We start from the raw sequence: 53,501 nt of genomic DNA on the forward strand, positions 1-53,501 counted from the left end.
GGGTGGATAGTCCGTTCATGCCTTCATCTACCCCTGCATTATCTCTGTATTCCTGAATGGTTTTTGCTTTGGGGTCGGTATCCTTCAGGTTTTCACCGTCATAGATACGCATCTTTGAATAAAGGCTGGAGTTCTCAGGGTTTTTAACTCTCGACAATACAGAGAATTGCGCCAACATCCGCAGGGTGTCTGGTGCACAGGGCGCTTTTGACAAGGAGCTATTTTCTAGCAGTTTCTGATAGATTCGTATTTCTTCCTGCACTCTTACACAGTAGGGCACCTTGACGATATAAATACGATCCAGGAAAGCCTCATTGTTGCGATTATTGCGGAAGGATTGCCATTCCGATTCATTGGAATGAGCGAGGATTGTACCGTTGAACGGAATTGACCCCAATCCCTCTGTACTGTTGTAATTTCCTTCTTGTGTTGCAGTTAGTAGGGGGTGAAGCACCTTGATAGGCGCTTTGAACATCTCGACAAACTCCATCAGTCCCTGGTTGGCCCTACATAAACTACCAGAAAAGCTATAGGCATCAGGGTCATTCTGGGGGAAATCCTCAAGCTTACGAATGTCGATCTTGCCAACCAGTGATGAAATATCCTGGTTATTTTCATCACCGGGCTCTGTTTTTGAGATGGCAACTTGATCGAGAATAGAAGGACGAATTTTTACGACACGGAATTTACTGATGTCCCCTTTAAATTCATGCAATCGCTTAACAGACCAGGGAGACATAATAGTGTTGACGTATCGACGTGCAATGCCGTAGTCCTCTTCAAGGATGCGGCCATCCTCAGTAGGAGAGAAAAGGCTCAAGGGAGATTCAAATACTGGAGATCCCTTAATTGCATAGATGGGCACCTGCTCCATCAAGGCTTTTAGCCGCTCTGCAAGGGATGACTTTCCGCCACCAACAGGACCTAGCAAGTACAGGATTTGCTTCTTCTCTTCCAGACCCTGTGCGGCATGTCGGAAGAAAGAGACAATTTGCTCTATGGCTTCCTCCATACCATAGAATTCACTGAAGGCCTTGTATCGCTTAATAACCTTATTACAAAAAATACGTGACAGGCGCGGGTCCCGTGAGGTGTCTACCAGTTCGGCCTCGCCAATGGCCATCAGCATCCTCTCAGCTGGTGACGCATAGGCACTGCGGTCTGTCTTACACAGCTCCAGGTATTCCTGAATACTGAGTTCCTCGTCCTGGATAGATTCGTATCTTTCCAAGTAGTGATTGAAAATTGTCATGGTGTCTACCTCCCTGTAGCCTACTGGAATTAGCTCAGTTTCCTGCTTTGGTTAGGATGTCGTACGCCCTTGGCTTCTCTTGCCCAAATGGGACGAGCGATGTATGAGCTGTAAAGTCCAGATCGTGTTTGGGATACGCTTGGCGTGAAGCACTATCGTTATTGCCGTTGTGAACCTTGTTCTTTGCTGGAGTAAGTGTTGAATGCTCTCCAGCTTTTCCAGCATAGCTTTCCCTTTGAATGAGACAGTGGAATGTCACTTATATAGGTTGAATTGGGCGGCTGTTTTACGCTTTACTACAGCCCATATTGGGTATTAGAGAAATATTGAGGAACATAAATGGCGATTTTGGTGACTGGAGGTGCCGGATATATTGGCAGTCATACCTGTATCGAGTTGCTTGCTGCCGGCTTTGAGCCTGTAGTTGTGGATAACCTATCGAATAGCAGTGAGGAAGCCCTACGGAGGGTCGAGTTAATTGCTGGCAAAAATATCCCTTTTCACCATCTGGATATTAGTGATAAGGAAGGTTTACGCAAAGTATTCTCTGATCATAAGATTGACGCCGTAATTCACTTCGCGGGGTTGAAAGCAGTTGGTGAATCTGTTGCGCAGCCTCTGCGCTATTACCAGAATAATGTAGCTGGGACCTTAACTTTATGTGAGGTGATGGAGGAGTTTGGAGTTCACCGCCTGATCTTCAGTTCGTCGGCAACGGTCTATGGTGATCCTGAAACAGTACCAATTAAAGAAGATTTTCCTACTGGCGCAACCAACCCCTATGGCTCAAGTAAGTTGATTGTGGAAAACATGTTGCGAGATCTTTGTGCTGCGCCGAACAGCCAGTGGAAAGTGAGCTTGTTGCGTTATTTCAATCCGATTGGGGCCCATGAAAGTGGGACTATTGGTGAAGATCCCAGTGGTACCCCCAATAACTTACTACCCTATGTTTCCCAAGTGGCAGTAGGTAGATTGGAGCAGCTACAGGTTTTTGGTGGTGATTATGATACCGTCGATGGTACTGGGGTTCGAGATTATATACATGTAGTTGATCTGGCTCGCGGACACTTGGCGGCGCTAAACTTAATATGTAAAGAAGAAATTTCTGAGGGTTGTTATACCCATAATCTGGGGACGGGACAGGGCAGTTCTGTTTTACAAGTCGTTCGTGCTTTCGAGAGTGTCAGCGGGAAGGAAATTCCCTATAACATTGCTCCGCGGAGACCCGGAGATATTGCAGAGTGTTACGCAGATCCAGAGCTGGCTGAAACAGAGCTGGGGTGGAAAGCTGAGTATGATTTAGTGCGTATGGTGAAAGATACCTGGCGTTGGCAGTATAAAAATCCTAAAGGGTACAGTGCAGATTAGGCAAAATTAAGTTAAGGAAATTTGATCCTATTTTTGCCTCACAGAGGATTAGGTTTTTCTATCAACCTGATAATGCTCATTGCTTGCGCAGCTCCATGCGGATATTGCAGGCAATGAGTTTCTTTCATGTTCTAAATAAAATTATATCAACAGTGCCTGCGTTAAGGGGTCATTAAGCTACTGATAGATACAATCCTGTTGATTGACTTGAACGTTTCTGATTAACGAAGAATAAGAATTATTTGTCTGTCTGGTTGTATGTATAACTCTGTATTGATAGTTATCAATATATGGAAGCATTTATTACTTCAATTTTTATTTATTTTTCTCAATCTAAAAGGAGTTAAGATTGAAATATATTCAGTTTTTACTGTTAGTTTTAACTGGTTTTTCAGCTTTAGCTGAAGATATATCTGGGGTGGATATCGCGATTGAGAAGCAGGGCGATAAGCTCTGGAAGCTTACTTATCAAATGGATAGGCCGGCAAGCCGGATTAGCTTTGTACGTAACCCGGATGCCTCTCGTATAAAACGCTGGAAGTCTGTGTCACCAGAATTTGAATTGGTTTCTATGGATGGTGAAGAGTTTCTGGTTAGAAAAGATAGAAGTTCATTCGAACACATTGAAATTTATTTGACGCCTAGCTATATATCTCTTCCCAAAGACTATGCACCTTTCTCTCCCTATTCAGATGGTGGAAGCCTGATATACACAGGCCGCTTTTTTGCTTGTATTGACAACTGTGATGATAAAGTAAAAGCCTGGCGAATAACTATGCAAGTTCCCCCAGGTGAGCATATGATCATTAACGGGAAGATAAATGTTGGGACCGCCAGCTGGATTGATCGTGATAATGGAATGAATGTCTATGTTGGAACTCAAGAACCTATAAATACAGCTAGTGTTGTAGCTGTTATTGATAACGGTTTGCCAGAAAAATTGAGATTGTCTTTAGAATCAGATATTCCCAGGTTAATGAGTTATTTTGAGCAAAGGCTTGGGGCACTAAGTGGAACAAAGCCTGCTTTGTATGCATCCTATGCGAATGTCGATGATAACTCTTGGCAGGGGGGGACCTTACCACATCAGGTTTTTATGCATTGGAATATGAATGAACTTGATGGGAAATTTTCCGACCCTAACTTTATTAATGAAACCATTTGGTTTTTTGCTCATGAGGTCGCACATTTATACCAGCAGGGTAGCGAAACAGGATTGTATGGTGATGCAAATGAATCGTGGTTACATGAGGGGAATGCGGATTGGTTAGCCGCGCTGGCTTTATTAGATTTGTATCCCGAGTCATCAAAATATGTCTCTAATAAAATTAAGGCTTTTAAGGAAAGTTGCACAAAAGGTGTAAAAGAGATTCCTTTGGTTGAGGCTGCTAACAGGGGCAGGTTTGATCTGTATTATAGCTGTGGTCTGCTCATACATCGAGCAATTGACCTGTTTCTGCAAGGTGAAAATACTGATCCGTCAAATATTTTTTCAATGTGGAGCAGTTTTCGTCAAGAGGTCGAGGGCGGCGGAGAAAAAGGCGCTGATACTTTCTTGGTGCTTCTCAGCCAGAGGGAAGGAGCAGCGGAACTTGTTAACTCTATTGAGCTTTTACTTGATGGGAAACCGTCGAGTGTAGGAGTTGCTTTGGATCAATTAACTTATGGCTTATAAGGTTATTCAAGCTAGGTAAACTGACAGTTACACTCCCAGGTGATAACTGTCAGTTTATTTTTTTAGATTCGGTCGGTTTAAATTCTTCTTTTAGGCTTCAGGGCGAAGTGATTTTTATAAGCTACAGTCTGTACAAAAAAATTCTTCATCACTTAATCGCATTGCAGTCAGGTATCCTCCCCAAACGCAACCTGTGTCTAGGGCATAGATATTCTCAGTATCTGCACGGCCTTCCAGGGCAGCCCAATGCCCAAAAATAATCTTGTCATTTCTGGTTTTTCGATTGGGAAAGCTAAACCATGGCTGGTATTCACCGTGAGAGGCCTGGACCCCCTTTTTATTGATTAGATCCAGCGTGCCATCAGCCTTACAAAATCGCATTCTTGTGAAGTAATTGGTAATGGACCGCAGGCGTTCGATGCCGATCAAATGATCATCCCAACAGTGTGGCTCATTACCGTACATGCCATAAAAAAATGCCTTTGCCATAGCTTCGTCGGCGAGGGCCTTATGCACTTCAGTGGCGAGCTTTTGCGCTTTAGTAACGCTCCAAATGGGGGGGATACCCGCATGCACCATGGTGTACCCCTTCTTATGTACTAGAAGGGGTAGGCTTTGTAGCCACTCCAGTAACTTATCAGAATCTTTTGCTTTTAAAACCTTGGCAAGGTCGTGCTCTTTTTCAGACAGAGATTTAGCGCCATGGGCGATCGCCAGTAAGTGGAGATCATGGTTGCCCAACACTGCTGTAACCTGCTGGCGGTGCTCATAGAGATAGCGAAGGGTGCTCAGGCTATCCTCACCCCGGTGAACCAAGTCTCCGGCAAGCCAGAGTTTGTCACGGTCAGCACTAAAATTGATTTTCTTGAGAAGGCTTTGAAAAGCTGCAAAGCATCCTTGAATATCTCCGATGGCGTAAGTTGCCAAGGTTCCCCCCAATAATGTGAAAAATAATTATTGTTGTTGCAAGTTTGTACAGTAGTCGGCCAGCTTAACAAAGTCCTCGACGCTTAAGGTTTCTGCTCTGCGGCCGGCATCAATGGGTAGCAGCTCGGGGTCGAGATCCGGGAATAGGGGTTTTAAAGCATTGCGCAGGGTCTTACGGCGCTGCTGGAAGGCTATATTGACGATTCTTTCCAATAATCCTTCATCTCTTGCGGTAAATGGCAGAGTGCTGTGGGGAACCAATCTCACGATGGCAGAATCCACTTTGGGGGCGGGCCGGAAGGACTGCGGAGGGACAGGGAATAGGCCCTGTACGCGACAGTAATATTGAACCATCACGCTAAGTCGCCCATAAGATTTAGTCGAAGGCGTAGCGCTGAGCCGATCTACCACCTCTTTCTGAAGCATAAAATGCATATCCTGGACTTGCCCGCGAAAACTGAGCAGATGGAACAGTAATGGTGTGGATATGTTATATGGAAGGTTACCGACAATGCGTAGCTGCTTATCTCCAGCAAAGGTGCCAAAGTCAAATTTTAATGCGTCCTTTTCAATGATGCTAAATTCCGGGTATTCCCTGAATTTAAATTCCAGCATCGGAATCAGGTCGCGATCCAGTTCGACAGCGGTTAGAGATGGGCACCGTTTTAGTAGTAATTCTGTAATTGCCCCTTGGCCCGGGCCAATTTCCACTAGCGTATCTGACTCTTTAGGGCCTACCGCACGAACAATGCGCTCGATAATATTTTCATCGACGAGAAAGTTTTGTCCAAAGCGTTTGCGGGCTTTGTGTTGAAAGAAGTTATCCATTGATATATCTGTAACCTGGATGATTAATTTTGCGGTTAAGCCTTGGGGTGCTAGTGAGCATTTCAGTTGGATACCCTTTAGGGCCTTTCACTGCGCTCACGTGGTGAGGGCATGGTTTACACTTTCTTCAAGCAAGTTTTAGGCACTGGTTAGGAACTGCGCAATTTAGCTATCGCCACAGCCTGAGACAGTGCGGCTTTGAGGCTGCCGCAGTCTGCAATGCCTGTGCCCGCGATATTGAGAGCTGTGCCGTGGTCTACTGAAGTGCGGATAAAGGGTAGCCCCAAAGTGATATTGACGGCGTGGCCAAAACCCTTGAATTTTAACACTGGAAGCCCCTGATCGTGATACATAGCTAAAACGGCGTCACATTCCGACAAATGCGGCGGGGTAAAAAGAGTGTCTGCGGGAAGTGGACCTTTCAGTGATATACCTTGGTGGCGCAAGTGTTCGAGTGTGGGTTCAATTATTTCTATTTCCTCATGGCCTAAGTGTCCCCCCTCTCCAGCATGGGGGTTGAGGCCGCAAACGCTAATACGAGGATTGGAGATGCAGAAATGTTCCCGCAAACTGGCGTCGAGGATGGTAATAATCTGCTCTAGAAGCGGGGGGGTGATAGCAGCGCTCACCTCTTTGAGGGGCAGGTGAGTTGTCACTAGAGCAACTCGAAGGTCCTCTGCTGCTAGCATCATAACGACACGCTCAACACCGGCTTTTTCAGCAAAGAACTCTGTATGGCCGCTAAATGGAGTACCGGCATCATTGATAATGCCTTTGTGTACGGGCCCTGTAACCACGGCATCAAACTGGCCGGCCAGGCACCCCTCTGCCGCAACTGTAAGAGTTTCCAATACATAGGGTGCATTGACTGCATTCAGCAAGCCGGGTTTAGCAGGCTCGGCTATGGAGACCGGTAGTATGTAGAGAGCACCGGCAGGTGTCCCCTCTGTGCCTGCTGTGGACAGAGGAAGGAGCTGAAGAGGCAACCCCAATGCCGCAGCGGTCTCTGTCAGTAGCAGGGGATCAGCAATTGCGACAATCTGTGCTGGAGAACTCTCTTGTGCAATCTTCACAGCCAGCTCAGGGCCAATACCTGCAGGTTCTCCGGGGGTGAAGGCAATTTTAGGAGCCATTGCTATATAACTTTCCTGTAGCTACAAAAAAAAACCGGGCACAGGGCCCGGTCTTTCCCGCTGAAAAAGCGGCTTACTATTGGTTTCCTGAGTCCTCGGTGGTCTCAGAGTCCGGCAATTTGATCTCAACGTATGCCTGGTCGCGAATCTCGCGGCGCCAGTTTTGCAGTTCTTCTTCATAGCGGCGGTTGCGCAGCAAATTGGCTGCCTGATTGCGGATATATTTGTCGGTCATATCCTGTTTGCGCCGATCTTCAACCTGCAGGATATGCCAGCCGAACTGGCTGCGGAAAGGCAGGCTAATGCTGCCAATCTCAGTTGCATCCATAGCCTGGGTAAACTCTGGCACAAACTGTCCGGGCATAGACCAGCCAAGATCGCCACCGGATAGCATAGAACCTATATCCTCTGAGTTCTCGCGCGCGAGCTCGCTAAAGTTATCGCTGGCCATGGCCTCTTCACGCAGCTCAATCAGCTTATTATAAGCTTGGTCATCGGTAAGAATAGCGGATGGCTTAAGCAGGATATGGCGAACTTTTGTCTGTTCTACCAACTGCTCACTAGCACCTTTCTGTGCATGAATCTTTAACAGGTGAAAGCCTGCATCACTGCGGAAAGGCTCGGTAACATCGCCGGCTTTTAAGTCGGTGAGGGCATCGGCAAAAAGAGTTGGAAGCTCGACGGTCTTGCGCCAACCCAGGTCACCACCGGAGAGGGCATTCTGGCCGGCAGAGTTAGCGATTGCCAGGCGGCGGAAGTCAGCGCCTTCTTTGGCCTGTTTAGCTAGGTCTTCAGCCTTCTCCCGTGCCTGGGTAACTTCGCTGCTGGGAGCGCTGGAACTTACGGGGATCAGGATATGACCCAGCTCAAATTGAGGGGACTTCCAAAACTCCCCCTCTTTGGAGCGCAGAAAGTTATCGATATCCTGGTCGGTAATCTGGATCCGACGGTTAACGCTGCCTTGCTCGACGCGGCGAATCATCAGTTCCTGGCGAATTTGCTGACGAAAGCTCTTCATGCTCATACCGTCAGCGAGCAGGCGCTGGCGGAAAGTTTCGGGGCTGACTCCTGCATTTTGCTGGACGCGGGCGATAGCTTGGTCTAGTTCAGATTCAGAGACGGTGACACCTGCGCGAGAGGCCATTTGCAGTTGCAAACGCTCGATAATCAGTTGTTCGAGGACCTGACGGCGCAAAACGTCCACGGGAGGGGCCTGCACCTGTTGTGCTTGGATTTGGCTTGCAATGGTATTCATACGCTGGTTCAGTTCACTGGCCATCACGACATCGTCGTCAACAACAGCAACTACCCGGTCAAGGTTTCTGACTTGTGCGGTGGCAGTGGCGGCGATCAGAGCGCCAGCCGCCAGTACGGGGGCCAGGCCTAGTTTCGGTACGAACTTCTTAATTATTCTCATCACTGTTTCAGCTCTTCTCTCTGATCAAAGTTGGCAATCCCCTGGGTCAGCATTTCTGTCACGGTTGAACCAAAGCCTGCTAATCCTTTGAGTTCGACTTCAAGATAGATACCTTCGTCGTACTCAAGGTCTTCAGCATTTACAACCCCTGCCAGATAGTTGTCCAGTGTGCGTCTCCACACCAATCGAGTACGGTAGCAGCAGTCGTCATATTCGATACCTGCAAGGTATTCCAGTTCCCGATTTAAAGTAAGATCATAGCTCGCCCGTGCCATGATTGAGGTGTGGGTACTAATTGGGAGAACGGTTGAGGCGTTCAGCTGGCTTACGGTCTCATCCTCATCTTCGTTCTCATCCTCTTCATCCGCCGTGTCTGGGCGCTCGTAGTAATAGCTTAAGTTAAAGATGCGGAAATCTTCATCAAAGTAACGCAGGCTCAGGTTGCCTCGGTTGATATTGTGCTCACTATCCTCGTAGACCAGCTCAGTACCCAAGCGTAGAGACTGGAAAGGGCGAGTCTCAATCCGTGCGGCCAGTTCAGAGCGGGGAGTGTCTTCGATATACTCGAAGCGACCGAGTTGCCGGTCGCTGGAATAATAAGCTTGTCCCACGCTGGCGGAGAAAAGGTCGCGGCCACTGACAGGGTCGATGTAGCGAGTGGTAAGCCCCAAGGCGAGTCGATCGGCATCGTCTATTCTGTCATTACCTGCAAATCGACTGTCGCGGAACAACTGGTCATAACTGAAAGTATATAGCGATGTATCGTAAATTAGGTTGTTGCTTTTTTTGTCTATATCTACAGCATCATCACTGATGTTAAAGAAGTCACTTTGATCGGCGTTACTGCTAATCAGGGTGAATAGACGTGGTTCCAAAGTCTGGGTGAAATTGCGGTTGAAGATATAACTGTCCCGCTCAAAATAAAGGCCTGTATCCAGGGTAAATTGGGCAGCACTAGCGTCTGGCGTATCGTCGGCATCTTCGGGTAGAAACTGATCGCTGACACTATACCCGAGATAGCGGCCTGCTATCCCGGGTTTAAAATATCCCCAAAGCCACTCTTTATCCCAGTAGAATTCATAGTCGAGGCGCAGACGATCTGCAGTAATAAAGTTTCTTGTCTCACTCGTGACACTATCGGGATCATCGGTATCTTCAATGAAGCGAATCGTTTGCGTGTCGCTGTGATCCCAACTGGTGACTTCATTCTGCATAGTCAGTAGCCAATCATCCCAACGGTAATCACCATCCACATCAAAGCGGGGATACTGGGCAAATCTATCGAACTTATCGTTTTCTAGTACCTGATAGTCCTGAGTACGCAGTGTTGCCTGCCAGTGCTCGCTACGCAGAAGTCCTTGGAATTTCTGGCTGACTTGAGTTTCCGCGTTGATATCTAGGCTGGCGGGACTTAGGTCGCGAAAGTAGTCCGGGTCACTAACCTTGGTGTAGTCGATGTCAGTGCGCCAGATACTGCCGCTGTATCCGCCTTGCTGCTCCATACTGACTAACCAACGATCTTCCCCTTTGTTTGGTAAAACTAGGTCTTCTGGAAAGCCCTCATCAATCAGCTCCTGAGCAAGGTCAATATTGCCTCCATCGTCGTCGGGCAAATCAGCTAGACGGATTTCAGTACTAAACATTTCTGCCAGGTGTCTGAACTCAACCTCTAACCCGGCTCCGCGATATTGGATGTAACGCGGGGAAATGGTGGCGTCCATCTGCGGGGCAATATTCCAGTAGTAGGGAATGGCGAGGTCCCAGCCATTCTTATCGCTGTTGCTGAGTGTGGGAAACAGAAAGCCGGACATGCGTGCATCGCCCACAGGAAAGCGGAAATACGGCAGGTATAAGACAGGTACGTCCAGAATCTTCAGTCGCACATCCCGTGCAGTACCCTGGCTTTCTACTTCATCGATATTGATCTCGCGGCCCGTGAGTTGCCAGAACTCACGACCGGGCTCACAGCGGGTATATGTCCCTTCGGTCAGGGTTAACTCACCACTGGTTTGACGCGCCACCAGTTCCGCTCCGCCATGGATAAAAGCATCGTGCACCACATAGGTGGCATCCTCAACAGAAGCCGCTTCGCTTTCGGTGTGAACTTCGGCGGAAGAACCACGGATCAGCAAACCGGGCTCCCGAAGCTCAATGGCGCCATCTAAAGTGGCTATATTTTCCGGGCGATTCAGTTTGACCTGGTCGGCGAAGAGTTGCCGGTAACCCTGGGTAATATGCACATTCCCGCTCAGCTCGGCTGAACCATCTTCCAGCCACTGGGATTTTTCAGCAGTGGCTCTCAGTGGGGCCTCCCCTGGGGGCAGGTCAGAACCGGGATAGTTGCGCGGAGGCGCCACAAAGGCGCCAGAGCACACCGCCGGTAGATTGGCTAGCTCCTCTGGGGTTAGCTCAGAGCGGGGCAACCAGTCCAAGTACAAATAGGGGTTGTAGTCGGGATCAGGATACGGTTCGCCCTGATTGGCTTGCGCCCACAGAGGCTGAGCAGCGATCAGGCCGAGAGCGATGGAGCGGGCTTGGGAGTTTTTAGCAATCGCCAGAGCGAGGCGACGCCACCGGGAGACTTCAAGCATCAAACGATATGTTCCAGCTATCTTTTAGTGTTTCTTTATCGATAGATACGTGCGACAGCTTTCGAGCCGGGGCGCGCAAAATCATCGTCCGATTCTACTTGAATGTAGATGTGGTTAATAGCCGTACTGAAGCCGTAATGTTACAGCTAGGGGCTCAGCTTCGAAACGCAAATTACCTGGAACTCGTGTTCTGTTTTTACCTGAGGCAAAGTAGGAGCTCCAATAAATATAGTGATGGCGTCTCTGGACGCAGAGAGGCTCGGGGTTAAAATGCAGCTAGAAACAGTTGGAATATAAGATGAGCCTAAGATCGAGCAGTGAAGTTGAGCAAGGGTGCGAGATCGACTCCGATCCCAGACGCAATGCCTTGAGTGAGTGGGTTGGCGTGGCCCTGGGTATGGGGGCTCCGGCTGATTTATCGAGCCTGGCGGGAGATGCTGGGTTTCGTCGTTATTTTCGCACTCAAACCGAGCCGCCACTGATAGCTGTGGATACGCCTCCCCAGTTGACCAATCCCGCTCGATTTGTGGCTCTGGCCGATTACTTGCGTCGCAATGGTATTCACACACCGATGGTGGTAGCAGCAGATACTGCGGAAGGTTATTTGTTACTGGAGGACCTCGGGGATACCCAGCTCTATAGTGTGCTCAATAACGAGAGTGTTGAAGGGCTCTATGCAGAGGTAATGAGTGAACTTTTATGTCTTCAGCAGATCCCTTTTGAGGAACAACTGTTCCCAGCTTATAGCCGTGAACTGCTTCTGAAGGAAATGCGGGTTATGCCAGAGTGGCTGGTTCGAGAATTACTCGGACATCAACTCGATCAGCAAGAAGAAAAGCTACTGGAGCAAACCTTTGAGTTATTGCTCAACAGTGCTGAAGAGCAGCCCCACACTATTGTTCACCGGGACTATCACAGCCGCAATCTGATGATTCGCGACGGAGAGCGGCCCGGGATTGTCGATTTTCAGGATGCGGTGTGGGGGCCTGCTACCTACGATCTGGTGTCTCTGCTCAAAGATTGTTATATCCGCTGGCCCCGCGAGCGGGTAGAGCGTTGGGTGCTAGCTTACGTTGCGACCGCTGAAGCGGCGGGTGTTATGCAGCCTGTGGACCCACAACTTTATCTTCGTTGGTTCGACTGGATGGGATTACAGCGTCATATTAAAGTGCTGGGTCTGTTCCCGCGCCTCAGTCTGCGTGATGGAAAGCAGGGATACTTGCAGCACCTGTCGCTGGTGATTCGCTATGTTTTGGAAACTGCTGAGCGCTACCCAGAGCTGAAGCCGTTTACTGATTGGTTCAGCGGCACCCTACTGCCGCAGATAGAGCCTTTGCCCTGGTACACCGATTACCGCTGTGCCGGTGACCAGCTGAAGTAGGCCGTACGAAAACTGTACAGATTAATTTAATGAGCAAACCCAAAGAGAATTCCCCTTTGACTGCCATGGTATTGGCAGCAGGTTTTGGGCGCCGTATGCGCCCACTGACGGACCAAACTCCAAAGCCTCTGTTGCCGATTGCCGGTAAGCCCCTGATTGAATATGCAATTGAGCGCTTGGCAGCTATTGGTGTGCAAAAGGTCGTGATTAACCTGGGCTACTTGGGACCCAAAATTCGTCAACAACTCGGTTCTGGTTCCCGCTGGGGGGTGGATATTCACTACTCCGTCGAGCATGAGGAGGAGCCACTGGAAACTGCCGGTGGGATTCTCAAGGCGCTGCCACTGATCGGCGATTCATCGTTTCTGGTGGTTAATGGTGATGTTTGGTGTGACTATGACCTGTCGCAATGGATCGAGAGGCCGCTGCCGGAGTCTTGCCCTGGGCGCCTTTTGATGGTCCCCAATCCTCCCCATAACCCCGATGGAGATTTTGGCATAGAGGGTGGCTTGCTGTCGGGTACAGCCAAGCCCCGCTATACCTTTGCAGGTATTAGCTGGCTGCGAGCTGAAACCCTCACCGAATACCCTAAGCGCCGCGAATGCTTCGGGCTTGGGGAAGTGTTCACCTTTAATGAGGATAAGCTACAAGCTGAACTCTATGAGGGGGACTGGTGCGATGTGGGAACCCCCGAGCGCCTGGAAAATTTAGATCGCCGACTGACTGGCGAAAGTTGAGTTACCAAAGGATATTTTGATGTCAGATTACAAGATCGCCCCCTCTATTCTCTCCGCAGATTTCGCACGTTTGGGTGAGGAAGTGGACAATGTGTTGGCAGCCGGAGCGGACTGGGTGCATTTTGATGTGATGGACAATCACTATGTGCCAAATCTCACGATTGGCCCTATGGTATGCCAGGCCCTGCGCAAACACGGTGTTGAGGCTCCGATTGATGTGCACCTGATGGTGGAGCCGGTGGATGAAATGATTCGCATGTTCGCCGATGCCGGAGCTACCTATATTACGTTCCATCCAGAAGCCTCTCGTCACCCGGACCGCTCCCTTCAATTGATTCGCAGTCTCGGCTGTAAAGCCGGGCTGGTGTTCAATCCAGCCAGTGGCCTCGATGCGGCCAAGTATGTAATGGATAAGCTGGATATGATCCTGCTGATGTCGGTGAACCCGGGCTTTGGAGGGCAGAAGTTTATCCCCAGTACCCTGACCAAGTTAAAAGAAGCCCGCAAGTTGATTGATGAGTCTGGGTTTGATATTCGCCTTGAGATCGACGGCGGTGTGAATCGCGACAATATTGCCGAAATTGCTGCAGCTGGAGCAGATACCTTTGTCGCTGGGTCTGCCATATTCAATACCCCGGACTACGCTGAAGTGATTGCAGCCATGCGTAAGAGTTTGGCTTAATTTACAAAACTGGCGGGCAATCTCTTGCCCGCCATAGACGGGATTTGTTAACTTGTGCGCCTGCACTGAGGGAATTTCCGTGAACCACTCTTTCTCCCTGACAAACAGTTGGCGATGGCGCCACTGACCTGCTGAGGCCCAATCGAGTTTGGCGATTGAGGCACCTTTCCCGTGGGCGCTGCTTATACTCTGGCGCCAATCATAAAGAATGAAAAATTGATCGGAGTCTCCATGACCCCTACTGAATACGCTCAACTTGCGTCTGAGGGTTATAATCGTATCCCCCTGGTAAGGCGCGTACTGGCGGATATTGAAACGCCACTGTCCACCTATTTGAAACTGGCCGGAGGCCGTTACAGCTATTTGCTGGAATCGGTTCAGGGCGGGGAGAAATGGGGACGCTATTCCATTATTGGTTTACCTGCGCGGACTCTGCTCAGGGTTAAGGGCACTGACATCACCGTGGAAACTGATGGTGAGGTTGTAGAGAGCCACAGCGCCGCCGACCCTCTGGAGTTTGTTGAACAGTTTCAGCAGCGCTATCAGGTGCCTGAATTAGCGGATCTGCCCCGTTTTAACGGCGGGCTGGTGGGCTATTTTGGCTATGACTGCGTGCGCTATATCGAACCGCGTTTGGCCGCCAGTACTCCGCCGGATACCCTGGGAAACCCGGATATCCTGTTGATGGTCAGCGATGAATTGGTGGTTTTTGACAATCTTGCCGGTGCGGTAATTCTGATTGTCCACGCAAATACCGCTGAAGAAGCAGCCTATGAAAAAGCCCAGCAGCGCCTGGACCAATTGGTTGGCCAGTTAGCGCAACCGCTGCCGGATACTGTGCCCCTCGATTTGCATGGGCGCGGCATTGATGAGAGCGAATTCCAATCCCACTTTGGCGAGGACAACTTTAAGCGCGCAGTAGACCGGGTTAAAGAGTACGTGCTTGCCGGTGATGTGATGCAGGTGGTGCCCTCCCAGCGCCTGTCTGTGCCTTTCGATGCGCCGCCACTCAATTTTTACCGTGCTTTACGCAGTTTGAACCCTTCGCCGTATATGTATTTCCTCGATCTGGGTGACCACCATGTAGTGGGCTCCAGCCCAGAAATTTTGGTGCATTTAGAAGAGGGAGAAATGACTGTGCGACCTCTGGCGGGAACCCGCCATCGGGGAGCCACTGAGGAGGAGGATCTTGCCCTGGAGGAAGAGCTGTTGGCAGATCCCAAAGAACTCGCCGAACATCTGATGCTGATTGACCTGGGGCGCAATGATATCGGCAGGGTGGCTGATACTGGCAGTGTTAAAGTCACCGACCAAATGTTTGTCGAGCGCTATTCCCACGTGATGCATATCACCTCCAATGTTGTCGGCCGGTTAAAGCCGGGCCTCACCGCCATGGATGCTCTGCGCGCGGCACTGCCGGCCGGTACCCTGTCGGGCGCCCCCAAGATTCGCGCTATGGAAATTATCGATGAGCTGGAGCCAGAAAAGCGTGGCATTTACGGCGGGGCGGTCGGCTACCTGGCTTGGAATGGCAATATGGATACCGCTATCGCCATTCGTACTGCAGTTATCAAGGATGGCCGACTATATGTGCAGGCGGGGGCTGGCCTGGTGGCCGACTCAGATCCACAGTCAGAGTGGAATGAAACAATGAATAAGGCCCGAGCGCTTTTCCGAGCTGCCGGTATGGCGCTGGCCAAGAGTAGTGACCCTTTAAAGATCGAGCAAGATGAGCGAAGTTAGTATTTCTCAAAAGTTGACCCTGGCTGAACGCTGCGAGCGAGTCGTCGCAGCGCCGTTATTTAACCAAATCATTATCGGAATGATTCTGCTCAATGCCGTCGCTGTTGGGTTGGAGACTTCCACTTGGGTGACGGAGCGCTTTGGTACGCTGCTGGGCGCTATTAATCAACTGATTCTCGCCTCATTTGTTATTGAGGCGCTGGTTAAGATTTTTGCCCATGGGACTCGCCCCTGGCGTTACTTTGCCAGTGGTTGGAATTGCTTTGATTTTACTATTATTGCACTGAGTTTGATTCCTGCTACAGGGCCGCTAGCTACCCTGGCGCGTTTGGTTCGGGTATTAAGGGTTTTGCGGCTGGTGTCTGCATTCCCGGAACTCCGCACACTGGTAGATACATTGTTGCGAAGCTTGCCAAGCATGATGCACATTGCTTTGCTGATGAGCATCATTTTCTATATCTATGGTGTAGCGGGTTATTTCCTATTTCACGATATTGATCCAACTCATTGGCGCACTTTACCCATCGCATTTTTGAGTTTATTCCGCATAGTCACCTTTGAGGACTGGACGGATATTATGTATACAGCGATGGATTCGATGCCTTGGGCCTGGCTTTACTTCGTCAGCTTTGTGGTCATGGGGGCGTTCGTAATGATTAACCTCTTTATCGGTGTAGTCTTGAATAACCTGGAAGAGGCCAAATTGCGACGAATGGATGAAATGTGTCTGCCTCCAAGCCAGACCGAAATCCTGCGCGAACTCCGCGCAACCCAGGCCTCTCTCGCACGCCTGCAAAAAAGAATGGAAGAATCCACTTATCAACCAGAGGCTAAGGGGGCCGCACAATGATTTTAATGATCGATAACTACGACTCCTTTACCTGGAATGTAGTGCAGTACCTGGAAGAGCTGGGTGCAAAAGTGATGGTAAAACGCAACGACGAAATTACCCTGGATGAAATCGAGGCAATGGCGCCAGAGAAAATTGTGATTTCGCCGGGTCCCTGTACCCCCAATGAGGCGGGTATTTCGCTCGATACCATTCGCCGTTTTGCCGGCAGTATCCCTATTTTGGGTATTTGTCTGGGGCACCAGAGTATTGGACAGGTCTTCGGTGGCAGGGTGGTTCGTGCCCGGCAGGTTATGCACGGCAAAACATCTCCTATAGTGCACAACAATTTGGGGGTGTTCCACGGTTTGTCCAACCCGTTTGAGGCGACTCGCTATCACTCACTGGTAGTGGAGAAAAGCAGTTTACCGGTATGCCTGGAGATCACCGCCTGGACTGAGACAGAGGATGGTGAAATTGACGAGATCATGGGCGTGAAGCACAGGGAATTAGCGGTAGAAGGGGTGCAATTTCATCCTGAGTCGATTCTCACCATGCACGGTCACGATATGTTGAGAAACTTTATCGAGTCTTGAGGGCCGGAAGAACAAGTGCGCGGCGGGCAGGCCCCGCCAGAATCAATAACCAGAGCGGGGCAAAGGGGGAAAAATGAATATTCAACAGGCCATTGCCAAACTGGTGGATGGCGAACACCTTACTCGTGAAGAAATGCGCGAAACCGTGGGCCAGATTATGTGTGGCGAAGCGCTGGAGTCTCAGATAGGCGCACTCCTTATCGCACTGCGCATTCGCGGGGAAACAGTCGATGAAATTGTCGGCGCTGTGGAAACCATGCGTGAGCTGGCGGTAAAGGTTGAGCTCGATCTGGAAAACACGGTTGATATTGTCGGCACCGGCGGTGATGGCGCCAATCTGTTTAACGTGTCCAGTGCGAGCAGCTTTGTGGCAGCTGCCGCCGGAGCTAAGGTAGCCAAGCATGGCAATCGCTCGGTGTCGTCCAGTAGTGGTTCTGCGGACCTGCTTGAGCACGCCGGCGTATTTTTGGAATTGAGTCCCTCGCAGATGGCGCGTTGCGTAGAGACTATCGGTATTGGCTTTATGTTTGCGCCCAGCTTTCACAATGCAATGCGCCACGTTGGCCCATCGCGCAAGGCATTGGGACTGCGTACCATCTTCAATCTACTCGGGCCGATGACAAATCCGGCGGGGGTAAAGCGCAAAGTAATCGGTGTGTATGACAAACGCTACTGCCGTCTGTTGGCTGAGGTTCTGCAAAAGCTCGGTTCAGAGCATGTGTTGGTTTTACATAGTGATGATGGGCTCGATGAAGCCAGTATTGCTGCGGATACCTTTGCTGTGGAATTAAAGGATGGTGCCTTGCAGGAATATACCCTCAAGCCTGAAGACTTTGGCTTGCAGCGCCGTGACCTCTCTGATCTTAGTGTTTCTGGTTCCGAGGACTCCCTGGCCCTGATTCGCGATGCGCTGGGTAAGCGCAATACTGAGGCGGGGCAAAAAGCCGCGGATATTATTGCGCTTAACGCTGGCCTGGCAATTTATGTCAGCGGCGTTGCGCACTCTGCAGAGCAAGGTGTCGCTATGGCACAAGATGCTATCGACAGCGGTCTCGCCGGAGAGAAAATTAACGATCTTGCCGCGTTTACCAGTGCGTTTCGCCCAGAGGAAATTCAATCGTGAGTACACCGACCATTTTAAAAACAATTGTCGAGCGCAAGTGGCAAGAGGTTGCCGAGCGCAAGGCTGAGTGCTCCACCGACGAAGTTCGACTTCGCGCCCGGGATCAGGAGCCGGCGAGAGGTTTTGTTGATGCAGTGGATCGCAAGATTTCCACTGGTGAGGCTGCAGTAATCGCCGAAATTAAAAAAGCCTCTCCCAGTAAAGGTGTGATTCGCGAGGATTTCCTTCCTGCAGAAATTGCTACCAGCTATGAAAAAGGTGGCGCGGCTTGTCTGTCAGTACTAACCGATGTGGACTTTTTTCAGGGTGCAGATAATTACTTGCAGCAGGCCCGCGATGCCGTACGCCTACCGGTGCTGCGCAAGGACTTTACCGTTGATCCCTACCAAATCTATGAAGCTCGCGCGATTGGGGCCGACTGTATTTTGCTGATTGCAGCCTGCCTGGAAGATCCACAGATGGCGGATCTCAACGGGCTCGCTTTGGAGTTGGGTTTGGATGTCTTGGTGGAAGTGCATAACCACAAGGAGTTGGAGAGGGCCCTGGCATTGCCTAACCGCTTAATCGGCATCAATAATCGCAATCTGCACACTTTCGATGTGCAGCTGGAAAATACCTTTAAGTTACTGGACTTGATCCCCGAAGACCGTCTTGTGGTCACGGAAAGTGGTATTCATACCACAGATGATGTTGCGGCGATGCGCGGTCATAACGTCAATGCTTTCCTGGTGGGAGAGGCCTTTATGCGGGAGGAGGAGCCGGGCAGGAAACTGATGGAAATGTTTAACTGACCGCTTACTCCAGTAGTAGAAATAAAAAAGGGCGATGTAAAAATCGCCCTTTTTTTTATGCGGTGTATTTATTCGGTTACTAGCGGGTACCGTACACCACCATGGTTTTACCTTTAACGGAAACCAGGCCCTGTTCTTCCAGGGTTTTTAATACGCGGCCCACCATTTCCCGGGAGCAGCCGACGATACGGCCAATTTCCTGGCGGGTGATTTTTATTTGCATGCCCTCGGGGTGAGTCATTGCATCCGGCTCATTGCAGAGGTCGAGCAGGGTGCGAGCGACACGTCCGGTAACATCCAGGAAGGCAAGATCGCCAACTTTGCGCGTGGTGTTGCGCAGGCGGCCTGCCATTTGGGTGGCCAGGGCGAAAAGAAACTCTGGGTGCTGGCGAGTGAGTTCCTGGAACTTGGTGTAGGAGATTTCTGCCACCTCACACTCGGTTTTGGTGCGGACCCAGGCACTGCGGGTGTCCTGATCGAACAGGCCCATCTCACCGAAAAAGTCTCCGTCGTTGAGGTAGGCAACGATCATCTCGCGGCCTTCATCGTCCTCAATCAGAACTGTAACGGAACCGCGCATAATGAAATAAAGGGATTCACAGCGGTCGCCAGCATAGATAATTGTGCTCTTGGCCGGGTAGCGACGCCGGTGGCAGTGGGCCAGAAAGTCTTCAATATTGCCGATAGTCATGGGGTCTTCGATAGCAACCGTCACGGATTTATTCCTCATTTTTTGTCTTGTGCTCTATCCCGGCTTTAGCAGCTGAGCACTATTGAATTATCGCGCGAAAACAAAATCCCCAACAGGGGCTGACCGCGGCAAAGTTCCGCAGTGTGACCTGTGACACTATGGCACTGGGTCGCTTGGACTTCATAAGCCACGATGCGTTCATAGAAAAAGCATTTGATCATGCGTCATTCGGCTTTCGCGCGGAGGCGTACCAGACACTATACCGGAAACATACAGGTGCCGGGATAGACTTCGCCAATATGCTAAGCTTCGCCGCTGAAGTTTTAATGGGAGTGGAGTGATGCAGGGGAAAGTAACCTGGGTAAATGATTTAACCTTCGTCGGTGAAGCCGGCAGTGGTAATTCGGTAGTGATGGAAGGCGGCCGCACAAATAGTGGTGTGCGCCCGATGGAAATGATTTTGCTGGGCGTCGGTGGCTGCGCGGCTTACGATGTGGTGAGTATTTTACAGAAGGCGAGACAAGACATTATTTCCTGTCATTGTGAACTGGAAGGTGTGCGCCCAGATACAACCCCATCGCCGTTTGAGCGAATTGAAATGAAGTTTGTAGTGCGCGGTCGCGGATTGAAGGAATCCCATGTTGCCCGTGCAGTGGAACTCTCCGCAGAGAAATACTGCTCAGGCTCCATCATGTTACGCAATGCGGGTGTCGAGATTGTACACAGCTACAGCGTTGAAGAAGCTTGAAGGGAAATTATCCGGGAAGGGAGGGAGGATACTGGGCGTAACCTCCCTAAAATCCAAGTCGTTTTAATGAGTGAAGAGTAACGGTCAGATTTTATAACTGGCCGAGGTCATCACTTTGGATACCAGAGACATCACTCCTTTTACCGGAGCGGGGAAGCGGGCACCACCGGCGGCCAGTGCAGCGTGGGCGTGCTCGTCTTCGTCAATTAACATCTGTTCCACTACCGCACGGCTTCTCTTGTCGTCGGCGGGAAGCTTTTCGAGGTGGCTCTCAAGATGTTTACACACCTGGTCTTCCGTAGCGGCCACAAAACCGAGGCTGATTCGGTCGCTGATTTTCCCGGCGGCGGCGCCGAGCCCAAAGGACATACCGTACCACAGTGGGTTGAGTAGGCTGGGGCGGCTGTCTAATTCCTTCAAGCGCTGTTCACACCAGGCCAGATGGTCGATCTCCTCATCGGCAGCACGCTCCATTTCCCCCCGCACCTCGGGCAGCTTGGCGGTCAGGGCCTGGCCCTGGTAGAGCGCCTGGGCGCAGACTTCACCGCTATGGTTGACCCGCATAAGGCCAGCGGCGTGTTTGCGTTCGCTGTCGGTGAGGTCTGTCTCGGCTTCACCCTTCGCCGGGGATGCCCGGCCGTGGCAGGGTTCGCCGGGACTCAGGGTGCGCAGAGCCCGATCCGCTTGAATTAACAGGCGGTCGAGTCCGCTGAGGCTGCGTTTACTCATAGTATTCTGCTCCCTGTGGAAGGCGACCGCTTATGAGCGGCCGCCGATGCCAGCTGTTAGTCCTGCTGCTCTGCAGAAACCTTTTCTCTTTCGACAGCGCGGTAGCCGATATCTTTCCGGAAGAACACACCGTCCCAGTAGATAGCCCGAGCTGATTCATAGGCATTTTCCTGAGCTTCAGCGACGGTATCCCCTAATGCTGTGGCGCACAACACCCGGCCACCATTGGTGACTACACGCTCACCATCCAGTGCGGTACCGGCGTGGAAGACCTTGGCGTTGTCACCGTCTGCTTTGTCCAGGCCGCTGATGGCGTCGCCTTTGCGGTAGCTGCCGGGATAGCCGTGCGCGGCAAGTACCACACCCAGGGCTGGGCGGGGGTCCCACTCAGCAGTGACAGTGTCCAGCTTCTTGTCCAGAGCAGCCATGCAGAGGTCGACCAGGTCTGATTTCAGGCGAATCATAATTGGCTGGGTTTCCGGGTCGCCAAAGCGGCAGTTGTACTCGATAACCTTCGGAGTACCGTCGCTATCGATCATCAGGCCGGCGTAAAGGAAACCGGTGTAGGGCGTACCCTCAGAAGCGAGACCTTTAACGGTGGGTTCGATTACCTCTTGCATAATGCGCTGGTAAATGGTGTCGGTCACTACCGGTGCCGGGGAGTAGGCCCCCATACCGCCTGTATTGGGGCCGGTATCGCCATCGCCAACGCGCTTGTGATCCTGGCTGGTGGCCATCGGCAGGATGTTTTCACCATCCACCATCACGATAAAACTCGCTTCCTCACCCTGGAGGAACTCCTCGATAACCACGCGGCAGCCGGCTTCACCAAAGGCGTTTCCAGACAGCATATCGCGTACAGCGAGCTCAGCCTGCTCTTCGGTTTCGGCAACGATTACACCCTTGCCCGCAGCCAAGCCGTCGGCTTTAACCACGATGGGCGCGCCGCGCTCGCGAATGTAGGCAACCGCCGGCTCCACTTCGGTGAAATTGCGGTAGGCAGCGGTGGGGATTTTGTGGCGCTCGAGAAAGTCCTTGGTAAAGGCTTTGGAGCCCTCCAGTTGGGAGGCGCCTTTGCTGGGGCCAAAAATGGCGAGGCCACGGGCATTAAAGAAATCGACAACACCCTCTACCAGCGGTGCTTCCGGGCCGACAATAGTTAGTTCTACGCCGTTTTCCTCGGCGAAATCTGCCAGGGCGGCGAAGTTATCCACACCGATTGCGATATTTTCCAGCTTGGGTTCGCGGGCAGTGCCGGCGTTGCCCGGGGCAACATAGACGGTGCCGACATTTGGGTTTTGCGCTGCTTTCCACGCCAGGGCGTGCTCGCGGCCACCTGATCCGATAACCAATACGTTCATTCTTAAATCCCCCTAAGTCGACCGATCCGGTCCATTGCACAGGTTATAGGTGTGCTAGTTTAACGTGGAATTGATTCTGGGGCCTGAGTCTCGCCCCTGGATTCAAATGATTTGTGCGGGCTGGGAAGTATCGATACTTCCCAGCCCGTTGATCATAGCCCGCAGCAGTAAGCATTTGCGGGCGTACAATCTTAGTGGCGGAAGTGGCGCATACCGGTAAATACCATGGCCATATTGTGCTCGTCCGCTGCGGCGATCACTTCTTCATCGCGCATGGAGCCGCCGGGCTGGATGACCGCCTGGATTCCTACAGCGGCAGCATTATCGATGCCGTCGCGGAAGGGGAAGAAGGCATCGGAAGCCATAACGGATCCTGCAACGGCGAGGCCGGCGTGCTCGGCCTTGATTGCGGCGATGCGTGCGGAGTTTACGCGGCTCATCTGGCCTGCGCCTACGCCTACAGTGCGACCGTCTTTGCCGTATACGATGGCATTGGATTTTACGAACTTGGCCACTTTCCAGGTAAACAGCAGATCGTGGATTTCTTCTTCAGTGGGCTGGCGCTTGGAGACTACTTTCAGGTCGGCAGCGGTGATCAGGCCGTCGTCGCGGTCCTGAACCAGCAGGCCGCCATTAACGCGCTTGTAGTCCAGTGCCGGGGTGCGCTCGCTGCTCCACTGGCCGCATACCAGCAGGCGCAGGTTCTTCTTCTCGGCCACGGCCTGTTTGGCCTCCTCGGAGACTGACGGCGCAATGATCACTTCGACAAACTGGCGCTCGACGATAGCGCGGGCAGTGGCACCATCCAGCTCGCGGTTGAAGGCGATAATACCGCCAAAGGCGGACTCGCTGTCGGTAGCGAAGGCCAGGTCGTAGGCCTTGCGAATATCTTCAGCAATCGCCACACCACAGGGATTGGCGTGTTTTACGATCACGCAAGCGGGTTGTTCGAAGGATTTCACGCACTCCAGCGCGGCATCGGTATCGGCAATATTGTTGTAGGAGAGCTCTTTGCCCTGCAGCTGGGTGGCAGTGGAAATACTGGCCTCAGCCGGGTTGGCCTCGGTATAGAAAGCGGATTTCTGGTGCGGGTTCTCACCGTAGCGCAGGTCCAGTTTCTTGATGAATTGGCTGTTGTAGGTACGCGGGAACAGCTGCTTTTCTTCGCCTTTAATGGCGCCCAGGTAATTGGCAATAGCGCCGTCATAGCCCGCCGTGTGCTCAAAGGCTTTTACCGCAAGGTCAAAGCGGCTGGCGTGGCTCAAGGCGCCATCGTTAGCTTTCATTTCTTCGATGATGTTGCCGTAATCGCTGGCATTGACCACGATAGTGACATCTTTGTGGTTCTTGGCGGCAGCGCGAACCATGGTGGGGCCGCCGATATCGATGTTCTCGATAGCGTCTTCGAGGGAACAGTTGGGCTTGGCAACGGTTTGAGCGAAGGGGTAGAGGTTAACCACCACCATATCGATCGGGGTGATACCGTGCTCGCCCATGATGGCATCATCGGTACCACGGCGCCCCAGAATGCCACCGTGTACTTTCGGGTGCAGAGTTTTGACACGGCCGTCCATCATTTCAGGGAAGCCGGTGTAGTCGGAAACTTCTACGACGGGAATACCCGCTTCCTTGAGCTGGCGGTGGGTTCCGCCGGTGGAAAGAATCTCAACCCCCATTGCGGAGAGCTGTTGAGCGAACTCTACAATGCCACTCTTGTCAGAGACACTAATTAGAGCGCGGCGGATGGAAACCTTGTCTGTCATTGCACTTGATCCAACTGGTTTTCGAAAAGGATGTTTAAAGGGTTTTAGCGGTTGTCCACTGTGGCAACAAAAACGCTGCCGGGAAAATAGCGAAGGGGGATGAGTTACCTCATCCCCCTTCAAAATCTCGCTTGGTGGGAAGCTTACAGCAGGCCGTAGCGCTTCAGCTTCTTGCGCAGGGTGCCACGGTTGAGACCCAGTAATTGCGCGGCGCGGGTCTGGTTGTGGCGGGTGTATTTCATCACCACTTCGAGCATGGGCGCTTCGATCTCCGACAGCACCATGTCGTAGACATCGGTTACCATCTGGCCATCCAGGTGGCGGAAGTAATTCTCCATTGCGTGCTCGACGGCATCGCGCAGGGACTGCTGCTGTGGCTGTGCCAGTTGAGTCTGTCCCCTGGAGGATACTTCTTCATTGCCAGTATCCGGAATTAATACTTCGTTGTTCATGCCGCTTGTGCCCCTCTCGTTATTCGGCGTTCAAACCACTCGTGAACGCTGGCATGTTGTACTTCTGCACTCTCTATTTGGAAAAAGGTCTTGCGGAAGGACTCGCTATCCGCGAGCGTCTTCAAGTACCAGCCCACATGTTTGCGAGCGATACGGACCCCCATCACTTCACCGTAGAATCGGTGTAGTTCGCCCAAATGGGCGAGCAAAATATTCCTGACTTCATCCAATGTCGGTTCGGGTAGCCGCTCGCCAGTGGCGAGATAGTGGGCTATTTCCCGAAAAATCCATGGTCGTCCCTGTGCTGCACGGCCAATCATGACCGCCGATGCGCCAGTGTAATCGAGCACCTCTCGGGCTCTCTCAGCACTGCAGATGTCGCCATTGGCAAAAACCGGGATTTTTACCCTGGATACAATTTCGGCAATGGTATCGAATTCAGCCTGTCCGTGGTAGCCACAGGCGCGAGTGCGACCGTGAACCGCCAGTGCAGCGATCCCGGAATCCTCGGCCATTTTGGCTACAGTGACGCCATTGCGGGAATCCGGGCACCAGCCGGTGCGGATCTTTAGCGTCACCGGGACGGAAACAGACTGGACCACGGCTTGAAGAATATCCGCTACCAGCTTTTCATCCCGCAGCAGGGCGGAGCCCGCTGCTTTCTTACACACCTTTTTTGCCGGGCAACCCATATTAATATCGATGATTTGCGCGCCGCGACGAGCATTCTCCCGAGCGGCTTCCGCCATCATCTCAGGATCACCGCCGGCGATCTGCACCGATATGGGCGCCGCTTCGCCACCGTGATCCAGGCGCAAGCGGGACTTGCGGCTGTTCCACAGGCGAGTGTCCGAGGTCACCATCTCCGAAACCACCAATCCGGCGCCGAGTTCTCGGCACAGCTGGCGGAAGGGGCGGTCGGTGACACCGGCCATGGGCGCCAGAATTACCGGGTTGTCGATAATATAGGGGCCAATGGCAGTAGACACGGTAGCTCCATTTGGGCTGTAGGAAGGGCAATCTGTGCCCCGGCAAAACAGCCGCCTATGATAGCGGCTGGCCCGTTAATGGCAAAGCGAAAAAGCGGGCAATTTGATCGATCACTGTTCATTTAGCCTGTCGAATGCGCAGGTTTGGTTGTTTATGGCGCCAAATCCCCTTTGCTAAAAACTTAGCCGGGGAGCTTGTGTGTGTTCAGTGAGTGATGTTCAGCTCGTAGTTTACCGCTTCTGCACCGGGGTCAACCACCTCAATAGCGATATGAATGGGGCTGTCCTGGGGCATTAGTTTGCGTCCGGCCAACTCCCCCTGTAGGTACTCGTTCGGGGTAAACCGACGACTGGCCACAGCCTTATCCTTCAGGTCGCTGAAGTTCAACAATAAGTTGGGGAAGGGTTGCGCGTAGGGGGCAGTATTTAGCAGCACTGCATCCACTACCAGGGCGCCCTGCAGCTGCGGGTGGGTGCGCACCATTAAGTTTGTGGCCTGGATCGCCCGGGTATCTTTTAGTTGGGGTAAGGTGCAGCCGAATAGTGGGCAGGCGGCAGCATAGAAGTCGCGCCAGGGCTGTTTGCGGCTGAGGCTATCGAACTGGAAGTATGCAACCTGAATCACTATGCCGAGGATCGATAGGGGAATCAATGCACGCCACAGCCAGGGAGAGGCTGTGCGTTTCTTTTTGGGTACTCCCCACGACATCTCCACAGGCGCGGGCTGGATAGCTGAGATTAATTGCTCCCGCTGGGGCTCTTCAGCAGTGGTAGATTCGCCACCGAAGTAAGGCTCCTGGCGGCTTTCCTCAGTGGGGGGAGGTGTATCTACAGACTCGGTTGATACTGCAGGCTCATTGTTGTCCCAAGACGATTCCTCAGCGAGGGAGCTAGAAGTTTCAAACTCCGGTACTTCAGGTTGGCCGTTGTACTCGGGCGAAGGGTCAGAATCAAAATCAGGAAGTTCTTCCCAGTCCGGCTTGAGGATTTTATCCAGGTCCTCTTCGGGTTCCGCTTCCTCTTCGGTGTGAGATGCTTCCAGCTCCTGCCACTCATGGTCGCCAAAGGCGTCACCAATTAATTCCTGCGCTGCTGCACTATATTCTTTTGGTTCAGATTTGGGCGCGCTGTCAGGTGCAATCTCATTGGTTGCACTCTCCTGATTGGTAGTTTGATCCACAGCTGGTGGAGATGGCGGGGTGGCGGGTTCGTCCTCGTCGAGCTCGATATCGTCGTGGATCAGGAAGTCATCGTCTTCCAGCAAAGCCTCCAAATCATTGCGGCTCTCGCTATCACTTTCTGAGAAAACGATATTTTCGTCTGCGCGAAACACCTGCAGGCAAGACCCACAGCGAACGGCGCCGCGGGCAGCGCGCAGTTGCTGGTCATTAATATGAAATGATGTGCTGCAATGAGGGCAGCGGGTTACCAGTTGAGACATTCGACTAGAGCGCAGTTTATTTAGCAGCCAAGTTTATCAGCCCAAAGGGGTCCCGCGTAGTGCTCGGGGGCGCATTTAGCGCACCCGCTTGCCTGTCAGTCTGACCCATCCCTCGTGTTCGCCGTCAGGATCGAACTCAATCCATTCGCTGTAAGCATTTTTCACCTGCTCTGCCTGGGAACTGAGGATGCCGGACAGACAGATTTTTCCGCCCAATTGAGTGAGCTGTATCAGTTTAGGGGCGAGTTCTACCAGGGGACCGGCGAGGATATTGGCCAACATAACATCGGCGGCTTCGCTCGGCATTTGTTCTGGCAGGTAGACCGGGAAGCGCTCGGGGTCTATGCCGTTGCGCTGGGCATTGTCGCGGCTGGCGAGCAATGCTTGGGGATCGATATCGGTGCCGAGAACTCGCTCTGCTCCCAGTAGTAGTGCGCTAATCCCCAGAATGCCCGAGCCGCAACCGAAGTCGATGGCACTCTTACCTGCGAGCTCCTGCTGCGCCAACCATTGCAGACATAGGAAAGTAGTTGGGTGCGTGCCAGTGCCGAAAGCTAGGCCCGGATCGAGCAGCAGGTTCACGGCGTCTGGCTGTGGTGGCTCACACCAGCTGGGGCAGATCCACAAATTGGGGCCGCACTGGATGGGTTTGTAGTGGGTCATCCACTCCCGCTCCCAATCCTTGTCCTCAAGTTGCTCCCAGCGGGCATTGGGCAGCATTTCGCATAGGAAGGAAGCTGCTTTTGCCTCGGTAACTGAGGTGTCGACTTCCGCATCGAACAACCCGGTAACCCGTGTTTGCTCCCATAGGGGCACTTCTCCGAGCCCGGGTTCAAGGATCGGTTGGTCAGCGTTGTCTTGCAGGGTGACAGATACGGCACCGGCAAAAAGCAGTGCGTCTTCGATTTTTTCCGCGTGATCACGGTCGGTGTCCACGCGGAGTTGTAGCCAGGGCATAATTATTCCGGAAATGTTGTAGCGATGTTTACGGCATTGTTGCGGCCGGGCCGCACTCAGATAACGACGGTTGCCACGCCATCCTTGGCAAGGTTCAGTGTCGTTATGTTTGCCGCAATTCTCGCTAACTTTGCCCCGGCTGGCGAGCGCTTAAAGACCTAACTTCTTCTCCAGGTAGTGGATATTGACCCCACCCTTGGCAAAGTTTTCATCTCGTACCAACTCTTCCTGTAGGGGAATATTGGTTTTGATGCCGTCCACTACCAGTTCCGACAGGGCCACACGCATACGCGCCAACGCAGTTTCGCGATCTTCCGCATGGGTGATCAGCTTGGCGATCATGGAATCGTAGTTGGGGGGTACCGAGTATCCGGAGTAGAGATGGGAGTCGACCCGCACACCCAGGCCGCCAGGCATATGGAAGTTGTTTACCTTGCCGGGGCTGGGGAAGAAGGTCTGCGGATCTTCGGCATTGATACGGCATTCAAAGGCGTGACCTTTGATTACGATATCTTCCTGCTTCAGGGATAGCTTCTCACCGGCACAAACCCGAATCTGCTCTTTGATCAGGTCGACGCCCGTTACCATTTCGGTAACGGGGTGCTCCACCTGGATACGGGTGTTCATTTCGATAAAGTAGAAGCGCTCATTTTCATACAGGAATTCAAAAGTACCCGCGCCGCGATAGCCGATATCGATACAGGCTTGTACACAGGACTCATGTACCTGCTCGCGCACCTCGTCGGGAATACCCGGAGCTGGGGCTTCTTCCAAAACTTTTTGATGGCGGCGCTGCAGGGAGCAGTCGCGATCGCCCAGATGGATGGCGTTGCCCTGGCCATCGGCCATTACCTGGATCTCAACATGGCGGGGATTCTGCAGGAATTTTTCCATGTAGACGGTGCCGTCACCGAAGGCCGCTTGGGCTTCGGACTTGGTCACGGCAATCGCGTTCACCAGCTCCTCTTCCTTTTCCACCACGCGCATGCCGCGACCACCGCCACCGGCGGCAGCTTTAATGATGACCGGATAACCGATGCTGCGGCCGATCTCCATGCAGCGCTCGCTATTATCGGGCAGCGGGCCGTCAGAGCCTGGAACGGTGGGAACGCCAGCCTTTTTCATGGCGGCAATCGCAGACACCTTGTCACCCATCAGGCGGATCACATCCGGATCAGGGCCAATAAAGGTAAAGCCGCTCTTTTGCACCTGTTCGGCGAAGTCCGCGTTCTCTGCGAGAAAGCCATAGCCGGGGTGCACGGCTACTGCGTCGGTGATTTCCATGGCGGAGATCAGGGCCGGCACATTTAGGTAGCTCTGCGGGGATGGGTTGGGGCCGATACATACAGATTCGTCGGCCAGGCGTACATGCTTGAGATTGCGGTCTACCAAAGAGTGCACCGCCACAGTGGCGATGCCCATCTCTTTACAGGCGCGCAAAATCCGCAATGCGATTTCGCCGCGATTGGCGATTAGGATTTTGTCGAACATTGTGACTTACCCCACTCAGACGATGGTCACGAGGGGCTGGTCAAACTCAACCGGTTGGCCGTCTTCCAGCAGGATCGACTCAATGGTACCGGCCTTGTCGGCTTCGATCTGGTTCATCATTTTCATCGCTTCGACGATGCACACAACATCGCCAACTTTGACCTGCTGGCCCACCTTCACGAATGCCTCGGCGCCAGGGCTGGGGGCAGCGTAATAGGTGCCTACCATCGGGGACTTCACCGCGTGTCCGCTGATAGCCGGCTTGGACTCTTTTTCAGCTGGGGCAGCAGGAGCGCTGGGCGCCGGAGCAGCGGGGGCGGCAACCGGTGCGGGAGGCGCGCTGTAAATCGGTGCAACGGGTTGGGCTGCGCTGCTGACGCCGCGACTGATGCGCACGGACTCTTCGCCTTCTTTGATTTCCAGCTCGCCGATATCCGATTCTTCGAGCAGCTCAATCAATTTTTTAATTTTGCGGATATCCATAGTTATTTACTCGCAGTTTGATTCATTGTTGTGCAGGTGTGGCATCCAATTGGTGGATGGCTGCCTGTAAGGCCAGGGTGTAGCTGTTGGCGCCAAAGCCACAGATTACGCCGCAGGCAAGGTCAGAAAGATAGGAATGGTGTCGGAAAGCTTCCCTGGCATGGGGATTGGACAGATGAAGCTCAATAAACGGGATGGCAACGGCTGCCAGGGCGTCGCGCAAGGCGACACTGGTATGGGTGAACGCAGCGGGATTGATCACGATAAAGTCGACCCCACTAGTCGCCGCCAGGTGGATTCGTTCGAGCAGGGCTGATTCACTATTGCTCTGCAGGGCTTCCAGTTCGTGGCCGGCGGCGTCGCACTGGCGCTCGGCGGCTTCATTGATATCCGCCAGGGTGGTAGACCCGTAGATGTGAGGTTCGCGACTGCCTAAAAGATTTAGGTTGGGGCCGTGAAGGAGAAGAAGTTTAGCCATAATTCGCCCTGAAGAAAGTTGCCGAAAACCCATATAAAGTGGGTTAAAATTGGCTATCTTGCGGGCAAACTCGAAATTTCGGCCTAGCTGCCCGAACTCATTAACCGAGTCTGCCGCAAAAGTGACTCCCTGTCCATGCCAGACTCGGAGTTTATCGAAGTTAGCAGCAGTTCGGCGATATTGGGCAAAAAATTAGTTCAAAATATCCGGGCTATGGCCTGTTTACCTTGGGTTGTTGGCTACAAAGGCGCCAAAAACTTTACTGAGTCACCCCAGTGCTCAAAGGGGAGTCCACAGCGTTCTCCAATTCCTGTAGTAAATCATCTTGAGAAAGTATTTGCGGCAGTATTTTTGCGTCGCCCCCATCGGCGGGATAGAGGAGATACAGCGGCACACTGGTACGCCCGTATTTGGCCAATAATTCACTGATTCGCGGATCCTGGTTGGTCCAATCTCCTTTCAGCGCGACCACGTTGAGGCGCTCCAAAGCATCACTGACCTCGGTGCTCGACAGCACAGCTTTCTCATTCATCAGGCAGGTGATGCACCAGGCCGCTGTCATATTGGCCAGAACTGCACGCCCCTCACTGCGTGCAGTCTCCAGTCTCTCTGCCGAATAGGGCTCCCAGTAATCGCTGCTGGACAATTGTTCAGACTGATTGATGGTTTTCAGTTGCGGAAGTAGAAAAACCGCCAAGGCCAGGGAGGCCAGAGCCAGAGAACCGCGCAGCCAGTGCCATTGCGGACGCGGCCAAAGCCACAGGGCAAATGCAATGGCTACAGCACCAGCCAGTACTAGGGCAACCCCATCACCCCCGGCTTGTCGGCCTAGAACCCACAGTAGCCATACCGCAGTGAGATACATCGGAAATGCTAACAGCTGCTTTAGGCGATCCATCCAGGGGCCGGGTTTGGGCAGCTTTTCGGCTAGAGCGGGGATATAGGTCAACAACAGGAAGGGGGCCGCCATACCGGCGCCAAGGGCGGCAAAAACACTTAGCGCAATTAGCGCGGGTTGCGTAACAGCAAACCCCAGTGCGGAGCCCATCAGCGGCGCAGTGCAGGGGCTGGCCACCAGTGTTGCCAGCGCGCCGGATGCCACAGAGCCCGACAACCCTTGACGTTTATTCAGGTTGCCGCCAATACCCATCAGTTTACTGCCGAGTTCGGTCATTCCGGACAGACTCAACCCCATGATAAAAAACAGGTAGGCGAGTGCTGCCACCAACCAGGGGGATTGAAGCTGGAAGCCCCAGCCGACAGCCTCTCCGCCGGCGCGAAGGGCGAGCATCACAGCGGCGATAGCCACAAAGCTCAAAACTACGCCCAGTGTATAAGCCCAGCCGTGGTGGTGCCTTTGGCTTGCATTTTGTGCCGCCTGGCTCACTGCCAGTAATTTAATCGACAGTACTGGGAAGACACAGGGCATCAGGTTCAGGATCAGGCCACCGGCAAATGCGAGAAGTAGCGCCAGTGATAAGGTGACATTGCTACTGCCTGCGGCACCGCCAGCACTCGCTGGCGGAGTGGGCGCGCCTGTAATTAAGGCGCTGTCCTGCGGTTCTATATCCTGACTGGCAAAATCCACACTGTAGTATCGGGTTTGAGGTGGATAGCAAAGGCCAGCATCTGCGCAGCCTTGATAGTGGAGCTCCAGTTGGGTAGAACCGCTGGTTTCAGGGATATCCAGGGCAAATTCGAGCTGGCCTCGGTAGACCTCAGTCTCTTTCTCGAAATAGTCGTCCCAAATAACTTCACCGGTTGGCAGGTTCAGGGGGATGGGAGTTTTTTCACCATTATCGACCCTGTACAGCGCCAGTTTTTCGCGATAGAGGTAGTACTCTGGGGCGATCTGGAAGAGTGCACTGAGGCCGTTGGCATCAAAGAGCAGATCCTGCTGATAAGCTTCATCAACCGGCAGAAAAGTGTTTTCCTGGGCGCTGCTCAGCGAGGCAAAAGGGTTATCGGAATTCTGCGCTGTAGCTCCAATGCTGGTTGTGGCCAGCAGGATTGTCAGCAGAACGAGGAAATTTTTTCGGAAACTTTTGGTCATCACAGCCATAGATGAAAAAATTCATTATAGTCGGGCGCATAGTTCAGACTGCTGCACCAGACGGGGGTTCAGTCGCCGCAGCAGTATAGCGACGCCAGTGGTACAAAAAAACAACAATAGGGGATTGTTTTGCCGTCATTTGAACGCCTTCACAGCCTTGGGGTTTTACTGCTACTGGCATTTTGCCTGGGGGCCTGCTCATCCAATAAGCCCGCACCTAAAACGGTTGTCCCTCCTCCCGCCCCTAAAAAGACGCCATCCCAAGACCAGGTTCGGCGCAACAATATTTCCTTTTTTTTGAGTCGTGCGGAACAGGCGCTGCGCAAAGGGCATCTAACCCAGCCTGCCGGCGCCAGTGCCTACGACTATTACCTGCGTGTATTGCAACTGCAACCGGATAACAGCAAGGCAGAAACCGGTATTCAAACCATTGTGGTCACCTATGTTGAGCGGGCGCGGGACGCCCTGCGTCGCAGGGATTTTGGGGAGGTGAATACCCTGTTGAAACGGGCCGAGATGTTGGCCCCGGCCAATCCGCTGGTGGCTGAAGTGCGTACACAGTTGGTCCGCGAGCGGGGGAGAGCGCAGCTCGATTTACCGCAAGGGGAGGTGATAGGTCTGCCAGCCGGTGAACTTGCAGCAAGGTCTGCCGGGCTGGTGGAACAGTTGCAGCGAGTAGCGGGCAGGATTCGCAGCGAGCAGCTGCGCGTCATTATCGTAGCGCGCAGTGATGCTGAGGGCCGTTGGGTTTATCAGCAACTGCGCGAGGCTGTACCCGGGTATCGGGTGCGTGGAGATATCAAAGTCGGGAATCCGGCGAAACTGATTCTGATTAAGCCCAGCGGAGGGGCACCATGAAAAAAGTATTGGCATTTGCCTTTTTAATCACCGCACTCCTTGTGTCTAAAGGCGCCTATTCCATAGGAATTACGGCGGAGGGGTATGCCCGGGAAACTCCTCCGGGGCCTTCGATGAGCGCTGCCTTTGTGTCGCTGCACAACACTGGTGATTCGAGTCAGGTACTCACGGGTGTGGAGTTGCCGGGTGTTGAACAGGCTTCAGCAGACCTGCATACCACAATATCGGAGAATGGAATAAACCGGATGCGCCCGCTGGATCAGCTGACGATTGCCGCCGGGGCAAGTGTAGATATGGCTCCCGGTGGAGTTCACTTAATGATTAAAGGTCTGCGCTTGCAGGCGGGGGAGGAGTTGCCGTTGCGACTGCTTTTTGCCGATGGCAGCAGTGTAGATATTCTTGTGCCAATAGTTCGGATGAGTGATGAGGGTGAGCACCACCACCATCACCATGGCTGAATTGGCAGTTTTTTTGAAGTGAGGGGGAATTAAACATGAAGAAGTTATTGGTTTTTGCTGGTGCACTGCTACTCAGCGCTTGTGCTCACAGCCCGCTGCAAATTTGGCTGCAGCCTCAGGTCCAGGTTGCTCCTGAAGCGATAGGCGAAGGCTTTAGTATGAGTGTGATGGGAGTTAATGAACTGCCCTCTGGCGGCTTGGGATCATTGGGTGGTGTTTATGCGGATACTGCTCAGGTAAGTATTGGCAATGACGCTGGTGAGGCTATTGCAGCGGGATTGCGTGAGGGTTTTTCAAATTGGTCATTCCGAATTACCGATACCGCGCCGGAAGTTCAGATGATCGCAAAATTGGTAAAACTCACCTACAACAGTCCAAATACGGTTTATACCACCGAGATTGACACCTCTGCTGAAATTCACCTGGAAGTGAAAATTGGTCCTCGCACTTATTTCGGCACTTACAGCGCTTCCGGCAAAGATCGGAACCTGGTTAAGCCCAGCCGTGAAGAAGTCCAAAGCCGTGTGAATGGACTGCTCAGCACAACTCTACAACGAGTATTTGAAGACGAGAAATTAAAAAATTTCTTGCGCAGCAATCTGTGAATGTGCAATTTATACATTTGTAGAAAAAACTCGGCTGGGAGGCTGGATAATTGAATAAAATCGGCGATCGTGGGCGATGATGTCGGTAACCTTTTTCGGTTATGGCCTGTCGCAAGGCACCTCCCCGCTGCCGGGAAAGGTTTGCGCTTTGCTCTGTTGTGTTTTGAGTGAGTTTTCCCGTGACGCTGTTTAATCCAGAGGCGGCAAGTTATCTCGGCCCCCTCGCCCAGTTGGAAGAGGGGCTGCGTCCCTGTGAGCAGATCAGTTTACAGGCGGCGGAGGCGGCTCTCGGTGAAGTTGCCGATGGTGTCATTGTCACCGATGCTGCGGGCACGGTGGTTTACACCAACCCCTTGGTCAACGAAATGACTGGGGACCTGGTTGGACTGCTGCCCGGCCAGCCACTCAGTGAAGGTTTGCGCCTGTGCAATAGCCGGGGCGATGCGATAGAGCCGATATTGCCGGCATCCAGTGACCTGGGTGAAGTACCCAGAACCAGAGAGTTTAATGCCTGTATTGAGCGCCCAGGGGAAGAGCATGTCCCACTTGAAGTGACCGTGCAGGTAATGGCTCTTTGGGATATGGGGGTGCTTAAAAATTATGTTTTGGTGCTGCGGGATACCTCTGCCGCACGCCGGGTTTCCACTCGCCTTATGTGGCAAAGCAGCCACGACGCCTTAACCCGACTGCCCAACCGACAATTCTTTGAGAGTGAGCTGCAAAGCCAACTCAGCCTCTGTGTCGATAAACGCCAGCACCATGTATTGCTCTACCTGGATGTTTATCAATTCAAAGTTATTAACGATACCCTGGGCTTTGTTGCCGGGGACCAGTTGTTGGTTCAGTTGGTGGAGTTAATCAAGCGCTGCCTCTCCAGCGATGATCTATTTGCCCGAGTCGGCAGTGATGAGTTTGCGATACTACTGCGCGACTGCACCCTGGAAGAAGGTGGTCGTGTGGTGGCTCGGCTGCGCGACTCTGTGCAGAACTTCAGTTTTTTCTGGGAGGGGAATGACAACCGGGTCGCGGTGTCGATCGGTGTTGTTGGTGTCGATCACTTTACCCCCAGTGCCAGTCAGTTACTGGCGTCGGCCAATGATGCCTGTTGCAGTGCCCGCGAGCAGGGCAGAAATCGCGTTAAGCTGTTTGGCGACTCCCGTAAGGTATTGGAGAAGCGTCGCGAGACTACCTGGGTTGCGGAAATTCACGCGGCTTTGCGGGAAGATCGCCTCATGTTGTACCGACAGCCAGTGGTTTCACTAAAGGGGGACCGCAATGTCCACCACTATGAAATCCTGGTGCGGATGCGCGGCCGTGATGGTGGAGTGATTTCACCGGGGCTGTTTTTGCCAGCCGCAGAGCGCTACGGCTTGATCGAGGAAGTGGACCGTTGGGTAATTCGCCGGGTCTTTGACTATATGGCCCAGGAGCAGCGCCTGGGGATGGGCGGAATTAATTATGCGGTCAATATTTCCGGTATCAGCCTGGGGGATGAGACCTTTGCTGATTTTGTGCTGCAGTCTTTGTCCGATGCCGGTGTAACGCCTTCGCGGGTTCAATTTGAAATTACAGAAACCAGCGCCATCAATAATCTTGAACGAGCCCTGATATTTATCCACAAGCTGAGAGCCGCCGGTTGCAGCTTTGCCCTGGATGACTTTGGTCGCGGTGTTTCCTCCCTGGCTTATCTGCGCCAGCTACCGGTAGATTTTCTTAAAATCGATGGAAGCTTTGTGCGCAATATGCTTGAGGATGAAATTGATAGCGCAATGGTAAGCACTATTGATCACTTGGCGAAGAGAATGGGTATCAGCACTATCGCCGAGTATGTAGAGAGCCCGGAGTTAATGGAAAAATTGAGCCAGATGGGGGTGGACTATGCCCAGGGGTTCGGTATTTCCGCAGCGACGGGGTTGCCGGAGCTGGATAGCTACCCGGGGATGCTCCACCATTCCAGAGGGCCCAAGCCTTAGGGGCCCCTGGAAATCATGTGTCTATAGATAACTGCTACTAGGCAATTACTATTAAACAACCGGTGCGAGTAATTCGGAGTGCTGCTCGGCTTCTAGGCGCGGGCCGTATTGGCTCACCACCTGGGCGGCAGCGCGGCAAGCGAGTTCGCCAGCTTCGGTAAAACTCATTTCGCGGTTGATACCGTAGAGGAAAGCACCGGCAAACATATCGCCTGCGCCGTTGGTATCGATGGCGCGGACTTCGGGGCTCTCTATGCGGTGAACGTCGTTGCCGTCCCATAGCAGTGCGCCATCGGCGCCCAGGGTAATCGCGAAACTGCGGCAGTAATCGCGCAGCGCTTCAACGGCGCCCTCCACAGAGTCGGTACCGGTAAAGCCCAGAGCCTCATCCCGGTTGCAGAACAGCATATCCACACCGCCGCCAATCATTTCCCGCAGCCCTTCGCCGAAGAACTGAACCATAGCCGGGTCAGACAGGCTGAGAGCGGTTTTAACTCCGTGGGCTTCGGCTTCTTCGCGAAGCTTGATCGCTGCGGCACGGCCCGTTTCAGAGGAGACCAGGTAGCCTTCGATATAGGCCCACTTGGAGGCGGACAGTGCATCGCTATCCAGTTCAGCGACTGAGAGCTGTTCACTCATTCCCAGATAGGTGTTCATACTGCGTTCGGCATCCGGGGTGATAAGCACCAGGCATTTGCCGGTAGTGCCCTCATCAGCTTGCTTCAGTGTTTCGGGATAGTCGACCCCGGCGCTGTTAAGGTTGTTTCTGTAGAAATCACCATTCTCGTCAGCGGCAACTTTGCAAGAATAGAAGGTGCGGAGACCGAAATAGCTGGCAGCAATGACTGTATTGGCACCGGAGCCACCGCAGGCCAATTTGGCAGTGACCATATGGTTTTGAAGGTCGTCTACCAGCTGCTGCTGACGGGCATCATCTACCAGGGTCATGATTCCCTTTTCCACGCCAAGGCTGCTCAAATCCTGGTCCGACACTTCGATTTCTGTATCGAGTAGGGCGGCACCTATGCCGTAGAGATCGTATTGCTGCATATCATTCCTATTCGGGCTTATTGTCTACATTTCCGCCGCATTATGGACGTGATTTTGCCAAGTGCAAGGCATTGGGGAGGGCTGGCGACAGCAAACCCTCACATAGGCGCTTGTTACATCTTGGTGAACTTATACGCGGTTGCTGCGGTCAATCCTCGCACAGGTGTAAATAGCACCTTCACGTAAACCGCCAGGTGATAGATACTGCCAAGCCTGGATTTTAGCCCGCTAATTGAGTGGGCCCGCCAGTGCTGAAAGGCGCTGGCAGCAAGATACCAGCGGAGCTGCCACCTGCTGGTACCCTGCCTTCGACTCTTCGATTGGGGCTGGTTAGGTCTCATGAGTCGCTTGATGTACTGAGTTGGCAGCGGGACTGAATCCTCATATGGCATCAACGAAACGCCGGCGCGTCAGAGCGTCAAAGCCCAAACGACGATATCGCTGGCTCAAGCTGCTAGTGCTTTTAGCCCTGGTGGGCTCCCTGGCGCTGGCAGCGTATATGGCTTACCTGGATGTGCAGCTGCGCGAGCGACTGGATAGCCGTCAATACCAACTTCCCGCCCGAGTCTATGCTCGCCCGCTGGTGCTGCGCGAGGGTATGGCAATGCATCCGGATGAGTTGGAGTCCGAATTTGCTGCCTTGAATTACCGCAAGCAGGGCACTCTGAGTGAGCCCGGCTCCTGGGTTCAGGACGGAATGAATTACAAAGTCTGGCGCCGGGACTTTATCCATGCCAATGGCCGCCAGCCTGCTGCAGTGGTCTCCTTCCGTCTGCGCAATGATCAAATTAGCGGCCTGCGTGATGACAATGGCCGAAGCCTGGCAGAGTTTCGCCTGGACGCAGCTAATATCGGCTCTCTACTAGGGGGAGGTGACGACCGCAATCCAGTGCGTTTCGATGATATTCCTCCTTTGGTAGCCAATACCCTGATTGCTGTTGAGGATCAGGACTTCCTCAATCACTTTGGTGTTTCCCCTCGCGGTATTGCCCGGGCCATGGTGGCCAACGCAAAAGCCGGACGATTGGTACAGGGTGGCTCCACAATTACCCAGCAGTTGGTCAAAAATATCTTTTTTGACCATAAGCCCAGCCTGAGACGTAAATTCAACGAGGCCCTGATGGCCATCCTGATGGAGGTGCACTACGACAAGCGCTATATCCTGCAGGAATACATCAACGAAGTGTGGTTGGGTCAGCAGGGTGCCAGAGGTATTTATGGCTTTGGGTTGGCCTCTGAATTCTATTTCCAGCAGCCCCTGGATACCTTGGAACCCCATCAGGTAGCGCTGTTGGTGGGGCTGGCGAAAGGTGCGTCTTACTACAACCCCTGGCGCAATCCCGAGAGAGCACTGCAAAGGCGCAATACCGTGCTGGAATTGATGCTGGAGCAGGGGCTGATTACCCAGGAGGAGTTCCAGAAGTATTCCGCCAAGCCTCTGGGGGTGGTCAAGGGTGGTGTCGGTGCGCAGAATCCTTACCCGGCCTTTACTGAGCGGCTGTTGATTGAATTGCGTCCCTACTACTCCTACGAGGAATTGCGCACTTCGGGTTTACGGGTTTACACCACCTTGGCCCCTTCGGTGCAGAAGTTGGCGGAGGAGTCCATCAGTCAGGGCGTTAGCCAGCTGGAGAAAGACCGAGGGATCAAAGCCAATTCACTCCAGGCCGCGACAGTATTGTTGGATAATCGCAACGGCAATGTGCTCGCCATGGTGGGAGATCGGAACCCGGACTACCCAGGCTTCAACCGGGCGCTGGAAGCCCGCCGCCAGGTGGGCTCCCTGATTAAGCCGGCTGTGTTTCTCACTGCTCTAGAGCGACCGGAAGAGTACAACCTGGCCACCCTGATCGATGATGCCCCGGTGAGAATTGAAGAGGCGGATGGCGATGTATGGATGCCGCAGAACTTCGATAAGCGCGCTCACGGACAGATACCGCTTTATATCGCTCTGGCCAAGTCCTATAACCTGGCGACGGCCCATTTGGGATTGGATCTCGGCCTGCAGAATGTGCGCCAGACGATTCGCCGCCTGGGTGTTGAATCCAGGCTCCCCCGAGTGCCGGCGATGTTGCTTGGTGCAGTGGAGATGACCCCGTTCGAAGTTGCCGGTATGTACCAGACCATCGCGAACAATGGTGAGACGGTACAGCCGCGCACACTGCTGGCGGTTTCCGATGCCCAGGGCGGCCGTGTACAGCACTTCCGCCGCAAGGCTAATCGCGGTGTCGACCCCGTTCCAGCTTACCTGTTGCGTTGGGGGCTGGAGCAGGCTATGCGTGAGGGTACCGGACGCCGCTCCGCCAAGCGCTTGCCAAGTAGCATCGCCTTTGCCGGGAAAACCGGAACCACTAACAATAACCGCGATAGTTGGTTTGCGGGCTTCTCCCCGGAAGTAACCGCGGTAGTCTGGCTCGGGCGCGACGACAATGAGCGCACGCGCCTAACTGGCTCTACTGGCGCACTGCCGATCTGGACGGAGATTATGCGCAAGCTGCCCCATCAACACGGACCGGCAGAGATGCCCCGAGGAGTGGAGCTTAAGTCAGTGAACTCCCGGGGGCAGTTTATGGACCCGGATTACTGTCGCGGTGGTTATGAGATTCCTTTCTCCTACGAAAGCCAGCTGCAACCGGCGCCGGAATGTCGGGGGCAGAATCGCTGGCGCTGGTTCCGCAATCTATTCGGCAATGGTCGCGACGATGCGGCTCCCAGAGAGGAGATGAGTCCCGGTTGGGGGGTGGATACCAGTGAGCAGCAGATGCGCGATCAGCGCCGCCAACAATTGCAGGAGCAACTTCGAGGTGACGATGCGGAAGAGTTTGGTGTAGATCCCGAGTATGGCTCCGATTATGAAGAGGAGCCCCTGGAGCTGCCAAGAGATAATACTTTTGGCGGGAGGGCTCAGGGCGTACCGGTAGAGGAAGCCCAGCCGGTGGGGCCTGACCTGGAAGATCAGTGGCCCTAGGGAAGGTAGCGCGCGATTGAATCGCGCGCTTTATCGCCGGCTATCAGTCTTGCAGCAACTGTGCGGCTTCTTCGGCGAAATAGGTGAGGATGCCGTCGGCACCGGCGCGCTTAAAGGCCAGTAAGGACTCCAGAATAACCGCCTCTCTCTTCAGCCAGCCATTTTCAAAGGCGGCGCAGTGCATCGCATACTCCCCGCTCACCTGATAGGCGAAAGTGGGAACCCGCAATTCTTCTTTTACCCGACGCACTATATCCAGGTAGGGCATACCGGGTTTCACCATCACCATATCCGCGCCCTCTTGCAGATCCAGGGCGCACTCGTGCAATGCCTCATCGGTGTTGGCGGGGTCCATTTGGTAGCTCGCTTTATTGCCACCTTTCAAGTTCCCGGCAGAGCCCACTGCATCGCGGAAAGGGCCGTAGTAAGCGGAGGCATATTTAGCGGCGTAGGACATAATCAGGGTATTGCTGTGGCCCGCGCCCTCGAGAGCATCGCGAATGGCTCCGATACGACCATCCATCATATCCGAGGGGGCTACCATATCGGCACCGGCTGCAGCGTGTGACAGGGCCTGCTGTACCAATACCTCAACGGTTTCGTCGTTGACGATATAACCGCTGTGGTCCATCAGCCCGTCCTGGCCGTGGCTGGTAAAGGGGTCCAGGGCTACATCGGTGATAACTCCCAATTCCGGTACCGCATTTTTCAGCTCGCGAACAGCCCTTTGTGCCAAGCCATCGGCGTCGTGGGAGGCACTGGCGCAGTCGGACTTTGCTGACGGGTCGACTACCGGAAAAAGGGCTATGGCGGGGATTCCCAACTCTCGAACTGTCTTCGCTTTCTTGGCCAACAGGTCCACGCTCAGGCGTTCAACACCCGGCATTGAGGCGACTTTTTGGGTTTCATTACGCCCCTCAATAACAAATAGTGGCAGGATCAAGTCGTCACTGCTCAACTGGGTTTCCCGCACCAGTCGACGGGAAAAATCCTTAGCACGCAGGCGACGCAGGCGAGTGTTGGGGTAGGCACCACGGCCGAAACTTTGGCTCATCGGGAAATTACTCCGGCTATCCATAGGGCCGCAGAAACCCCGCAGCCGCAATTGGCAGCTATCATATCAAATTGCCGCAGTGGGTGATTTTCGATTGCTGAGGGAAAGCGGTTTAAAAATGGGGCTGATGTAAGTGCCTTACCAATAGTTTGCCGGCGGCTTCTATATGTTTTGCCAGCAGTGCGGCGGCTTGGTCCCCGTTTCCCTCTTGGAGTGCATTGAGTATTGCAAAGTGCTCGTCCTGACTGGTGTCCTGGTAATTCAGACCGTGGGATTGGTAACCGATATAACGCTCACATTGCCGGTGCAGTTGCTCGACGGTACTAAATAGCGTGGGTCTTGCAGCTGCCCGGTAAATACAGGCATGGAACTCCCAATTCATTTTTCCGATCTGCTCGGCGGAGAGTTTAGGTTTGGCTTGCATGGATTCCAGAATATCTCTGGCCCGCCCCAGGATCTCTCCATTAAGGTTTTCCAGTGCCAGGGATTGCAGCAGCGGTTCCAGGCGCATGCGCATCAGGTAGAGGTCTTCCACTTCAATAGGGTCAAACTGCGGCACTGCGACGCCGCGTTTCCCGTGTCCGGTTAACCAGCCCTCATTTTTCAATCTTTGTAGAGCGTCCCTAACCGGAATACGGCTGACGGCGTAAAGCTCTGCCAGTTCGGCCTGCTTTAGCACTTGGCCGGCGGCGAATCGCCCCTGCTGCAAGTCCCACTTAATTTTTTCGTAGAGGCCCATTGATGTTTATTAATTCCTGCGCTTGAAAAACCAGTAACACACCAGCCCCCCCAGCAGCCCCCAAAAGGCAGAGCTAATGCTAAAGAGGCTGATACCAGAAGCACTGATCAGAAAAGTGATAATTCCGGCTTCACGACTGTCGGCCTCGGCTGTTGCTCCAGCCAGGCTGCTACCAATGACGCCAATCAGTGCCAAGCCGGCGAGGCCAGCAATCAGCGACTGGGGAAAGGCACTGAATAATGCCACAACGCTAGCGCCACAGAGGCCCATCAACAGATAAAAAATACCGGCGGCAATGCCGGCGGTATAGCGTTTGTCGGGATTGGGATGGGCTTCCGGGCCGGTGCAAATAGCAGCGGTAATAGCTGCCAGATTAAATGCAAAGCCACCAAAAGGTGTCAGCAATAAAGAGGTGAGGCCGGTGCCGCTAATAACAGGAGATATAGGCACTCTACTGTAGCCACTGGCGGCCAGGGTTGCCGCTCCGGGCAGGTTCTGAGACGTCATAGTGACGATAAAAAGAGGAAGGCCAATTCCAATTAAAGTGGAGAGGCGGAATTCTGGGGTGACCCAAACAGGGTGTGCCGCTTGCCAGCCGATCTGGGCCGATGCAATGAGTTGCAACTTCCAGCAAGTCGCCACTCCAGCCGCTAGTACCAAAATAATGGCGTAGCGAGGCGCCCAACGGCGCCCGACTAGATAGGTCAGCAACATGATGCCGACCAATAATGGTTGTGCCTGCAGAGAAGTAAATACAGAGAGACCAAATTGCAGAAGTATGCCTGCGAGCATAGCGCTGGCAATTGGAGCCGGCACCATTCGCGCTACCCGCTCAAAGGCTCCGGACACGCCCACGAGGAGTGTTAACAGGGCGCTAAACGCAAAAGCACCGATCGCCTCAGCAATGGGGATGCCACTTAAACTGGTGGCCAAAAGTGCAGCACCTGGAGTCGACCAGGCAGTGATTACCGGGGCGCGGTAATACCAAGAGAAGGCAATACAGGTAATGCCCATCCCCAGGCCCAGGGCGCCAATCCAGGAGGCGATCATTGCTTCACTTGCGCCAGCTGCACGCGCGGCTTCAAAGACTATGGCGGCGGAACTGGCTACTCCCACCAGCACGGCGACAAAGCCTGCGCTGATGGCGGACAAGCTGGTATCTGAAAACGGAGAGTTTTTCAAAATGTATACCTTTTATATTTTGTATACATTTTTAGCTGTTAGTTTTTTTGAGCGCAATAACTTTGCGGTGAAGCGACTGAGGCTTTATAGGAGGGGGGTAAAGTTAAACGGGCATAGAAGCAGCACCCGCAGGCTGCGGGTGCTGGAGAGAGGTGGGCAATTAGCCGAGGCGGGCGAAGACGCGTTCAGCGGCAGTGATTGTGACCTCAATATCCTCATCGGTATGAGCTGCGGACATAAACCCTGCCTCATAGGAGGCCGGTGCCAGGTAGACACCTTCTTCCAGCATGCCGTGGAAGAAACGGTTAAAGCGCTCGTTATCGCAGGCCATTACCTGTTGATAGTTAGTTACTTTAGGTTCTTCGGTGAAGAAGAATCCGAACATGGTGCCGGCCTTATTGGCGGTAATTGGGATACCTGCGGCTTTACCAGCCGCCAGGATGCCCTCTACCAAACGGTCGGTTTTGGCAATTAAAGGCTCGTAGAAGGCGGGTTCTTCCACCAAACGCAGGGTTTCCAAGCCCGCGACCATAGCTACAGGGTTACCGGACAGGGTGCCCGCCTGGTAAACCGGACCCAGGGGTGCAATTTGTTCCATGATCTCGCGTTTACCGCCAAAGGCGCCAACGGGCATACCGCCGCCGATGACTTTGCCGAGGGTGGTGATATCCGCTTCGATACCGTAGAAGCCCTGGGCCCCGGTCAAGCTCACCCGGAAGCCGGTCATCACCTCATCGAGAATCAACAGGGCACCGTGCTGGTCGCAAACTTCGCGCAGGGTTTCCAGGAAGCCGGGTACCGGCGGAATGCAGTTCATATTGCCGGCAACAGGCTCGACGATGATACAGGCGATTTGATCGCCCAGCTCATCGAAGCAGCTGCGCACACTATCAGTATCGTTGTAGCTCAAGGTGATGGTGTGATCTGCCAGGGCGGCGGGAACGCCGGGAGAGGAGGGTACACCCATGGTCAGGGCCCCGGAGCCGGCCTTAACCAGCAGGGAGTCGGAGTGGCCGTGGTAGCAGCCCTCGAACTTCACAATCTTGTCGCGCCCGGTAAATCCACGGGCCAGGCGAATCGCGCTCATGGTGGCTTCGGTACCGGAATTGACGAAGCGCACCAGGTCCATATTCGGCCATAGGCGGCAGAGTTCTTCGGCCAGTTCGGTTTCCAATTCGGTTGGCGCACCGAAGCTCAGTCCCGATTGGGCCTGTTCCACCACGGCTTCAATAACTTCCGGGTGTGCGTGGCCCAGCACCATGGGGCCCCAGGACTGTACGTAGTCGATGTAGCGTTTCTCGTCTGCATCGTAGAGGTAGGCGCCCTCGGCACGGCGGATAAACACCGGGGTACCGCCGACTGCGCGAAAAGCCCGTACCGGAGAGTTAACGCCGCCGGGAATGTACTGCTGTGCTTCTGCGAAGAGCTGCTCGGATTTACTCATAAACTTATATTCAGGTTCTGCATAAAGGGCCTGGGGAGCATTATCGCGGGGGTGGCGCCTGAGAACAATGTGTAGATTGGCGACGACCGGTCAGAGACTGTGTAGACAGAAGATCTCACCGTCATGGGGACGGTGAGACTGATCGGGGCAGGGGCGAACTTTGTGTCAGCAGCTCCAGGTTTAGCGTTCGCACCAGAACAGCCGGTTGGGGATCGGCCTCCCCATTCCCAGGCGCCGGCTGTCTTTGATCGCACTCCAAGCGTATTGCTGACTGCGGGTAACGGCTTCGATAATGGTCAGCCCGTGGGCGATATGGCAGGCAATGGCAGTAGCGAGGGTGCCACAGACGCCATAGGCCGCTGGCTGCAAGCGCTCCCACTTGAACTCCCGCATCAGGCCGCGCTCATCGTAGAGCCGGTTCTGCAATTGTTGCTCGTGGGGCACGCCAGTCAGCAACAGGTAGCGACAGCCGGATTCGAGGATTTCCTGGGCCATGGCATCGAGGACATCGGCCTCCACAGCCATGGCGCGCGCTTCCCTGCGGTTGGGACACACCATGGTCGCCTTGGGCAACAACAGCGACACCATAGCCTCCCACAGAGGCGGGGCGAGTACGCTATCTTTGTCGGCCAGTGTGGCATCGGGGTCGATAACGACGGGAATATCCGGGTAGTCGTGGAGTACGCTGTGAAGCGCGCGCACATTCTCCACAGAGCCCAGGTAGCCGACCTTGATCGCGGCGATCGGCATGTCTTCCAGAACGGCCCGGGTTTGTTCAATTAGCAGGCTGTCGTCGACTGGGGCGACACCCAGCAATTCACCGGTGTTACACACGCTGATGGCGGTAACTGCCGAGGCCGCATGGCAGCCGAGACTGACCGCTGTCTCAGTATCTGCGGCAATTCCGGCGCTGCCGCTGGGGTCGTGGTGAGTAACGGTCAGAATAACGGGCTGAGGTGTATCCATAAGTGCTCTACATGACGGCCATTAGCTGTGCGCCTAATTCTAGTTGCTGAGCGCCTTTGACAAGGAATGAATACGCGCCAAATTAAAATGGCTTTACGACAACCAAAATGACGATGGCGACAAGTGCAACTGCTGGGAACTCATTAAATATTAGGAAGTAGCGGCGGCTGCGGGTAACGGTTCCCCGGGCAAACTTGCGAACATAGGCGCCACAGATATGGTGATAGCCCAGGAGAAGAACAACAAAAGTCAGTTTTGCGTGCATCCAGCCAGCGGAGGTGTAGTAGGCCGGGTTCAAGCTGTAGAGCCAAATGCCCAGGGCAACGGTAGCCAGCATGGAAGGAATGGCAATACCGCGATAAAGGCGGCGTTCCATAATACAGAAGCGGTCGCGACTAACGGCATCAGTGGCATCGACATGGTAGACAAACAGTCGTGGCAGATAAAAAAGTGCGGCAAACCAGCACACCATCGCAATAATGTGAAAAGCCTTGATCCACAGCATTGAAAGTCCCCTTAAAAGAAACGGGAAGAAAAATTACTTCCGGTAAAAGTTGTTAATTTGTAGCGGCAGAATAATGCCCGCCGTGCGATTGTCCAGCGAACCGCTTTTATGACGGCAGACATATAGGCCATCCGCGCCACTTCTCTCCAGCTTTTGCGAGGCCTCCAGCATTGTCGCTCGCCAACTTAGGGACGCCAGCTGTTTGCGTTCGCCGGGTAGTCTCAATAAATCGATCATTTCTCCCGGGTCTAGTAATTTATCTGATGCGGAGGAAGCCTGTTTTTCGCTCTCGGCTGCCTCTTTCGCACCACCGCGAAGAAAAGTTGCCAAGTCTGCTGCACGCAGTAGTTGCGGTGCCGGCTCCTTGGGTAAGTCGATAAGAATCCACTCGGGATGTTGATTAATTAATTCTGTTGCCGCAGCGCGGGTAATTTCCCTAGGAGTCACAACAAAGCTCTGATTCATTTCGCTGGCAACTCCGACACTGCTCAGCATTTGCTGTCGCCAACTCGGCATTCCTGCTTTATTCAGGGCTCGCAGCGTTTCGTGATAGAGACCGATAGTGGAAAAGAGTTGTCGGCTTACTAGTGTGGCCACCACGATCATCATCATTCCAGGGAATAAAATATGTGGGTTATAGGTAAGTTCCAAGATAGCGAGTAGCGCAGCTAGAGGCGCATTGAGCATGGCAGCCATCATTGCCGCCATACCCACCATGGCATAAAAGCCGGGGCTCGCGGTGTGCTCACCCAGCCACAAGTTAGCCAGGCCACCGGCAATACCACCGATACAGGCACCGATAATCAGGCTGGGGCCTATTACCCCACCGGGAATTCCGAGCCCTGCCCCCAAAGCGGTTGCGACTAATTTCGCGGCGACAATAGCAATGAGTGTCGCGACCCCTAACTCCCCCAGCATTGCCATCTGCAAAGTGTCATATCCACCGCCCAGGATTTCCGGTACCCAGATACCCAAGGTGCCAGTAACAAGGCCAACCAAGAGAAATCGAAGAAGTGGGGAGTAACGCTGCTGGGGAATTAAAATACGCTGGGAGCGGATAAATAATCCGGCGAGAACCCCAATAACCAGTGCGCACACAAAAAGTAGCGGCAGCTCGGCAAGGGAATTGAGTTGAATCGCGGGTACATTAAAGTCCGGCTGGCTACCGAAAGTCAGCTGGGTGATGGCGCTACCGGCAACAGCCGCGAGAATTATCGGTAAAAAACCTGCCACAGTATATTCGAGCATCACGACTTCCATCGCGAATACCACGCCCGCCAGCGGGGTATTAAAGGAGGCCGCAATTGCTGCGGCTACACCACACCCCAGTAGGTTGCGACCGGAATTATTGGGGAGCTTCAGCGCCCTAGCTAACCAGCTGCCACTGGCTGCTCCCAAGTGTACAGCTGGGCCTTCCCGCCCCACCGAGTGGCCGCTAATTAAAATTATTGCGCCGGCAAAAAACTGTAGCAGGGCATTTTGCATTGGCATTTGCCCCTGGTGGTTGTAGAGCCGGTCCAGGACATGGACCACTCCGACCTGGCGGCGTCTGGGATTTAGAAATAAATAGATACATCCCACTACCAGAGAGCCGATGACAGGCAATGCGAAGCGCCAGAATGGGGGAAGGGATTCGTAATTTTGTGGGATTGATAAAAACAGCGTGGTCGGCCACTCCATCGCCAGCCGAAAAAGTACAGTTACCCCTCCGGCCAGGATGCCGGTGATCAGGGCCATCCCCAGCAAAGGCGCTAGCGCGTCTTTGGAGGAAAGCTGTAAGCGTATATTTTCGAGGCTGCCAGGCCTAACTAAATAACGCGAAAACGACTTTTTTAGCGAGTTCCTTGGGGGCTGTGACACCGCACATCCTTAAAATGCTGGGGCTTGTGGTAGAGTGCCTGTCTGGTTTTACGATTATCGTCTCAGTTGGCGGATATACCGGAGATTTTAGCAAGGTGATAAAAGTAGCGATTGTCGGGGGCACCGGCTATACAGGGGTGGAATTACTTCGGCTTCTCTCAACACATCCACAAGCGGAAGTTACCGCAATCACCTCCCGTTCGTTGAATGGTACCCCGGTTGCCGAGCTTTTCCCTAGCCTGAGAGGGCACTCGCAGCTGTCTTTCTGTAGCCCCGATCTCGAACAGCTGGCGGATTGTGACGTTGTATTCTTCGCTACACCTCATGGCGTTGCCCAGGCCCAAGTACCGGCACTTATTGAACGCGGAGTTCGAGTGATCGATTTGTCCGCCGATTTCCGTTTGAAAGATATACCTACCTGGGAGCAGTGGTACGGCCAAGCCCACGCCGCTCCGGAATTAGCTCAAAGCGCTGTTTATGGTTTGCCAGAAGTTAATCGGGAACAGATTGCCAATGCGCAGTTGATAGCCTGCCCGGGCTGTTATCCCACCGCGATTCAATTGGGATGGATACCGCTTTTGGAAAAGGGCCTGGTAGAACCTGGTGAGCTGATCGCCAGTGCGGCCAGTGGTATCAGTGGAGCGGGGCGACAGGGTAAGACCGACTTGATTATGGCTGAGAATAGCGACAACTTCCGCGCATATTCTGCCGCCGGGCACCGTCATTTACCCGAGATTGAACAGGGGCTTCGTCGAGTGCAGGCCACTGAATCCTCTCCCGCGCAGGTGACTTTTGTACCGCATTTACTTCCCATGATTCGCGGTATCCACGCTACTTTATTTGCCCGGTCAGTGGGGAAGGTTGATGCCGATGAGCTTCAACAGATCTTTGAAAACCGCTATAAAAATGAGCCTTTTGTAGATGTGATGCCGGCGGGCAGCCACCCTCAGACTCGTACGGTTAGAGGGACCAATATGTGCCGCATCTCGGTATTGCAACCCCAGGAGCGGGATACGGTACTGGTATTATCGGCCATTGATAACCTGGCCAAAGGTGCGTCCGCCCAGGCAATCCAGAATATGAATATTATGTTTGGCTTAACTGAGACGTTGGGCCTGGATAGCCCGGCACTGCTGCCTTAGAATCGGGTGTTTCCCGACAATCGATAAATCCCGGATAAGACTTAGCAGATTTCATGGTGCTCAAAGTTAAAGGCAGCAAGCAGTACCGCATGAAAGTGGTGCCTCATAAACCCTTCTCTGGTGTCATTGCCGTAGTGGGGGTCGTTTTTTTGGTATTAGTGACCTCGGCCGGGTCCTATTTTGCCGGGCAGTATCAGCTGCGCCAGAGCCTCGATCGCAAGACACTGGAGCATACTCAAGTACTCGATCGTGTTACCGCGCTTCAGAGTGAGAATGAATCCCTGCGAATGAGGGTTGCCACTGCAGAGCAGTCGCTGACTATCGGTGAGCAGGCGAGTGAGTCGGTGCGTGCGGAACTGGTGCAGAAAGAGAGCCAGATCGCAGAGCTAAAGCAGGAAATTTCTTTCTATCGCGGCGTCATGGCCCCTGAAGATGGGGGTGAGGGGGTGTCCATTGGACGCTTTATCCTCTCGCAGACCGGCGATCCAAAAAGTTACCAGTACAAGTTACAGATCAAACAGTCCGCAGCGCGTCGGGATGTTGTAAAAGGCACGGCCACATTTACCGTAGTGGGCCGTCAGGATGGGGAACCGAAGAGTTACCCTCTGAAGGAACTGTCGGAGCAGGTGGATAGTGAGTCGATTCAGCTGCGTTTTAAATATTTTCAGAATATCGAGGGAGAGCTGCGCTTGCCGGAGGGATTTGTGCCCGAAGGTGTGGAGTTGTCACTTAAATCTTCTGGGCGCAAGGGCTTTAATATTGAGCAGCGCTACGGTTGGTTAGTACAGGAAAGTTAGCATAGGTGCCAAAGGCACGAGGTTTTGGGGATTATGTTAAGAAAAAAAGAGAAACAGATAACTATGGCCAATACCGGTAGTAACCACACGACTTTGATCGCTCGTCAGACTGAGATCAGCGGTGATATCCACTTCCGTGGCAACCTGGTCATCGAAGGTAAGGTGCGTGGCAATGTTACCGCTCACAGTGATAGTGATGCGCGCCTGCAAATTGTGGATGGCGGCATCATTGAGGGTGAAATTCGTGTGCCTCAGGTAGTGATCAATGGCAATGTGAAAGGGGATGTGTTTGCTGCGCGCCACCTGGAACTCGCTTCCAAGGCGATGGTTGAAGGCAATGTACACTATAAGCTTATTGAGATGCTGAAAGGTGCCCAGGTAAACGGTGCCCTGGTATCCAGTGCCGACTTGAGTAGCGCGGGTGAGCCCCATATGCTCGGCTATTCCGAAGATGAAACTGTCATTGAAGCCTCTTAAGTCCGGGTAGTATTGGCTGGCGCTGGTACTTTGTTGTACCGGCCCTCCTGCCGGTTAATACTTGACTGAATTGCTGGGTTTAAGCAAGATGACGCCCCCGGGGCTGCACTCGTTATAACTTTTATACGAGCGGTGAATGTCCCGATGAGTTGAGAGAGACTTATGTCAGAAGCTGTATCCTTTTCTCCCGCGCCACTCGTGGTCACAGACAAGGCTGTGGCCAAGGTAAAAAGCCTGTTGGAAGAGGAGGGCAACCCGGAGTTGAAACTCAGGGTGTTCGTGACCGGAGGCGGCTGTTCCGGTTTCCAATACGGTTTTACCTTTGATGAATTGGTTGCCGAAGATGATGCCATCATAGAAAAGGATGGCATTCAGGTCTTGGTGGATGCGATGAGCTACCCCTACCTGGTTGGCGCCAATGTTGATTACGAAGAAGGCCTTTCGGGGTCGCGCTTCGTAGTACAAAATCCCAATGCGTCCGCTACCTGTGGCTGCGGCTCCTCTTTCTCTATTTGAGAAATCCTAACCCGCCCTATTGATCAGGGCGGGTAAATAGCCCCTAGAACCGCCTCTTTCTGCGCGCCAGTCACTCCCGGGCAATTACCGGGCAGCCCTCTCAATGTCTGGCGGGCCAACCAAGCAAATCCAACGGCTTCAAGCCAGTCTGCGTCAATACCGTAACTGCCCGTGTCAGTAATAGACCAGGTGGGCAAGCGGCGCTGTAATCGCGCAACCAAGTCCTTATTTTTTGCCCCGCCTCCGCAAGTGAGCAGCTCGCCGCCTTCGGCAAAATTATGCACGGCATCGGCGATACTGGCTGCGGTCACTTCAGACAAGGTTGCCTGCACATCTACCGGCGCCACTTCCAAACCGGCGCAGGCCTGTTCGAGCCAGCTGGGGTTAAAAGTTTCACGGCCAGTGCTCTTGGGTGGCTCGGCGGAGAAATAGGGATCTGAAAGCAGGCGGTTGAGAAGTTCAGCATTGGCGCGACCGCTCGTGGCCCAGTCTCCATTTCTATCGTAGGGCTGGTTTTTGTGTAGGTTCACCCAGTAGTCGAGCAATGCATTACCTGGACCTGTGTCATAGCCGTAAACCTGGCCATCTGCCGTCAGTTCAGTGATATTGGCCATCCCCCCAATATTGACCACAGCACGGCTTCCATCAGTTTTGAAGGCGGCCTGGTGAAATGCCGGCATTAAAGGCGCTCCTTGACCACCGAGAGCGATATCCCGGCGACGGAAATCCGCAACGGTGCAGATGCCCGTCAGTGCTGAGATGGTGTTGGGGTCACCGAGTTGCAAAGTAAAGGGAGAAGTCACTGTGCCTGGGGGGCGGTGGCGTACGGTTTGGCCGTGACTGCCAATGGCGGTAACAGACTGACCCTCAACACCGGCTCGGGCTAGCAGGGTATTGGTGGCCTCGGCAAAAACCTGTCCCAGTTGCCGGTCTAACTGTCCGGCGCGATCCAACTCTGAAGGGCCGGGGGCGCAGAGGCTGAGAATAGCTTCGCGGAGGCCGCTGTGAATCGGGTGGGCTAGCGCAGCCAGGATGCGGGTGTTAATTTTTTCTTCATCGCCAAAATCGACCAGCACCGCGTCAATGGAGTCAACGCTGGTGCCGGACATCAGGCCGATAAACAGATCGGGCATATTCGTTGGCGCTTGTTAGGGGCTTTCTTCATCCAGTTGAGCCAGAGCCGGCCCCTGGAAGTTTTCTAGTTTCGCCAGAAGTGGCTGGGTCTGGTTTTTAAAACGGATCATCTCAGAAGTCGGTACCGACTTTGCCTTGGGCAATTTGCGCACAATGGTGGCGGGGTTGCGATGTCTGCCATCCACCAGGAATTCGTAGTGCAAGTGCGGGCCAGTGGCATAACCGGTAGACCCCACAGTGCCAATAACCTGGCGCTGCTTAACGCGCTGGCCCTTTTTGACTTTGCGCTTGGTCAGGTGGAGATAGCGGGTTACATACCGTTCGCCGTGCTGGATAAATACGTAGTTGCCGTTGGGTTTGCTATAGCCGGACGCGATAACCCGACCATCGCCAGTAGAGTAAACGGGGGTGCCTCTTGGAGCGGCATAGTCGGTGCCATTATGAGGTCGGCGTGACTTGAATACAGGGTGCAGGCGGCTCGGGTTGAAGTGAGAGCTGATGCGGACTATGTCCAGCGGTGTGCGGATAAATGCCTTGCGCATACTTTTGCCTTCAGGCGTGTAGTAATTGGCATCACCACTGTTATCCACATAGCGTACAGCGCTAAAAGTTCTTCCCTGGTTGGTAAAACTGACCGCCAAGATAGGACCGTTGCCAATTTTCTCCCCATCCAGGAACAACTCTTCGAACATCACACTAAAGTTGTCGCCCTTGCGAATATCTAGGGCAAAGTCGATATCGGAGCTGAATACATCCGCCATCTCCATTATCAGGCTGTCACTCAGCCCAGCATCGCTACCGGCCAGGAATAGGGAGCTATCGATCTGGGCCTGTCGGTAAGCCGGGTGGCTGTCGGGCTCACGAGTTATCAGTGCGTGTTCAAACTTATCTGCATTTGTGCGGGTAAACTCAATTTGATTGAGTCGGTCCCGCTGCAATTTAAGGGACTGCAGCTGGCCATCATTATTTGTTTGAAAGGTCAGCTCTTCACCCGGAGTTAGACGTGCCAGCTGTTTTGCCTCTTTGCCGCTACCCAGAAGCTGGTACATCTCTTTGGCGCTGAT

The 53,501-nt window shown here is 53.4% G+C and carries 48 protein-coding genes (2 of these 48 running past the window's edge); 20 read left to right on the forward strand and 28 right to left on the reverse strand.

Features of this window, described 5'->3' with window-relative positions:
• Window positions 1–1,252, reverse strand: the 5' portion of a protein-coding gene (locus ACG1BZ_RS02235) for a PrkA family serine protein kinase (protein ID WP_413664238.1). Its footprint begins 671 nt before the window's first position; 1,252 of the gene's 1,923 nt are visible here — the first part of the coding sequence; it begins with the start codon at window positions 1,250–1,252; its stop codon lies beyond the left edge, outside the window.
• Window positions 1,253–1,591: 339 nt separating this feature from the next.
• Here ACG1BZ_RS02235 and galE point away from each other — a divergent pair, with 339 nt between their 5' ends.
• Together galE and ACG1BZ_RS02245 are read left to right on the forward strand one after the other, a co-directional pair.
• Window positions 1,592–2,620 carry a UDP-glucose 4-epimerase GalE gene (gene galE / locus ACG1BZ_RS02240; protein WP_413664239.1) on the forward strand — a complete coding sequence of 343 codons (1,029 nt, stop codon included), beginning with the start codon at window positions 1,592–1,594 and terminating at the stop codon, window positions 2,618–2,620.
• Between the two features lie 349 nt (window positions 2,621–2,969).
• Complete coding sequence (locus tag ACG1BZ_RS02245) at window positions 2,970–4,295, forward strand: hypothetical protein (RefSeq protein ID WP_413664240.1); 1,326 nt, start codon at window positions 2,970–2,972, stop codon at window positions 4,293–4,295.
• Window positions 4,296–4,409: 114 nt separating this feature from the next.
• On the opposite strand, the gene ACG1BZ_RS02250 is transcribed toward ACG1BZ_RS02245, so the two are convergent.
• From ACG1BZ_RS02250 to ACG1BZ_RS02270, 5 genes are all read right to left on the reverse strand, one after another.
• Window positions 4,410–5,222: a symmetrical bis(5'-nucleosyl)-tetraphosphatase gene (locus ACG1BZ_RS02250; RefSeq protein WP_413664241.1), complete on the reverse strand. Its 813-nt coding sequence runs from the start codon at window positions 5,220–5,222 to the stop codon at window positions 4,410–4,412.
• A 27-nt stretch (window positions 5,223–5,249) separates the two neighbouring features.
• A complete protein-coding gene (gene rsmA / locus ACG1BZ_RS02255) occupies window positions 5,250–6,050 on the reverse strand; it encodes a 16S rRNA (adenine(1518)-N(6)/adenine(1519)-N(6))-dimethyltransferase RsmA (protein ID WP_413664242.1) in 801 nt (266 codons plus the stop codon).
• 149 nt (window positions 6,051–6,199) lie between these two features.
• Window positions 6,200–7,183: a 4-hydroxythreonine-4-phosphate dehydrogenase PdxA gene (gene pdxA / locus ACG1BZ_RS02260; protein ID WP_413664243.1), complete on the reverse strand. Its 984-nt coding sequence runs from the start codon at window positions 7,181–7,183 to the stop codon at window positions 6,200–6,202.
• Window positions 7,184–7,259: 76 nt separating this feature from the next.
• Complete coding sequence (locus ACG1BZ_RS02265) at window positions 7,260–8,600, reverse strand: peptidylprolyl isomerase (protein WP_413665836.1); 1,341 nt, start codon at window positions 8,598–8,600, stop codon at window positions 7,260–7,262.
• The gene (locus tag ACG1BZ_RS02270; RefSeq protein ID WP_413664244.1) at window positions 8,600–11,191 is read right to left on the reverse strand and encodes an LPS-assembly protein LptD; all 2,592 of its coding nucleotides are present in this window, start codon (window positions 11,189–11,191) and stop codon (window positions 8,600–8,602) included. Before ACG1BZ_RS02270 ends, ACG1BZ_RS02265 begins: the two co-directional genes overlap by 1 nt.
• Before the next feature lie 298 nt (window positions 11,192–11,489).
• Here ACG1BZ_RS02270 and ACG1BZ_RS02275 point away from each other — a divergent pair, with 298 nt between their 5' ends.
• From ACG1BZ_RS02275 to trpC, 8 genes are all read left to right on the forward strand, one after another.
• A complete protein-coding gene (locus ACG1BZ_RS02275; protein WP_413664245.1) occupies window positions 11,490–12,572 on the forward strand; it encodes an aminoglycoside phosphotransferase family protein in 1,083 nt (360 codons plus the stop codon).
• Between the two features lie 29 nt (window positions 12,573–12,601).
• Window positions 12,602–13,309 carry a nucleotidyltransferase family protein gene (locus tag ACG1BZ_RS02280; protein WP_413664246.1) on the forward strand — a complete coding sequence of 236 codons (708 nt, stop codon included), beginning with the start codon at window positions 12,602–12,604 and terminating at the stop codon, window positions 13,307–13,309.
• Window positions 13,310–13,328: 19 nt separating this feature from the next.
• Window positions 13,329–13,991 (forward strand): ribulose-phosphate 3-epimerase, encoded by a 663-nt coding sequence (rpe, locus tag ACG1BZ_RS02285; protein WP_413664247.1) that lies wholly within the window; start codon window positions 13,329–13,331, stop codon window positions 13,989–13,991.
• Between the two features lie 231 nt (window positions 13,992–14,222).
• The gene (gene trpE / locus ACG1BZ_RS02290) at window positions 14,223–15,734 is read left to right on the forward strand and encodes an anthranilate synthase component I (RefSeq protein ID WP_413664248.1); all 1,512 of its coding nucleotides are present in this window, start codon (window positions 14,223–14,225) and stop codon (window positions 15,732–15,734) included.
• Window positions 15,721–16,584, forward strand: coding sequence for an ion transporter (locus ACG1BZ_RS02295; protein ID WP_413664249.1), 864 nt, complete (start codon window positions 15,721–15,723; stop codon window positions 16,582–16,584). The genes trpE and ACG1BZ_RS02295 overlap by 14 nt, the downstream gene beginning before the upstream one ends.
• Window positions 16,581–17,159 carry an anthranilate synthase component II gene (locus ACG1BZ_RS02300; protein WP_413664250.1) on the forward strand — a complete coding sequence of 193 codons (579 nt, stop codon included), beginning with the start codon at window positions 16,581–16,583 and terminating at the stop codon, window positions 17,157–17,159. The genes ACG1BZ_RS02295 and ACG1BZ_RS02300 overlap by 4 nt, the downstream gene beginning before the upstream one ends.
• A 73-nt stretch (window positions 17,160–17,232) precedes the next feature.
• A complete protein-coding gene (gene trpD / locus ACG1BZ_RS02305; RefSeq protein ID WP_413664251.1) occupies window positions 17,233–18,282 on the forward strand; it encodes an anthranilate phosphoribosyltransferase in 1,050 nt (349 codons plus the stop codon).
• Window positions 18,276–19,073: an indole-3-glycerol phosphate synthase TrpC gene (gene trpC, locus ACG1BZ_RS02310; RefSeq protein WP_413665837.1), complete on the forward strand. Its 798-nt coding sequence runs from the start codon at window positions 18,276–18,278 to the stop codon at window positions 19,071–19,073. Before trpD ends, trpC begins: the two co-directional genes overlap by 7 nt.
• 79 nt (window positions 19,074–19,152) lie before the next feature.
• On the opposite strand, the gene crp is transcribed toward trpC, so the two are convergent.
• Window positions 19,153–19,764 carry a cAMP-activated global transcriptional regulator CRP gene (gene crp, locus ACG1BZ_RS02315; RefSeq protein ID WP_040628054.1) on the reverse strand — a complete coding sequence of 204 codons (612 nt, stop codon included), beginning with the start codon at window positions 19,762–19,764 and terminating at the stop codon, window positions 19,153–19,155.
• A gap of 340 nt (window positions 19,765–20,104) precedes the next feature.
• On the opposite strand from crp, the gene ACG1BZ_RS02320 reads away from it, so the two are divergent.
• Complete coding sequence (locus ACG1BZ_RS02320) at window positions 20,105–20,512, forward strand: OsmC family protein (protein WP_413664252.1); 408 nt, start codon at window positions 20,105–20,107, stop codon at window positions 20,510–20,512.
• A gap of 84 nt (window positions 20,513–20,596) precedes the next feature.
• On the opposite strand, the gene coq7 is transcribed toward ACG1BZ_RS02320, so the two are convergent.
• The 11 genes from coq7 to ACG1BZ_RS02375 all read right to left on the reverse strand — a co-directional run bounded on the left by coq7 (window position 20,597) and on the right by ACG1BZ_RS02375 (window position 32,709).
• Complete coding sequence (gene coq7, locus ACG1BZ_RS02325; RefSeq protein ID WP_108731610.1) at window positions 20,597–21,241, reverse strand: 2-polyprenyl-3-methyl-6-methoxy-1,4-benzoquinone monooxygenase; 645 nt, start codon at window positions 21,239–21,241, stop codon at window positions 20,597–20,599.
• A 56-nt stretch (window positions 21,242–21,297) separates the two neighbouring features.
• Window positions 21,298–22,602, reverse strand: a complete 1,305-nt coding sequence (gene purD / locus ACG1BZ_RS02330) for a phosphoribosylamine--glycine ligase (protein WP_413664253.1) — start codon at window positions 22,600–22,602, stop codon at window positions 21,298–21,300.
• A gap of 191 nt (window positions 22,603–22,793) precedes the next feature.
• Window positions 22,794–24,365, reverse strand: coding sequence for a bifunctional phosphoribosylaminoimidazolecarboxamide formyltransferase/IMP cyclohydrolase (gene purH / locus ACG1BZ_RS02335; protein ID WP_413664254.1), 1,572 nt, complete (start codon window positions 24,363–24,365; stop codon window positions 22,794–22,796).
• 143 nt (window positions 24,366–24,508) lie between these two features.
• A complete protein-coding gene (gene fis / locus ACG1BZ_RS02340) occupies window positions 24,509–24,817 on the reverse strand; it encodes a DNA-binding transcriptional regulator Fis (RefSeq protein ID WP_020411495.1) in 309 nt (102 codons plus the stop codon).
• Window positions 24,814–25,752, reverse strand: a complete 939-nt coding sequence (gene dusB / locus ACG1BZ_RS02345) for a tRNA dihydrouridine synthase DusB (protein ID WP_413665838.1) — start codon at window positions 25,750–25,752, stop codon at window positions 24,814–24,816. Before dusB ends, fis begins: the two co-directional genes overlap by 4 nt.
• Window positions 25,753–26,011: 259 nt before the next feature.
• The gene (locus ACG1BZ_RS02350) at window positions 26,012–27,247 is read right to left on the reverse strand and encodes a DUF3426 domain-containing protein (RefSeq protein ID WP_413664255.1); all 1,236 of its coding nucleotides are present in this window, start codon (window positions 27,245–27,247) and stop codon (window positions 26,012–26,014) included.
• A gap of 75 nt (window positions 27,248–27,322) precedes the next feature.
• Window positions 27,323–28,204 carry a 50S ribosomal protein L11 methyltransferase gene (gene prmA, locus ACG1BZ_RS02355; protein ID WP_413664256.1) on the reverse strand — a complete coding sequence of 294 codons (882 nt, stop codon included), beginning with the start codon at window positions 28,202–28,204 and terminating at the stop codon, window positions 27,323–27,325.
• 150 nt (window positions 28,205–28,354) lie between these two features.
• Complete coding sequence (accC, locus tag ACG1BZ_RS02360; RefSeq protein ID WP_413664257.1) at window positions 28,355–29,695, reverse strand: acetyl-CoA carboxylase biotin carboxylase subunit; 1,341 nt, start codon at window positions 29,693–29,695, stop codon at window positions 28,355–28,357.
• A gap of 15 nt (window positions 29,696–29,710) precedes the next feature.
• Window positions 29,711–30,178: an acetyl-CoA carboxylase biotin carboxyl carrier protein gene (gene accB / locus ACG1BZ_RS02365; protein ID WP_282934436.1), complete on the reverse strand. Its 468-nt coding sequence runs from the start codon at window positions 30,176–30,178 to the stop codon at window positions 29,711–29,713.
• 22 nt (window positions 30,179–30,200) lie between these two features.
• Window positions 30,201–30,656 carry a type II 3-dehydroquinate dehydratase gene (aroQ, locus tag ACG1BZ_RS02370; RefSeq protein ID WP_413664258.1) on the reverse strand — a complete coding sequence of 152 codons (456 nt, stop codon included), beginning with the start codon at window positions 30,654–30,656 and terminating at the stop codon, window positions 30,201–30,203.
• A 259-nt stretch (window positions 30,657–30,915) separates the two neighbouring features.
• Window positions 30,916–32,709 carry a protein-disulfide reductase DsbD family protein gene (locus tag ACG1BZ_RS02375; protein WP_413664259.1) on the reverse strand — a complete coding sequence of 598 codons (1,794 nt, stop codon included), beginning with the start codon at window positions 32,707–32,709 and terminating at the stop codon, window positions 30,916–30,918.
• A gap of 129 nt (window positions 32,710–32,838) precedes the next feature.
• Between ACG1BZ_RS02375 and ACG1BZ_RS02380 the strand changes: the two genes are divergently transcribed.
• From ACG1BZ_RS02380 to ACG1BZ_RS02395, 4 genes are all read left to right on the forward strand, one after another.
• The gene (locus tag ACG1BZ_RS02380) at window positions 32,839–33,567 is read left to right on the forward strand and encodes an N-acetylglucosaminyltransferase (protein ID WP_413664260.1); all 729 of its coding nucleotides are present in this window, start codon (window positions 32,839–32,841) and stop codon (window positions 33,565–33,567) included.
• Window positions 33,564–34,025: a copper chaperone PCu(A)C gene (locus ACG1BZ_RS02385; RefSeq protein ID WP_413664261.1), complete on the forward strand. Its 462-nt coding sequence runs from the start codon at window positions 33,564–33,566 to the stop codon at window positions 34,023–34,025. The genes ACG1BZ_RS02380 and ACG1BZ_RS02385 overlap by 4 nt, the downstream gene beginning before the upstream one ends.
• A gap of 35 nt (window positions 34,026–34,060) precedes the next feature.
• Entirely contained in the window at window positions 34,061–34,630 is a 570-nt protein-coding gene (locus ACG1BZ_RS02390) for a YajG family lipoprotein (protein ID WP_413664262.1), read from the forward strand.
• A gap of 179 nt (window positions 34,631–34,809) precedes the next feature.
• Window positions 34,810–36,603 (forward strand): putative bifunctional diguanylate cyclase/phosphodiesterase, encoded by a 1,794-nt coding sequence (locus tag ACG1BZ_RS02395; protein ID WP_282934428.1) that lies wholly within the window; start codon window positions 34,810–34,812, stop codon window positions 36,601–36,603.
• Window positions 36,604–36,654: 51 nt separating this feature from the next.
• On the opposite strand, the gene ACG1BZ_RS02400 is transcribed toward ACG1BZ_RS02395, so the two are convergent.
• Window positions 36,655–37,653 (reverse strand): adenosine kinase, encoded by a 999-nt coding sequence (locus tag ACG1BZ_RS02400; RefSeq protein WP_413664263.1) that lies wholly within the window; start codon window positions 37,651–37,653, stop codon window positions 36,655–36,657.
• 385 nt (window positions 37,654–38,038) lie between these two features.
• Here ACG1BZ_RS02400 and mrcB point away from each other — a divergent pair, with 385 nt between their 5' ends.
• A complete protein-coding gene (gene mrcB, locus ACG1BZ_RS02405; protein ID WP_413664264.1) occupies window positions 38,039–40,621 on the forward strand; it encodes a penicillin-binding protein 1B in 2,583 nt (860 codons plus the stop codon).
• 43 nt (window positions 40,622–40,664) lie between these two features.
• Here mrcB and hemB read toward each other — a convergent pair whose 3' ends face one another.
• The 7 genes from hemB to ACG1BZ_RS02440 all read right to left on the reverse strand — a co-directional run bounded on the left by hemB (window position 40,665) and on the right by ACG1BZ_RS02440 (window position 48,371).
• Complete coding sequence (hemB, locus tag ACG1BZ_RS02410; protein WP_413664265.1) at window positions 40,665–41,675, reverse strand: porphobilinogen synthase; 1,011 nt, start codon at window positions 41,673–41,675, stop codon at window positions 40,665–40,667.
• Between the two features lie 112 nt (window positions 41,676–41,787).
• Window positions 41,788–42,414 (reverse strand): GntR family transcriptional regulator, encoded by a 627-nt coding sequence (locus tag ACG1BZ_RS02415; protein WP_413664266.1) that lies wholly within the window; start codon window positions 42,412–42,414, stop codon window positions 41,788–41,790.
• 9 nt (window positions 42,415–42,423) lie between these two features.
• On the reverse strand, window positions 42,424–43,596 hold the full coding sequence (locus tag ACG1BZ_RS02420; RefSeq protein WP_413664267.1) for a benzoate/H(+) symporter BenE family transporter: 1,173 nt from the start codon (window positions 43,594–43,596) through the stop codon (window positions 42,424–42,426).
• 160 nt (window positions 43,597–43,756) lie between these two features.
• Complete coding sequence (gene hemL / locus ACG1BZ_RS02425) at window positions 43,757–45,040, reverse strand: glutamate-1-semialdehyde 2,1-aminomutase (RefSeq protein ID WP_413664268.1); 1,284 nt, start codon at window positions 45,038–45,040, stop codon at window positions 43,757–43,759.
• Window positions 45,041–45,220: 180 nt separating this feature from the next.
• Window positions 45,221–46,006: a bifunctional hydroxymethylpyrimidine kinase/phosphomethylpyrimidine kinase gene (gene thiD, locus ACG1BZ_RS02430; RefSeq protein ID WP_413664269.1), complete on the reverse strand. Its 786-nt coding sequence runs from the start codon at window positions 46,004–46,006 to the stop codon at window positions 45,221–45,223.
• 82 nt (window positions 46,007–46,088) lie between these two features.
• Window positions 46,089–46,511 carry a protoporphyrinogen oxidase HemJ gene (gene hemJ, locus ACG1BZ_RS02435; protein WP_282934420.1) on the reverse strand — a complete coding sequence of 141 codons (423 nt, stop codon included), beginning with the start codon at window positions 46,509–46,511 and terminating at the stop codon, window positions 46,089–46,091.
• Between the two features lie 33 nt (window positions 46,512–46,544).
• Entirely contained in the window at window positions 46,545–48,371 is a 1,827-nt protein-coding gene (locus ACG1BZ_RS02440) for a chloride channel protein (protein WP_413664270.1), read from the reverse strand.
• Window positions 48,372–48,466: 95 nt separating this feature from the next.
• On the opposite strand from ACG1BZ_RS02440, the gene argC reads away from it, so the two are divergent.
• The 4 genes from argC (at window position 48,467) to erpA (ending at window position 51,303) form a co-directional block, all read left to right on the forward strand.
• Entirely contained in the window at window positions 48,467–49,513 is a 1,047-nt protein-coding gene (gene argC / locus ACG1BZ_RS02445) for an N-acetyl-gamma-glutamyl-phosphate reductase (protein WP_282934591.1), read from the forward strand.
• A gap of 53 nt (window positions 49,514–49,566) precedes the next feature.
• Window positions 49,567–50,310 carry a DUF6776 family protein gene (locus tag ACG1BZ_RS02450; protein ID WP_413664271.1) on the forward strand — a complete coding sequence of 248 codons (744 nt, stop codon included), beginning with the start codon at window positions 49,567–49,569 and terminating at the stop codon, window positions 50,308–50,310.
• 33 nt (window positions 50,311–50,343) lie between these two features.
• Window positions 50,344–50,787, forward strand: coding sequence for a bactofilin family protein (locus ACG1BZ_RS02455; protein ID WP_282934417.1), 444 nt, complete (start codon window positions 50,344–50,346; stop codon window positions 50,785–50,787).
• Window positions 50,788–50,949: 162 nt separating this feature from the next.
• Window positions 50,950–51,303: an iron-sulfur cluster insertion protein ErpA gene (gene erpA / locus ACG1BZ_RS02460; RefSeq protein ID WP_108731633.1), complete on the forward strand. Its 354-nt coding sequence runs from the start codon at window positions 50,950–50,952 to the stop codon at window positions 51,301–51,303.
• 23 nt (window positions 51,304–51,326) lie between these two features.
• On the opposite strand, the gene ACG1BZ_RS02465 is transcribed toward erpA, so the two are convergent.
• Both ACG1BZ_RS02465 and ACG1BZ_RS02470 read right to left on the reverse strand, forming a co-directional pair.
• On the reverse strand, window positions 51,327–52,436 hold the full coding sequence (locus ACG1BZ_RS02465; protein ID WP_413664272.1) for an anhydro-N-acetylmuramic acid kinase: 1,110 nt from the start codon (window positions 52,434–52,436) through the stop codon (window positions 51,327–51,329).
• Window positions 52,437–52,451: 15 nt separating this feature from the next.
• A protein-coding gene (locus ACG1BZ_RS02470) for an OapA family protein (protein ID WP_413664273.1) crosses the window boundary here: on the reverse strand, window positions 52,452–53,501 show its 3' portion. Its footprint extends 330 nt past the window's final position; only the last 1,050 of its 1,380 coding nucleotides appear in the window; the start codon falls outside the window, past its right edge — the gene reads right to left on this strand; it ends in the stop codon at window positions 52,452–52,454.

The organism is Microbulbifer sp. CNSA002, from assembly GCF_047324085.1.
GTDB lineage: Bacteria > Pseudomonadota > Gammaproteobacteria > Pseudomonadales > Cellvibrionaceae > Microbulbifer.

What these genes read in the sequence shown, in the direction of transcription:
- ACG1BZ_RS02275 (WP_413664245.1), top strand. Translation starts at nt 11,490, where the DNA reads ATGAGCCTAAGATCGAGCAGTGAAGTTGAGCAAGGGTGCGAGATCGAC.
- ACG1BZ_RS02295 (WP_413664249.1), top strand. Translation starts at nt 15,721, where the DNA reads ATGAGCGAAGTTAGTATTTCTCAAAAGTTGACCCTGGCTGAACGCTGC.
- coq7 (WP_108731610.1), bottom strand. Translation starts at nt 21,241, where the DNA reads ATGAGTAAACGCAGCCTCAGCGGACTCGACCGCCTGTTAATTCAAGCG.
- pdxA (WP_413664243.1), bottom strand. Translation starts at nt 7,183, where the DNA reads ATGGCTCCTAAAATTGCCTTCACCCCCGGAGAACCTGCAGGTATTGGC.
- ACG1BZ_RS02350 (WP_413664255.1), bottom strand. Translation starts at nt 27,247, where the DNA reads ATGTCTCAACTGGTAACCCGCTGCCCTCATTGCAGCACATCATTTCAT.
- prmA (WP_413664256.1), bottom strand. Translation starts at nt 28,204, where the DNA reads ATGCCCTGGCTACAACTCCGCGTGGACACCGACCGTGATCACGCGGAA.
- accB (WP_282934436.1), bottom strand. Translation starts at nt 30,178, where the DNA reads ATGGATATCCGCAAAATTAAAAAATTGATTGAGCTGCTCGAAGAATCG.
- ACG1BZ_RS02265 (WP_413665836.1), bottom strand. Translation starts at nt 8,600, where the DNA reads ATGAGAATAATTAAGAAGTTCGTACCGAAACTAGGCCTGGCCCCCGTA.
- aroQ (WP_413664258.1), bottom strand. Translation starts at nt 30,656, where the DNA reads ATGGCTAAACTTCTTCTCCTTCACGGCCCCAACCTAAATCTTTTAGGC.
- ACG1BZ_RS02320 (WP_413664252.1), top strand. Translation starts at nt 20,105, where the DNA reads ATGCAGGGGAAAGTAACCTGGGTAAATGATTTAACCTTCGTCGGTGAA.
- rsmA (WP_413664242.1), bottom strand. Translation starts at nt 6,050, where the DNA reads ATGGATAACTTCTTTCAACACAAAGCCCGCAAACGCTTTGGACAAAAC.
- ACG1BZ_RS02270 (WP_413664244.1), bottom strand. Translation starts at nt 11,191, where the DNA reads ATGCTTGAAGTCTCCCGGTGGCGTCGCCTCGCTCTGGCGATTGCTAAA.
- rpe (WP_413664247.1), top strand. Translation starts at nt 13,329, where the DNA reads ATGTCAGATTACAAGATCGCCCCCTCTATTCTCTCCGCAGATTTCGCA.
- ACG1BZ_RS02280 (WP_413664246.1), top strand. Translation starts at nt 12,602, where the DNA reads ATGAGCAAACCCAAAGAGAATTCCCCTTTGACTGCCATGGTATTGGCA.
- purH (WP_413664254.1), bottom strand. Translation starts at nt 24,365, where the DNA reads ATGACAGACAAGGTTTCCATCCGCCGCGCTCTAATTAGTGTCTCTGAC.
- erpA (WP_108731633.1), top strand. Translation starts at nt 50,950, where the DNA reads ATGTCAGAAGCTGTATCCTTTTCTCCCGCGCCACTCGTGGTCACAGAC.
- hemB (WP_413664265.1), bottom strand. Translation starts at nt 41,675, where the DNA reads ATGAGCCAAAGTTTCGGCCGTGGTGCCTACCCCAACACTCGCCTGCGT.
- hemL (WP_413664268.1), bottom strand. Translation starts at nt 45,040, where the DNA reads ATGAGTAAATCCGAGCAGCTCTTCGCAGAAGCACAGCAGTACATTCCC.
- galE (WP_413664239.1), top strand. Translation starts at nt 1,592, where the DNA reads ATGGCGATTTTGGTGACTGGAGGTGCCGGATATATTGGCAGTCATACC.
- ACG1BZ_RS02375 (WP_413664259.1), bottom strand. Translation starts at nt 32,709, where the DNA reads ATGACCAAAAGTTTCCGAAAAAATTTCCTCGTTCTGCTGACAATCCTG.
- ACG1BZ_RS02385 (WP_413664261.1), top strand. Translation starts at nt 33,564, where the DNA reads ATGAAAAAAGTATTGGCATTTGCCTTTTTAATCACCGCACTCCTTGTG.
- ACG1BZ_RS02465 (WP_413664272.1), bottom strand. Translation starts at nt 52,436, where the DNA reads ATGCCCGATCTGTTTATCGGCCTGATGTCCGGCACCAGCGTTGACTCC.
- accC (WP_413664257.1), bottom strand. Translation starts at nt 29,695, where the DNA reads ATGTTCGACAAAATCCTAATCGCCAATCGCGGCGAAATCGCATTGCGG.
- ACG1BZ_RS02455 (WP_282934417.1), top strand. Translation starts at nt 50,344, where the DNA reads ATGTTAAGAAAAAAAGAGAAACAGATAACTATGGCCAATACCGGTAGT.
- ACG1BZ_RS02300 (WP_413664250.1), top strand. Translation starts at nt 16,581, where the DNA reads ATGATTTTAATGATCGATAACTACGACTCCTTTACCTGGAATGTAGTG.
- crp (WP_040628054.1), bottom strand. Translation starts at nt 19,764, where the DNA reads ATGACTATCGGCAATATTGAAGACTTTCTGGCCCACTGCCACCGGCGT.
- ACG1BZ_RS02400 (WP_413664263.1), bottom strand. Translation starts at nt 37,653, where the DNA reads ATGCAGCAATACGATCTCTACGGCATAGGTGCCGCCCTACTCGATACA.
- hemJ (WP_282934420.1), bottom strand. Translation starts at nt 46,511, where the DNA reads ATGCTGTGGATCAAGGCTTTTCACATTATTGCGATGGTGTGCTGGTTT.
- ACG1BZ_RS02415 (WP_413664266.1), bottom strand. Translation starts at nt 42,414, where the DNA reads ATGGGCCTCTACGAAAAAATTAAGTGGGACTTGCAGCAGGGGCGATTC.
- fis (WP_020411495.1), bottom strand. Translation starts at nt 24,817, where the DNA reads ATGAACAACGAAGTATTAATTCCGGATACTGGCAATGAAGAAGTATCC.
- trpE (WP_413664248.1), top strand. Translation starts at nt 14,223, where the DNA reads ATGACCCCTACTGAATACGCTCAACTTGCGTCTGAGGGTTATAATCGT.
- trpD (WP_413664251.1), top strand. Translation starts at nt 17,233, where the DNA reads ATGAATATTCAACAGGCCATTGCCAAACTGGTGGATGGCGAACACCTT.
- purD (WP_413664253.1), bottom strand. Translation starts at nt 22,602, where the DNA reads ATGAACGTATTGGTTATCGGATCAGGTGGCCGCGAGCACGCCCTGGCG.
- thiD (WP_413664269.1), bottom strand. Translation starts at nt 46,006, where the DNA reads ATGGATACACCTCAGCCCGTTATTCTGACCGTTACTCACCACGACCCC.
- mrcB (WP_413664264.1), top strand. Translation starts at nt 38,039, where the DNA reads ATGGCATCAACGAAACGCCGGCGCGTCAGAGCGTCAAAGCCCAAACGA.
- ACG1BZ_RS02450 (WP_413664271.1), top strand. Translation starts at nt 49,567, where the DNA reads ATGGTGCTCAAAGTTAAAGGCAGCAAGCAGTACCGCATGAAAGTGGTG.
- dusB (WP_413665838.1), bottom strand. Translation starts at nt 25,752, where the DNA reads ATGGCCGGTGTCACCGACCGCCCCTTCCGCCAGCTGTGCCGAGAACTC.
- ACG1BZ_RS02390 (WP_413664262.1), top strand. Translation starts at nt 34,061, where the DNA reads ATGAAGAAGTTATTGGTTTTTGCTGGTGCACTGCTACTCAGCGCTTGT.